This is a genomic window from Streptomyces sp. PR69, from assembly GCF_026420845.1.
GTDB lineage: Bacteria > Actinomycetota > Actinomycetes > Streptomycetales > Streptomycetaceae > Streptomyces.
Genome location: NZ_JAOWCB010000002.1, coordinates 170,923 through 227,786, shown reverse-complemented (window position 1 = coordinate 227,786; position 56,864 = coordinate 170,923). Strand labels below are relative to the sequence as shown.

At 72.8% G+C, this 56,864-nt stretch carries 49 protein-coding genes, 3 pseudogenes and 1 riboswitch (2 of these 53 only partly in view); of the genes and pseudogenes, 9 read left to right on the top strand and 43 right to left on the bottom strand.

Going from position 1 to position 56,864, the window contains the following annotated elements; translation table 11 throughout:
* From OF819_RS02815 to OF819_RS02755, 13 genes and pseudogenes are all read right to left on the bottom strand, one after another.
* Positions 1-422, bottom strand: partial view of a hypothetical protein gene (locus tag OF819_RS02815; protein ID WP_267241670.1) — the 5' portion only. The gene continues 136 nt to the left of window position 1, outside the view; the window shows 422 of its 558 coding nt (coding positions 1-422); the start codon lies at positions 420-422; the stop codon falls past the left edge of the window.
* 14 nt (positions 423-436) lie between these two features.
* Complete coding sequence (locus tag OF819_RS02810; protein WP_267241669.1) at positions 437-1,264, bottom strand: (2Fe-2S)-binding protein; 828 nt, start codon at positions 1,262-1,264, stop codon at positions 437-439.
* Entirely contained in the window at positions 1,258-2,316 is a 1,059-nt protein-coding gene (locus OF819_RS02805; RefSeq protein WP_267241668.1) for an ABC transporter ATP-binding protein, read from the bottom strand. The genes OF819_RS02810 and OF819_RS02805 overlap by 7 nt, the downstream gene beginning before the upstream one ends.
* Complete coding sequence (locus OF819_RS02800) at positions 2,313-3,419, bottom strand: FecCD family ABC transporter permease (protein ID WP_267241667.1); 1,107 nt, start codon at positions 3,417-3,419, stop codon at positions 2,313-2,315. The genes OF819_RS02805 and OF819_RS02800 overlap by 4 nt, the downstream gene beginning before the upstream one ends.
* On the bottom strand, positions 3,416-4,684 hold the full coding sequence (locus OF819_RS02795; RefSeq protein ID WP_267241666.1) for an ABC transporter substrate-binding protein: 1,269 nt from the start codon (positions 4,682-4,684) through the stop codon (positions 3,416-3,418). The genes OF819_RS02800 and OF819_RS02795 overlap by 4 nt, the downstream gene beginning before the upstream one ends.
* A gap of 203 nt (positions 4,685-4,887) precedes the next feature.
* Positions 4,888-5,011: riboswitch (cobalamin riboswitch) on the bottom strand.
* Positions 5,012-5,072: 61 nt separating this feature from the next.
* Positions 5,073-5,993, bottom strand: coding sequence for a cytochrome c biogenesis CcdA family protein (locus OF819_RS02790; protein ID WP_267241665.1), 921 nt, complete (start codon positions 5,991-5,993; stop codon positions 5,073-5,075).
* A gap of 54 nt (positions 5,994-6,047) precedes the next feature.
* A complete protein-coding gene (locus tag OF819_RS02785; RefSeq protein ID WP_267241664.1) occupies positions 6,048-6,638 on the bottom strand; it encodes a redoxin domain-containing protein in 591 nt (196 codons plus the stop codon).
* 86 nt (positions 6,639-6,724) lie between these two features.
* Positions 6,725-7,999, bottom strand: coding sequence for an MFS transporter (locus OF819_RS02780; protein WP_267241792.1), 1,275 nt, complete (start codon positions 7,997-7,999; stop codon positions 6,725-6,727).
* A gap of 233 nt (positions 8,000-8,232) precedes the next feature.
* Entirely contained in the window at positions 8,233-8,778 is a 546-nt protein-coding gene (locus OF819_RS02775; RefSeq protein WP_267241791.1) for a hypothetical protein, read from the bottom strand.
* 698 nt (positions 8,779-9,476) lie between these two features.
* Positions 9,477-10,745, bottom strand: a pseudogene (locus OF819_RS02770) (MAB_1171c family putative transporter); the annotation flags it as partial.
* Between the two features lie 101 nt (positions 10,746-10,846).
* Positions 10,847-11,392 (bottom strand): annotated as a pseudogene (locus OF819_RS02765) (toxin); the annotation flags it as partial.
* Positions 11,393-11,443: 51 nt separating this feature from the next.
* Positions 11,444-11,908, bottom strand: coding sequence for a hypothetical protein (locus tag OF819_RS02760; protein WP_267241662.1), 465 nt, complete (start codon positions 11,906-11,908; stop codon positions 11,444-11,446).
* A gap of 380 nt (positions 11,909-12,288) precedes the next feature.
* Positions 12,289-13,215 (bottom strand): glutaminase, encoded by a 927-nt coding sequence (locus tag OF819_RS02755; protein ID WP_267241661.1) that lies wholly within the window; start codon positions 13,213-13,215, stop codon positions 12,289-12,291.
* A gap of 252 nt (positions 13,216-13,467) precedes the next feature.
* Between OF819_RS02755 and OF819_RS02750 the strand changes: the two genes are divergently transcribed.
* The 3 genes from OF819_RS02750 (at position 13,468) to OF819_RS02740 (ending at position 15,262) form a co-directional block, all read left to right on the top strand.
* The gene (locus OF819_RS02750; protein WP_267241660.1) at positions 13,468-13,866 is read left to right on the top strand and encodes a hypothetical protein; all 399 of its coding nucleotides are present in this window, start codon (positions 13,468-13,470) and stop codon (positions 13,864-13,866) included.
* Between the two features lie 95 nt (positions 13,867-13,961).
* Complete coding sequence (locus OF819_RS02745) at positions 13,962-14,810, top strand: nitroreductase/quinone reductase family protein (RefSeq protein ID WP_267241659.1); 849 nt, start codon at positions 13,962-13,964, stop codon at positions 14,808-14,810.
* 59 nt (positions 14,811-14,869) lie between these two features.
* On the top strand, positions 14,870-15,262 hold the full coding sequence (locus OF819_RS02740; RefSeq protein ID WP_267241790.1) for a VOC family protein: 393 nt from the start codon (positions 14,870-14,872) through the stop codon (positions 15,260-15,262).
* Between the two features lie 81 nt (positions 15,263-15,343).
* Here OF819_RS02740 and OF819_RS02735 read toward each other — a convergent pair whose 3' ends face one another.
* Together OF819_RS02735 and OF819_RS02730 are read right to left on the bottom strand one after the other, a co-directional pair.
* Positions 15,344-15,709 carry a PH domain-containing protein gene (locus OF819_RS02735; protein ID WP_267241658.1) on the bottom strand — a complete coding sequence of 122 codons (366 nt, stop codon included), beginning with the start codon at positions 15,707-15,709 and terminating at the stop codon, positions 15,344-15,346.
* A 123-nt stretch (positions 15,710-15,832) separates the two neighbouring features.
* Positions 15,833-20,128, bottom strand: coding sequence for a CHAT domain-containing protein (locus tag OF819_RS02730; protein ID WP_267241657.1), 4,296 nt, complete (start codon positions 20,126-20,128; stop codon positions 15,833-15,835).
* 92 nt (positions 20,129-20,220) lie between these two features.
* Here OF819_RS02730 and OF819_RS02725 point away from each other — a divergent pair, with 92 nt between their 5' ends.
* The gene (locus OF819_RS02725) at positions 20,221-20,637 is read left to right on the top strand and encodes a hypothetical protein (protein ID WP_267241656.1); all 417 of its coding nucleotides are present in this window, start codon (positions 20,221-20,223) and stop codon (positions 20,635-20,637) included.
* On the top strand, positions 20,634-21,545 hold the full coding sequence (locus OF819_RS02720; protein ID WP_267241655.1) for a hypothetical protein: 912 nt from the start codon (positions 20,634-20,636) through the stop codon (positions 21,543-21,545). The genes OF819_RS02725 and OF819_RS02720 overlap by 4 nt, the downstream gene beginning before the upstream one ends.
* Positions 21,546-21,819: 274 nt before the next feature.
* Here the strand turns inward: OF819_RS02720 and OF819_RS02715 are convergent, their stop codons facing one another.
* The 6 genes from OF819_RS02715 to OF819_RS02690 form a co-directional block, all read right to left on the bottom strand.
* Positions 21,820-22,623 carry a class I SAM-dependent methyltransferase gene (locus OF819_RS02715; protein ID WP_267241654.1) on the bottom strand — a complete coding sequence of 268 codons (804 nt, stop codon included), beginning with the start codon at positions 22,621-22,623 and terminating at the stop codon, positions 21,820-21,822.
* The gene (locus OF819_RS02710) at positions 22,620-24,269 is read right to left on the bottom strand and encodes a radical SAM protein (protein WP_267241653.1); all 1,650 of its coding nucleotides are present in this window, start codon (positions 24,267-24,269) and stop codon (positions 22,620-22,622) included. The genes OF819_RS02715 and OF819_RS02710 overlap by 4 nt, the downstream gene beginning before the upstream one ends.
* Positions 24,266-24,751 (bottom strand): MauE/DoxX family redox-associated membrane protein, encoded by a 486-nt coding sequence (locus OF819_RS02705; RefSeq protein WP_267241652.1) that lies wholly within the window; start codon positions 24,749-24,751, stop codon positions 24,266-24,268. Before OF819_RS02705 ends, OF819_RS02710 begins: the two co-directional genes overlap by 4 nt.
* A gap of 45 nt (positions 24,752-24,796) precedes the next feature.
* A complete protein-coding gene (locus OF819_RS02700) occupies positions 24,797-25,387 on the bottom strand; it encodes an SRPBCC family protein (RefSeq protein WP_267241651.1) in 591 nt (196 codons plus the stop codon).
* 149 nt (positions 25,388-25,536) lie between these two features.
* Complete coding sequence (locus OF819_RS02695) at positions 25,537-26,238, bottom strand: Crp/Fnr family transcriptional regulator (protein ID WP_267241650.1); 702 nt, start codon at positions 26,236-26,238, stop codon at positions 25,537-25,539.
* 167 nt (positions 26,239-26,405) lie between these two features.
* Positions 26,406-26,909: a hypothetical protein gene (locus tag OF819_RS02690; RefSeq protein WP_267241649.1), complete on the bottom strand. Its 504-nt coding sequence runs from the start codon at positions 26,907-26,909 to the stop codon at positions 26,406-26,408.
* 259 nt (positions 26,910-27,168) lie between these two features.
* On the opposite strand from OF819_RS02690, the gene OF819_RS02685 reads away from it, so the two are divergent.
* On the top strand, positions 27,169-29,214 hold the full coding sequence (locus tag OF819_RS02685; protein ID WP_267241648.1) for a serine/threonine-protein kinase: 2,046 nt from the start codon (positions 27,169-27,171) through the stop codon (positions 29,212-29,214).
* Here the strand turns inward: OF819_RS02685 and OF819_RS02680 are convergent.
* The 14 genes from OF819_RS02680 to OF819_RS02615 form a co-directional block, all read right to left on the bottom strand.
* A complete protein-coding gene (locus tag OF819_RS02680; protein ID WP_267241647.1) occupies positions 29,199-30,443 on the bottom strand; it encodes a cytochrome P450 family protein in 1,245 nt (414 codons plus the stop codon). The genes OF819_RS02685 and OF819_RS02680 overlap by 16 nt on opposite strands.
* A gap of 148 nt (positions 30,444-30,591) precedes the next feature.
* Positions 30,592-31,251: a hypothetical protein gene (locus OF819_RS02675; protein ID WP_267241646.1), complete on the bottom strand. Its 660-nt coding sequence runs from the start codon at positions 31,249-31,251 to the stop codon at positions 30,592-30,594.
* Positions 31,252-31,289: 38 nt separating this feature from the next.
* Positions 31,290-31,895, bottom strand: coding sequence for a hypothetical protein (locus OF819_RS02670; RefSeq protein ID WP_323748888.1), 606 nt, complete (start codon positions 31,893-31,895; stop codon positions 31,290-31,292).
* Positions 31,868-33,112, bottom strand: coding sequence for an MCE family protein (locus OF819_RS02665; protein WP_267241645.1), 1,245 nt, complete (start codon positions 33,110-33,112; stop codon positions 31,868-31,870). The genes OF819_RS02670 and OF819_RS02665 overlap by 28 nt, the downstream gene beginning before the upstream one ends.
* A complete protein-coding gene (locus OF819_RS02660) occupies positions 33,109-34,503 on the bottom strand; it encodes an MCE family protein (protein WP_267241644.1) in 1,395 nt (464 codons plus the stop codon). Before OF819_RS02660 ends, OF819_RS02665 begins: the two co-directional genes overlap by 4 nt.
* Positions 34,500-35,654 carry an MCE family protein gene (locus OF819_RS02655; protein ID WP_267241643.1) on the bottom strand — a complete coding sequence of 385 codons (1,155 nt, stop codon included), beginning with the start codon at positions 35,652-35,654 and terminating at the stop codon, positions 34,500-34,502. The genes OF819_RS02660 and OF819_RS02655 overlap by 4 nt, the downstream gene beginning before the upstream one ends.
* Positions 35,651-36,637: an MCE family protein gene (locus tag OF819_RS02650; RefSeq protein ID WP_267241642.1), complete on the bottom strand. Its 987-nt coding sequence runs from the start codon at positions 36,635-36,637 to the stop codon at positions 35,651-35,653. The genes OF819_RS02655 and OF819_RS02650 overlap by 4 nt, the downstream gene beginning before the upstream one ends.
* Entirely contained in the window at positions 36,634-37,686 is a 1,053-nt protein-coding gene (locus tag OF819_RS02645) for an MCE family protein (RefSeq protein WP_267241641.1), read from the bottom strand. The genes OF819_RS02650 and OF819_RS02645 overlap by 4 nt, the downstream gene beginning before the upstream one ends.
* Positions 37,683-39,053, bottom strand: coding sequence for an MCE family protein (locus OF819_RS02640; protein ID WP_267241640.1), 1,371 nt, complete (start codon positions 39,051-39,053; stop codon positions 37,683-37,685). Before OF819_RS02640 ends, OF819_RS02645 begins: the two co-directional genes overlap by 4 nt.
* Positions 39,054-39,059: 6 nt before the next feature.
* On the bottom strand, positions 39,060-39,890 hold the full coding sequence (locus OF819_RS02635; RefSeq protein WP_267241788.1) for an MlaE family ABC transporter permease: 831 nt from the start codon (positions 39,888-39,890) through the stop codon (positions 39,060-39,062).
* A gap of 24 nt (positions 39,891-39,914) precedes the next feature.
* Complete coding sequence (locus OF819_RS02630; protein ID WP_267241639.1) at positions 39,915-40,685, bottom strand: MlaE family ABC transporter permease; 771 nt, start codon at positions 40,683-40,685, stop codon at positions 39,915-39,917.
* A complete protein-coding gene (locus tag OF819_RS02625) occupies positions 40,682-41,752 on the bottom strand; it encodes an ATP-binding cassette domain-containing protein (RefSeq protein ID WP_267241638.1) in 1,071 nt (356 codons plus the stop codon). Before OF819_RS02625 ends, OF819_RS02630 begins: the two co-directional genes overlap by 4 nt.
* Before the next feature lie 114 nt (positions 41,753-41,866).
* On the bottom strand, positions 41,867-42,859 hold the full coding sequence (locus tag OF819_RS02620; RefSeq protein WP_267241637.1) for a sigma-70 family RNA polymerase sigma factor: 993 nt from the start codon (positions 42,857-42,859) through the stop codon (positions 41,867-41,869).
* A gap of 490 nt (positions 42,860-43,349) precedes the next feature.
* On the bottom strand, positions 43,350-44,435 hold the full coding sequence (locus OF819_RS02615) for a lytic transglycosylase domain-containing protein (protein WP_267241636.1): 1,086 nt from the start codon (positions 44,433-44,435) through the stop codon (positions 43,350-43,352).
* Between the two features lie 132 nt (positions 44,436-44,567).
* Here OF819_RS02615 and OF819_RS02610 point away from each other — a divergent pair, with 132 nt between their 5' ends.
* Positions 44,568-45,509, top strand: coding sequence for an NAD-dependent epimerase/dehydratase family protein (locus OF819_RS02610; protein WP_267241635.1), 942 nt, complete (start codon positions 44,568-44,570; stop codon positions 45,507-45,509).
* Positions 45,506-48,075: pseudogene (locus OF819_RS29200) on the top strand (aminotransferase class I/II-fold pyridoxal phosphate-dependent enzyme). Before OF819_RS02610 ends, OF819_RS29200 begins: the two are co-directional and overlap by 4 nt.
* A gap of 43 nt (positions 48,076-48,118) precedes the next feature.
* Here OF819_RS29200 and OF819_RS02590 read toward each other — a convergent pair.
* From OF819_RS02590 to OF819_RS02555, 8 genes are all read right to left on the bottom strand, one after another.
* A complete protein-coding gene (locus tag OF819_RS02590) occupies positions 48,119-48,703 on the bottom strand; it encodes a toxin (RefSeq protein ID WP_267241631.1) in 585 nt (194 codons plus the stop codon).
* Between the two features lie 47 nt (positions 48,704-48,750).
* Entirely contained in the window at positions 48,751-49,191 is a 441-nt protein-coding gene (locus OF819_RS02585) for a helix-turn-helix domain-containing protein (protein ID WP_267241630.1), read from the bottom strand.
* A gap of 291 nt (positions 49,192-49,482) precedes the next feature.
* Positions 49,483-50,664: an MAB_1171c family putative transporter gene (locus tag OF819_RS02580; protein ID WP_267241629.1), complete on the bottom strand. Its 1,182-nt coding sequence runs from the start codon at positions 50,662-50,664 to the stop codon at positions 49,483-49,485.
* Positions 50,665-50,678: 14 nt separating this feature from the next.
* Positions 50,679-51,452: a TetR/AcrR family transcriptional regulator gene (locus OF819_RS02575; RefSeq protein WP_267241628.1), complete on the bottom strand. Its 774-nt coding sequence runs from the start codon at positions 51,450-51,452 to the stop codon at positions 50,679-50,681.
* Positions 51,453-51,583: 131 nt separating this feature from the next.
* Positions 51,584-52,888: an MFS transporter gene (locus OF819_RS02570; protein WP_267241627.1), complete on the bottom strand. Its 1,305-nt coding sequence runs from the start codon at positions 52,886-52,888 to the stop codon at positions 51,584-51,586.
* On the bottom strand, positions 52,885-54,045 hold the full coding sequence (locus OF819_RS02565) for a PLP-dependent cysteine synthase family protein (protein ID WP_267241626.1): 1,161 nt from the start codon (positions 54,043-54,045) through the stop codon (positions 52,885-52,887). Before OF819_RS02565 ends, OF819_RS02570 begins: the two co-directional genes overlap by 4 nt.
* Before the next feature lie 130 nt (positions 54,046-54,175).
* On the bottom strand, positions 54,176-54,646 hold the full coding sequence (locus tag OF819_RS02560) for a hypothetical protein (protein WP_267241625.1): 471 nt from the start codon (positions 54,644-54,646) through the stop codon (positions 54,176-54,178).
* Positions 54,647-54,817: 171 nt separating this feature from the next.
* Entirely contained in the window at positions 54,818-55,237 is a 420-nt protein-coding gene (locus tag OF819_RS02555) for a hypothetical protein (RefSeq protein ID WP_267241624.1), read from the bottom strand.
* A 333-nt stretch (positions 55,238-55,570) separates the two neighbouring features.
* Between OF819_RS02555 and OF819_RS02550 the strand changes: the two genes are divergently transcribed.
* A protein-coding gene (locus OF819_RS02550) for an FG-GAP repeat domain-containing protein (protein WP_267241623.1) crosses the window boundary here: on the top strand, positions 55,571-56,864 show its 5' portion. Its footprint extends 908 nt past the window's final position; 1,294 of the gene's 2,202 nt are visible here — the first part of the coding sequence; it begins with the start codon at positions 55,571-55,573; the stop codon falls past the right edge of the window.

Genomic DNA, 56,864 nt, shown 5'->3' with positions numbered 1-56,864 from the left:
AACGGATTGGGCAGCAGGACCGTCATCATCTGCTCATCCCGGCCGTTGAAGAGCCGCAGGCCCCAGCTGACCGGCGCGCCGTCCCGGCCGATGGTGCGGTACAGCTCGGCGCGCGAGCAGCGGCGGATACGGCCCAGCTCCGGCCCGGACGCGGTGTGCTCGCCGATGCACAGATGGAAGTGCCAGGGCCCGAAGTCGACGGTGGCATAGCCGTCGTTCACGGTGATGCGGGTCGGCGCGTTCGGCGCGCCGACCTCCCAGGCGGCGCCCTCGATGATGGGGCCGAAGTGGATGTGCTGCCAGTGGTCGGTGAAGACGGCGGTGATCAGGTCGAGGAGGGTGGACTCGTCGGCCGGCAGCGCCCAGACATGCTGGACGCCGCCGCCTGGGGTCTCGACGACGGCGTACTCCGAGGCGGTCATGACCGTTTCCTTTCTCAGCGGCTGGGGCGGGCGGCGCGGGTGGTCCGGCTGGTCCGGCTGGTTCGGCCGGTCCCGCTGGTTCGGCTGGTGAGGACGCAGTCGCCGCAGACGCCCGCGCCCGGCACGCGGTAGTACAGACAGCAGCTGCGGCGGCGGAAGGAGATGTTCCCGTCCGCGTCGGCGGCGAAGTCCCCGGCCCCGGCCAGCGGCTCCCGGTCGAGGAGATCGCGTACGAGCGCCAGGGCGGCCGCCCGGTCGGCCTCCGGGACGCGGGCGAGCAGCACGCGCAGGGAGCCGATGAGGGCGGAGGCGGCGTTGCCGCGCAGGATGTGCGGAGAGACGCCGAACGTGCGGTGCACGGCCTCGGCGAGAGGGCGGAGGTTGTCCTCGGCCACGGTGCGGTGCACGGCGTCAGCCGGGTCCTCCGGGGCGCCCGGATCGTACGCGGACGTGTACGGCAGCTCCCGCGGCACGGGCAGCCAGAGCTCGGCCGGCCCCGAAGCGCCCGGCCGCCACCACAGCGTCCGGGGATGCAGATCCGGCGTCCGCCCGCCGACGGCGGCGGCGAGGGCGATCGACCACAGCCGGGAGGCGGTGCCCAGCTGCACGGTGGAGGCGGCGACCCGCGGCTGGTCGACTCCCATGCGCCGGCGCACCGTCTCCGTGTACGAGGTGAGCGCGTCGCCGTCCTCGTACAGCTCGGTCAGCGGACGGAAGCCCGCGGCGTCCGCGTCCGGCAGATCGCCGCAGCGGACGGCGAAGTACGGTCCGACGGCGCTGATCCGCTCCAGCCGGCCGGCCAGTCCGGCGGCGGTGGTGGTGTGCACGGTCTCCCTCACCATGTCCGCACCTCCCGGGCCAGCTCCTGGAACGACTCCGTCCGCACGGTCCTGCCGCGCCCGCGCAGCGTCAGCGTCCCGTCGGAGTCCGCGGTCACGAGGGTGTCGCCGTCCCCTATGGCCAGATCCTCCCGCGCCAGCGCCCTCTCCAGCAGCGGGCGCAGCGCGGGCGGCGCGTCCACGGCCACCGTCGCCCGCGCCGGGCGGCGCAGCCCGAAGCTGCCCGAGGCGGCGTCAAAGGCCAGATGCTCGGCGTCGAACGCGGCGGCGACCGCCCCGCGGGCGATCAGGTCCTCCGGCGCGCCCGCATGCACCCGGGAGGAGCGGTCGACCAGCCAGACGGCGTCGGCGACGCGCAGCGCCAGCTCCAGATCATGGGTGCTGACCACGACCGTCAGGCCCCTGCTGCGGGCCAGATCGCGCAGCAGCACGGTCAGCGCCACCCGTGACGGCACATCGAGAAACGCGGTCGGCTCGTCCAGCAGCACGGCCGACGGCTCCTGGGCGAGCGCGCGTGCGGTGAGCACCCGCTGACGCTCGCCGTCGGAGAGTTCGGCGGCGGGCCGGTCGGCGAGATGCCCGGCGGCCACCGCGTTCAGCGCCCACTCCACGGCCGTGTGGTCGGCGGCGGAGAGGCGTCCGGTGAACCCGGTGTGGGGATGGCGGCCCAGGGCGACCAGTTCGCGTGCCGACAGCAGCCCCGCGTCCACCCGGTCGGTCAGCACGACCGCGAGACGGCGGGCGAGCGCCGCGGAGGACTGGCCTGCGATGTCGAGCCCGCCGATGCGCACGGACCCGGCAAGCGGCGGCAGCAGTCCGCACAGGGTGCGCAACAGGGTGGACTTGCCCGCGCCGTTGGGGCCGAGGAGCACGGTCAGCTCCCCGGCGCGCGCGGTCAGCTCAAGCCCGCCGAGCACGGCACGCTCGCGCCGTCGGCCGAACGCGCCGCGTGTGCGGTAGCCGACGGTGAGCCCGTGGGTGCTGATCCCCTCCCGCGGCGCGTCCGCCGGGGCGGAAACGGCCTCGGCCGGCGCGGTCTCCATGAGTTCCGTCATGGCGTCACCCCTTGCAGTCCGCGGCGGCTCCGCACCAGGAAGGCGATGACGACCGGCGCGCCGAACAGGGAGGTGATCGCGTTCAGCGGCAGCACCGCGTCCATGCCCGGCGGCTGGCTCAGCAGCGCACACGCCAGCGCCAGAAACGCGCCCGCGAGCATCGACGCCGGGATGAGCGCCCGGTGGTCGGAGGTGCCCAGGGCGACCCGCGTCAGATGCGGCACGGCGAGCCCGAGGAAGGCCACAGGACCGCAGAACGCGGTGGCCGCCCCCGCGAGCAGCGAGGTGCCGAGCAGCGCGAGGTCCCTGCTGCGGCGTACGTTGAGGCCCATCGTGCGGGCGTAGTCCTCGCCGAGCAGCAGCGCGTTGAGCCGCTTGGCCGTCAGCAGCGCGGCCAGCAGCCCCGCGCCGATCACGGGCAGCATCACCGCGAGGTCGGGCCAGGTGGTGGCGGAGAAGCTGCCCAGGCCCCAGATGACGAACTGCTGGGCGCGCTCCGGCCTGGCGTACACCAGCAGTACGCTCACCAGCGCGGTCGCGGCCGAGCCGATCATCACGCCGATGACCAGCAGGGTGACCGCCGACCGCACCCAGCGCGACAGGGTGAGCACCAGCGCCAGCACACAGGCCGCGCCGAGGGCGGCCGCGGCGATGACGCCGATGCGGCCGAGCCCGGCCAGATCGCCGGTGAAGCTTCCCGCGACGCCGCCGGTGGTGACGACGACCGCCGCCACGCCCATGCTGGCCCCGCTGCTCACACCGAGGGAGAACGGGTCGGCGAGGGCGTTGCGGAACAGCGTCTGCATCTGCACCCCGGCCACGGCCAGCGCCGCGCCCACGGCGACGGCCGTCAGCGCGCGCGGCAGCCGCACCTCGTGGACGATGACGGCCCACCGCGGATCGGCTCCGTCGTCCCCGAACAGCGCACGCACCACTTCCCCGACCGGGACCTGGTACGAGCCGACGGCGATCGTCAGCACGAACAGCGCGGCCGTGCCCGCCGCCAGTGCGCCGACGACGAGCAGCCGCCGCCGCGCGGGCCCGCGGGCCGGTTCGGGGACCGGCTCGCGGGCCGTGGGCGGTATGCCGGTGACCGTCGTCACGCCCTGGGAACCTTCTGGTGGAAGGTGAAGGTGTGACCGGCCGCCTCCTCGGGGTGCAGGATCGCGAAGAGGTCCGCGAGCACCAGATCGGGCCGCAGCACACCGCGCTCGAAGTAGTCGTTGCCGCCCTCGGGGCCGAGGGCCTTGGTGTTCGTCCAGATCTCGCCGTCCTTGACGGCCGCCAGCTCGCCGTACCGCCGGTCCGCCTTGACCGCGTCGGCGGAGGACTTCCACTGCTCGCCCATCAGCCAGATCTTCGCGTCGCCGCCCTTGGCGTACACGGCTTCAAAGCTGAGCTGGAGGTTGCCCGTGCCCTTGTCGTCCGCCCAGGGGTACGTCCCGCCGGCGTCCTTGATGAGCCGGCCGAGGTAGCTGCCGCCGGAGGCCATGCTCCACTGGCCCTGGTACATGGCGCCGGGCAGCACCTTCACCGGCTCGCTCTTCTCCGCGGCCTTGGCGGCCCTGGCGGCGACCTTGCCGTAGTCGGACTCGATGGTGTCGAACAGCTCGCCCGCCCGCTTCTCGGCGCCGGTCAGCGCGGCCATCGCCTTGACCCATTCGGCCCGGCCCAGCGGACTGGGCTCCAGCCACTCGGCGTTGGCGACGACCGCGATGCCCGCCTGGCGCAGCTTGGGGTACTGCGGGTCGTCGGTGCCGCCGGTCATCAGCACATCGGGCTTGGCCGCGATGACCTTTTCCGCGTCGATGCTGTTGTCGGCCGCGTACACCGCAACCTTGCCGGACTTCACCCGCTCACGCACCTCGGGCGAGCTGATGTAGCTGCTGTTGCCGACGCCGGTCAGCACATCGAGCGTGCCGGTTTCGGTCAGCAGCGGCAGATGCGTGGTGGACGCGGAGTACAGGCTCTTCACCGGGGTGGTGAGCTGCGGCGCGTCCGCCAGCTCACCGGTCAGCTCCGGCTTGGGCGCGCCGCATTTGACCAGGACGTAGGTCTCCGGCTTGCCCTGGGGGTACGGCTCCTTGACGGTGAGGACCTGATAGCTCTTCTCATAGCGGAGGGTGAAGTTCTCCGCGTGCTCCACCCGGGACTTGACGGGGAAGTAGTCCTTGGCGGGGTCGAAGTCCTCGATGCAGCCCTCGCCGCCGCTCCTGGCGGCCTTGGCGTCCGCGGCGGGGGGCGGGGAGTCGCCGCCGCAGGCGGTGAGCGCAAGGCTCAGCGCGAGCAGCGACGCGGTGGCTGCGGCGGCGGTGGCGGCGGTCGGGCGGCGCGCGGGCGTGCGTCTGCGCGGCAGGGATACGGGCACGGTGGCTCCTGGCGTGCGAAAAGGAAACGCCTGACGGCGTGGGGGAAGTGAGTGAAAGACGTCCGGTGCCGGGAACCGCTCAGCAGCGGTTCGGGGACGGCGCGGCGGTCAGCACGAAGGAGCTGTCACAGAAACGCGGGCACACAGGTGCCACCGTCCTCTCTCGGGGAAATCCGCCCCGGAACGTCGAGGTGCGACGGCGTGAGTCTCCTGACTCGGGATCGACGCTTCCCCTGCCTTCCCACCCTCAAGCGGGCGGTGGCCATGGCGGAGTCGCTCCCCCTTCACAGTGGCGGTACCGTGCCGGAATCTCACCGGCTTCCTCGTCCGCCGTCGCGTTGTCGCCAGGAAGCATCGCAGAGGGGGACCCGGTGCGCTAGGGCCTGGCTCACTCCGCGCTACCGTGCGCCCCCGTGCCCGCGCTCCCCGCGCGGCCCCCCGCGCGCCCCCCGTCGGGTCGCTTGCCGGGCCGCTTGCGCCGCCGTACGGCCATGGCCCCGGCGGCGGCCAGCAGCGCCGCGAAGACCACGGCGGCGGTGCCGGGGCCGGCCGCGTCCAGGGTGTCCGCGATGGCCCGCTGGACCGTGCCCGCCGCGTCGATGACCGGGTCCTCGGTGGCCGGGTCGTGCCGCACCCGGATCTCGTACCAGCCGTAGTACGCCACATACGCGCCGATGAGCAGCAGCAGTACGCCCCCGATGCGGGGCGCGAGCCGGCCGAGGCCGCGCAGCCGGGTGACGGCCGCGCTGCGGGTGAGGGCGACGGTCAGCGAGGCCGCTCCGACGACGATGCCCATTCCGGCGGCGTACGCGAGGAACAGCGCGATCCCCTCGCCGGTCGAGCCGCTGCGGAAGGCGGAGACGACGATGGCGAGAAACGGCGCGATGGTGCAGCCAAGCGAGGCGGCGGCGTACGCCATCCCGAACAGCGCCATCGACGGCGCCGAGCGGGTCACGGACGGTGCGCGCCGCACCTTCGGCGCGAGCGCGGGCAGTTGGCGGCCGGCGGCCAGCCAGGCCCCGGCGGCCGCCATCAGCGTGCCGAAGCCGATGGTGAACCACGGGAGCTGCTCCTGCACCCGGCCCGCGACGGGCAGGATCGCCAGCCCGAAGACGCCGAAGAGGGCGGCGAATCCGGCGGTGATCGCGGCGGTGGCGGTCAGCGCCCGGCCGACGGCCGCCGTACGGCCGGGGGAGCCGTCGCCGAGGACGAGGAGGGAGAGGTAGGCCGGAAGGAGGGCGAAGCCGCACGGGTTGACCGCGGCGAGCATTCCGGCGCTGAGCGCGAGGGCGAGAGGGAGGTCGGCCATGGCGGTGTGGGCTGTCCTGTGCGGGGTGTCGTGGGCTCGGTGTCCGGCCGCCGCTCAGCCGACGAGCTTCTCGATCTTCTCGGCCAGGCCCTTGCCGCCGGGCAGCACTCCGCTGTAGGTCTCCTTGCCGTCCTTGTCGAGGATGACGTACACGCTCTGCTGGGTCACCTTGAAGCGCTTCCACACCTCGCCGGACTCATCGGAGACATGCGGGAAGGTCCCGGCGCCGGTCTGTGAGACGAAGTCGCGCATGGCGTCGTTCTGGTCGAGTCCGGCGACGCCGACGACGTTCGCCCTGTCGGCGAAGCCGGCGGCCACTTTGGTGGTCTCCGTCGCCTGCGCACGGCACTTGGGGCACCAGGGGGCCCAGAACCACAGCACGGTCGGCTTTCCGGCGAGCGTCGCGCCGTCGAAGTCCTTGCCGTCGACGGTCTTTCCGGTGAAGCGCAGGATCTCGGGGGCCTCGGGTGTCGCGGACGCTCCGGCGGTTTCCTCCGGCGTCGGGGGCGCCTCGGAGGGCGGGGTGGCGCTGGAGGAGGCGTTCGCGCCGGAGCCGCCTGAGCCGTCGCCCGAGCCGCATCCGGTGAGCAGGGCGGCGGCCAGCAGAACGGGAACGGGAAGAAGGGTACGGGCACGGGCGCGCATATCGGCTCCTGTGGGTCGGGTGACGTCCTGAGGCTAGATCCGACGGGTGTCCCGTGGGCCTTCGCAACTCTTACGGTTCGATGACGTCACCTTGCGCCGGGGGCCGCGTCGAGATCCCGCTCGCTGGTCTCCGGCAGCAGCCATACGCACACCAGCGACAGCACACCCATGATGCTGACGTATCCGCCGACGGCGTGCGAGCCGTAGAGGTCCTGCAGCCGGGTGGCGACGAGCGGCGCGACGGCCCCGCCCAGCACCCCGCCCAGGTTGTACGCCAGCGAAGCGCCCGAGTAGCGCACCTTCGTGGAGAACAGCTCCGGCAGCCAGGAGCCCATGGGGCCGTAGATGACGCCGACGCAGGCGAGCGCGCCGCAGAGGCCGAGCAGCACCAGCACGGGCCGCGCCGTGTCCAGCAGCGCCAGCAGCAGCGGCCCCCACACGGTGCACAGCGCCGCGCCGAGGAGGCAGACGCGCCGCCGGCCGTGGACGTCCGAGCGGACGGCGCCCCACCAGGTGCCGGCGATCAGCAGCGCGACGGAGGTCATGGACAGCAGCAGCATCGTGGTGCGGTCCACGCCGACGGCGGCAGAGGTGGCGTAGGACAGGGCGTAGGTGGTCGCGGTGTAGAAGAGCCCGTACACGACGACCATCGCGCCGCCGCCGAGGAGCAGCTGCCGCCAGTGCAGCCGTACGACGTCGGCCAGCGGGGCGCGGCTGGTCTCGCGGGCGGCTGCCGCGCGGGCGAACACCGGCGTTTCGCTGATCTTCAGCCGGACCGCCAGGCCCACCCCGACCAGCGCGAAGGAGAGCAGGAACGGCAGCCTCCAGCCCCAGCTGCGGAACGCCTCGTCGTCGAGGACGCCCGACAGCAGCATAAAGACGCCGGTCGAGGCGAAGAAGCCGGCGGCCGGGCCGAACTGGGGGAACGCGCCGTACAGTCCGCGCTTTCCGGGCGGCGCGTGCTCGGCCGACAGCAGAACGGCGCCGCCCCACTCGCCGCCGATGCCGATGCCCTGGCACAGCCGCAGGAACACCAGCAGGGCGGGGGCCCATACACCCCACTCCCGGTATCCGGGCAGCAGCCCGACGGCGGCCGTGGACAGGCCCATGAGGAGGAGGGAGGCGACCAGGGTGGCCTTGCGGCCGACCCGGTCGCCGAAGTGGCCGAAGAGTACGGAGCCGAGGGGGCGGGCGAGGAAGGCGACGGCGAAGGTGGACATCGAGGCGAGGGTGCCGTTGACGGGGGAGAGGTTGGGGAAGAATGCTTCGTTGAGGACGAGGGCCGCGGCGGTGCCGTAGATGAAGAAGTCGTAGAACTCGATCGCCGTGCCGACGAAGCTGGCCGCCGCCACCCGCCGCATGCCGCGCGGATCGGTCCGCGTCGCCGCCGGGTCCCGCAGGGGCGTCGCCGCCGTGTCCTCGCCTGCCACCGTGCCGCCTCCCCTGCGTGCCGTGCTCTCCGCCGTCACCGCACCCCGTGGCGTCATTGCACCGCATCGGAAGGTCTGCCTCCGGCGGATGGCCGGTGATTGGCGCAAATACGCCCTGCCGCGGCCGTCCCGCAGCCGTTCCGAGGGCGGTCAGCGGCCAGTGGTCAGACGAAGAGCAGGGCCGTCGCCGCGGCCGCTCCGAGGGACGCTCCTGCGACCGTCTGCGCGACGGTGTGGTACGAGAGCGCGACGCGGGACCAGCAGACGGCGGCGGTGAGGGTGTAGGCGAGCAGCCACCAGGGGGAGTGCACGGCGGACAGCAGTGCGACGACGGCCGAGGCGACCGCCGAGTCCACCGAGATCTTCCACACGGTGTTGACGGCGAGGAGCCCGACGGTCATGGCCCAGAGCCCGAGCATCGAGGCGAGGATGCCGGCCGGGGCCTGGCCGGCGGCCATCACGGCGGAGCCCGTGCCGAGTGAGCCGAGGATCACGAAGAAGATCGGCGCGCGCTGGGTGCGGTCGACGACGTGCCGGTCGCCCCAGGTGCCGCGGCCGCGCTCCCACTCGATATAGCCCGCGGGGATGAGCCCCGCGCACAGCGCGCCCAGGAACCCCCAGGCCAGGCCGGTCCAGTCGCCGGCGGCGGCGAGGCCGATGCCGAGCATGCCGACGAGGAGGACGTTGCGGGGCTGCAGGACGTCGGTCACACGGCGGGCAGCCTTGGCGACGCCTGTCCCGGCCGCAGCCTCAGCGGCGCCTGTCCTGGTCGTGGCCTCGCCGCCGTCCGTCCCGATCGCGGCCTCGGCAGCCGGGGGCCCTGCCGTGGGCGCCCCAGCCGTCGGGGTCGCTGTCTGCGGGTTCCTTGCTGTCGGGGTTGCTTGCTGTGGGTGGCCTGCCTCGGCGGTCGCTGCCTCCGGGGCCGCCTTGTGCGGGTCGCGGGCCGCGGTGGCCGTTGCCTCGGCGGTCGCCCCGGGCTCGTCGGCTGCGGGCATGCCGGTAGCGGTCGCGCTCATACGGCGGCCCCGGCCGGGCCTGCGGCCGATTGCGCGGCCGAGCCTGCGACCGACTCACCGGCCGTCTGCGCGGTCGGGCCTGCGGCCAACTGTGTGGCCGTCTGTGCGGCGGGGCCTGCGGCCGATTGTGTGGCCGTCTGCGCGGTCGGGTCTGCGGCCGTCTGTGTGGCCGTCTGTGCGGCGGGGCCTGCGGTCGTCTGCGTGGCGGGGCTGGCGGCCGTCTGTGCGGCCGGGCCTATGGCCGACTGCGTGGCCGTCTGCGCGGCGGCACCCGCGGCCGATTGTGTGGCCGTCTGCGCGGTCGGGCCTGCGGCCGACTCCGCGGCGGGGCCCGCGGCCGATTGCGTGGCCGTCTGTGCGGCGGGGCCTGCGGCCGACTCCGCGGTCGGGCCCGTGGCCGGCTCACCGGCCGTCGCCCGGCGCGCTTCGGTCAGCGCCTCCCGCGCCTGGCGCTCGTCGATGCTGCGGAATGCCGCCGCCACCCGCATCAGCCAGGCGACCTCGCCGTCCTGGTCGGCGGCGTGGTTCGCCTCGACGCCCGCCGCGGCCCGGCCGGCCGGCGCGCCGTCGCTCCTGGCGGCGAGCGCGGCCCTGATCCAGTACGCGTCGGCGAGCGGGCCTGCCCTGTCGGGGTCGTCCGGGGCGCGACGGGCGGCCGCCGCCTTGGCGGCCGGGAGGAGGGCGTCGGGCACATAGTGCCGCAGCTTCTCCACCGCGTCGGCGATATCGGCGGACCAGCGGTCGACGCGCAGATCGGCGGGGGTGTCGAACCGGGTGAGTTCGCGGGCCAGCGGGGCGGGCGGCGCGAAGGGCTGGTCGGGGAAGGCGGTCATCAGCTCGCGCCACAGCGGGTGCAGCCGGGTCTGGGCCCGCCACAGCCGGGCGCGCCGCCAGCCCTTGCCGAAGGCGGGGAGGGACGCGCCGAGGGCGAAGAACGCGAACAGCACCACCTGGGCCAGTTCCGTGGCCTTGTCGAAGGTGCGGGCGAAGTCCCGTCCGGGCTCCGCGACGACGCTGATCCACAGGAACAGCGTCCGGCTGACGGTGTAGCCGACGCCGATGAACATGGCGAACGTCATCATGCCGAGGCCGATGCGCAGATGCCGTACGGAGGCGTTGGCGGTGGCCAGCGCCCACTGGTAGGCGCAGACGGCGGACGCCGCTCCCAGGTAGAGGTAGAAGACGGTCATATAGAGCGTCGCGCCCCACTGGCCGGCATGGTCGGAGACAAAGCGGTCGGAGGGGGTGGAGCGGTCCACCACGGTGAAGAACAGCACCGTGAGCAGGATCAGGGTGGCGATCGACGCCTTGGCCGCGACCTGCTGGATCACCCGGGCGAACCGCACATGGCGCGGCACGGTCCCGCCCTCCGGGTAGTGGCCGTAGATCGCGACGATATAGCTGAGGATGGCCAGGATCGCGATGGTCGCCGTGTAGTGCTTGATGAGGACGGCGAGGTCGACGACCGGGCTGTTGTTGAGTTCGGTGCGGACGATCTGGGTCTTCGTCCACAGGGCGGCGGCGAACCCGGCGTAACAGCCCCACAGGGCGCGGCGGCGCTTGTCCTCCTCGTCGCCCCAGAGGGCGGCGGGCATGCGCCACAGGGCGACGGCGGTCATCAGCCCGGCGATGAGATAGCCGGCGAGGTCGAGGGCGGTCACGGTTGGTCCTTGGGTTCGCTGGGGTCGCCGGGGGCGCCGGGAGCGTGGGGAGTGCCGGGGGTGCCGGGGGTGTTGGGATTGCCGGGGGCGCCGGGAGCGCCGCGGCGGAGGCCGAAGACGCCGCGCCGCCGGTGGGCGACGGGGCGGGAGAGGGAGTTGGCCAGCCGTCCGACCATGTCGTCGCTGGCCACGTCCCGGGCCATACGGGGGATGAGGGACGCGCCGAACTCGGCGACCCGCTCGTCATGGGTGTCGTACTGGGCCCGCGCCTGCACCGTGCCGCCGCCGGCGAGGACCCGGCCGATCAGCGAGGCGTCGAAGACCGGCAGCAGCGCCTGGAGCTGCTCGGCGTCCAGGGACGTGCCGTGGTCGAACCACTCGTGGCACAGCTCGTGCAGGATGACGTGCTGCGTCTGGTACGCGGTCGGGCGCTTGCGGTAGAGGACGAAGCTGGTGCCGCCGGCCTTCAAACGCAGCCCGCAGGCGGCGTTGACCCGGGCCAGGCTGTCGGGCAGCTCGCGCAGCACGATGGTGCGGCCGCGGGCCGCCTCCATATTGGCCACCAGCCCCTCGATGCTGAAGGGAGCCGGGATGGGCAGGTCGGCGAGTCCGGCTTCGCACTCTTTCCGCAGCTCGCGCATGGACATGGGGGCCTCTTGATCGTCGTCACTCGTACGGGTGACATGCGATCGGCGAGTTTACTGTCCCCCGAGTGCCGGCTCTTCGCCCTGCCTCTCTCCCGTCTGCTTCTCCTTGGCCTCCTCCAGGAGGGACAGGGCGAACTGCAGCAGCTCCGGCGGCAGCCCGTCCTCTCCGACGCCCCGCCCGGCCACACCGCTGATCTCTCCCGTGCGCCGCCTGGCCAGGAACTGCAGTCCGGCGACGACGTCGTCGACGACCTCGGACTCCTCCTTGAAGAACCGCCAGTCCACCCCGAAGCCCAGTCCCAGCGCCTTGAGGATGTCCTCCGAGGGGTGGGTGACCTTCCCGGCGAGGATATTGGAGAAATAACTGTGCGAGAGCGAACCGCCCCGCTGTCTGACCAGTTCGGCGAAGGCCCGCCCCGAGACCTTCTCGCCGGGGAAGGTCTTCTCCACCATGTACTCGACCTTCTGCTGCAGCGTCTTCAGCTCGGGTGTGCGCGACGCTCCGTTGCCAACCATCCGGATCCCCCACGTTCACATCGGCCCGCGGTCAACGGGCTTATACGTATCCAACCCTGTCACGGACGCCATGGCGTGCGCGAGGGAGCGGGGCGGCCCTTCGAAGGGGATCGGGCCGGGCTTGCGTAAACACTCTACGCCACTGTTAACTCGAAAAAACACGGACAGGGGGCCACGAGGGGAGTCCCTTGTCCGTGCCTGCCGCCCTGCCTGCCGCCCTGCCCGCTGCCCTGGCGCGGTGACCGGCCGAGACCGCCGGAAGCGATGCGCATGCAAACCGCGCACAAGGGTGTAGCCCTTCGCGACGGGGGATACGCGAAGGGCTACACCGTCATTATGACACCTTGTCAATGCCCCGAGTGCACCGGGGGGGTGCCGGATCAGAAGATCGACCAGCCCGTCATGGTCGTGAACGCGTCCAGGGCGTGGACGGCGGCGAGGGAGTTGCCCGCCGGGTCGAGCGCCGGGCTCCAGACGCACAGGGTGCCGCGGCCCGGGATGACCGCGAGGATGCCGCCGCCCACGCCGCTCTTGCCGGGCAGCCCGACGCGGTAGGCGAACTCCCCCGCCGCGTCGTACATGCCGCAGGTCAGCAGCACCGCGTTGATCCGCTTGGCGTCGCTGCGGGGCAGCAGCCGGGCGCCGTCGGCGCGCAAGCCGTGGCGGGCCAGAAAGCCTCCGGCCAGGGCGAGGTCGCGGCAGCTCGCGGCGATGGAGCAGTGCGCGTAGTAGTGGTCGAGGACGGTCTCGACCGGGCTCTCCAGATTGCCGTAGCTGGCCAGGAAGTGGGCGAGGGCGGCGTTGCGGTGACCGTGCAGGGCCTCGGAGGCGGCGACCCGGGCGTCTGTGTCCAGGTGCCGGTTGCCCGACTCGGCGCGCAGGAACTCCCGTACGGCCCCGGCGGCGTCCCCGGTCAGGGTGTGCAGCCGGTCGGTGACGACGACGGCGCCCGCGTTGATGAACGGATTGCGCGGGATGCCGTGCTCGGTCTCCAGCTGCACCAGAGAGTTGAACCGGTTGCCGGAGGGCTCGCGGCCCACGCGCTTCCACAGCTCGTCGCCGTGCGGGCCATGGCTGAGCGTGAGCGCGAGCGTGAAGAGCTTGGACACGCTCTGGATGGAGAACGGCTGCTCCCAGTCGCCGACCCCGTACACCTCGCCGTCCACGGTCGCCAGGGCCATGCCGAAGGCATGCGGATCGACTTCGGTCAGGGCCGGGATGTAGTCGGCGACATTGCCGCGGCCGATCACCGGACGGGCGGATTCCATGGCGTCGTGCAGGGTCTGGTGCAGGTTCACATCGGACATTGTGGCTCCTGGGGGGCGCGGCGGCACGCGCCGGGGGATCGTCCCGCGCGGCCGTCCGCAGCGTGCGCGCGCACCGGGGGACGGCGGCATGTGTGGGGCGCAGATCTGGGCGGCATGTGCCCCATGCGCTTCCAGGCCACCTGAAGGGTCGGTTTATCACAGTTTCTAGGGTCTTTGGCGGCTTCTCTGCGGCAGGCTCATCGCTGCGCGGGCCCGGTGGGGGTCCGCCGACGGCGACAAGGAGGCACAGTCATGAAGGCGATGAAGACCCGGCGTGCGAAGCGAATGATCGGCGCATCCGCCCTTGCCCTCGCCTTAGCGGCAGGCGGCAGCTGGGCCGCTCAGGCGGAGACGGGCACGGCCGGCGCACCCCAGGGACAACATGACACAGCCGCCCCGGCCGCCGCCTCGGTGGACGGCTACGAGGTGGTGCGGCTGCCCAATGCCAACGTCCCCAACTTCCAGCGGCGCACGGTCTACTGCCCCGGCGGCAAGGTGGTCATCGGCGGCGGCGCCGAGGCGCGGGGCAGTGACGCGATCCTGGTCGGCAGCTTCCCCACGGACGACAACCGGGGCTGGATCGGGCTCGGCCGGCAGAACGCCCACTCGTCGGTGGGCATCAGCGTGTTCGCCATCTGCGCCAACCCGTGATCGTCAGCTGACCTCAGTCACAGCTGACTGACAGGAGGGGCTGTCCGGCCGGTGGCCGGGCAGCCCCTTCGCCGTTTGACAGGCGCGGCATACCCATGCCCCGGCTTCAACTGACCACCACCGGCGCGCGATCCGGACAGCAGCACACCGTCACCCTCGGCTTCTTGCGCCGCCCCGACGACGGCGCGCCGCTGATCGCCGCCTCCGACGGCGGCGCGTCCCGGCGCCCCGACTGGTACGACGATGTTCTCGCCCACCCCATGGTGCGGGTGGAGCTCGACGGCGAGACGTTCGCCGCGATCGCGGTGCCCGCCGAACCCGCCGAACCCGCCGAACCCGTGGACTCCGCGGGCCTCGCGAGCCCCGCGGACCCCGCCGAAGGCGAGCGCCGCACCCCCGCCGCCGTCGTGTTGGAGCGCATCGAGCCGCAGGAAGCCGAAGGCGACGGCGCGCCCGCACAGCGGATCGACACGCTCGCCGCCAAACTCCTCGAAGTCCACTCCTGGCTCCGCGCCCAGCTGCGGCATCTGCGGGCGGAGGCGGACGCCCACCTCGCCGCGCTGGCCGCCCACCAGGGGCCGGGCGCACCGCCCGCGCCGGGCCTCGGCATGCAGATCAGGCAGCATTGTCTTGGCTTCTGCGACTCGCTGACGTTCCATCACACCAGCGAGGACGCCCATCTCTTCCCCTCCATGGCGGACCACCACCCCCATCTGCGTGAGGCGCTCGACCGCCTCCGCGAGGAGCATCTGACCGTCGCCCGCCTCAAGGACGGACTTCTCGCCCTGCTGGCCGACGCCGGCTCCGCGGAACCGCGGCGCTTCCGGGCCGAACTGGACCGGATGACGCAGGAGCTGCTCGCCCATCTCGACTACGAGGAGGAGTCCCTGCTGCCCGCCCTGGCGGAGATCCCCTGGCCGCCCGCCCCGCCCGCGGCCCCCTGACGGGCCGGGCCGCCGCGCCGGCGTGTTGAATGACGTACGACTGGAGGTTCTCTATGCGTATGAAGGTCAAGGACTTTGACCATCTGGTGCTCAATGTGCAGGACGTTGAGCGCTCCCTCGGCTTCTACTGCGGGCCGCTGGGACTGGAGCCGGTGCGGGTGGAGGAGTGGCGGGCCGGCAAGGTCCCGTTCCCCTCTGTGCGGGTCAGTCCGACCACGATCATCGATCTGCTCGACCGCTCCCGCGGAGAGTCCAACGTGGACCACATCTGCCTGGTCGTGGAGCCGCTGGACTGGCAGGAGGTCATCGACTCCGGGGAGTTCACGGTGCTGGAGGGTCCGGTTGGGCGCTTCGGCGCGCGCGGCGAGGCCCAGTCCATCTATGTGCGGGACCCGGACGGCAACACCGTGGAGCTGCGCTGGTACCCGCAGGACGCCGAAGCCGACTCCTGAGGCGCGATACGGGAACCCCGCCCGGCCTGCGCGCGTGCGAGGCGCCGGCCGGGCGCGGTCCCGCCGCCCCGGTCGCCGCGGCTACCTCGCCACGAACTGCGTGAGGATCGCCTGCACCTCATAGATGTCCACACCCTTGGTGAACGTTTTCTCGATCGGCGTCGCGCTGCCCGACAGCCAGATCTTCAGCTCCGCGTCGAGGTCGAAGGTGCCCGCCGTCTCCACCGCGAAGTGTGTGATGCTGCGGTACGGAACCGAGTGGTACTCCACCTTCTTGCCGGTGATCCCCTGCTTGTCGACCAGGATCAGCCGGCGGTCGGTGAACAGAATGGTGTCGCGTATCAGCAGGTAGGCGGCGTGAATCTGCTCCCCCTGCCCCAGCAGCCGGGCGTACTCCTGCTGCGCCGATGCCGGGTCGATCGCGTGCGCGTTGCCGAACAGCGCCATGTCAGCCCCCAATGTCGGGTGTCGTCGTGGATGCACGAGCCAGCGCACTGTATACGGACGCGATGTGTACGGCGCGATGTGTACGGAGCGGCGAATGCGGACGCGATGCGGGAGGTACGGAGCTCAGGGCCCGGCATGCACCAGGCAGGCCCACAGGCTGGGGGTCGCCGGATAGTCGGCCCGGACCTCGGCGACCGCCGTGTGCAGGGCCTCGGCCGTCCCGGCCGCGTCCAGTGAGCCGTCGGGGGCGCGCAGCGCCTCGTACACCCGGCGGGCGATGCGCGCGGCGACCGCGTCGTCCACCTGCCACAGCGCGCCGACGGCGTGCGGGAACCCGGCCATCTGGAACGCGCTGACGATGCTCACCGACTCGTCGGCGAGCTCCGGGCTCGTACGGAGCGTGTCGCACGCCGACAGATAGGCCAGCCGGGCGGCCGGCAGCCGCAGCCGGGCCAGTTCGCGCACGGTCAGCGGCCGCTCGGCGTGGTCGTGCAGCACGAGCCGCCCGGCCGAGGGCCGCACCGGGTCGCCGACGGCGTGGCAGGCGAAGTGGACGTACGGATGGTCGCGCAGCGCGGCCGCCACGGCCGCATGGGTGGCCTCGCGGCCGGCGAGGAGACGCGCCCCCGGGAACACCCCGGCCAGCTGCTCGGCTTCCCGCAGCGCCTCGCGCAGCGGCGGCAGCCCGTCCGGCTCCGGAACGGCGACGATGAGCGGCTGCCGCGGGCGCTCGCGGGCTGCGAGCGCCGCCTCGCGCTCACGGGCGTGCCGCAGCGCCCGCAGAGTGGGCGTATACGAGGACACCGCCAGGTCCGGCGCACCGGGCGCGCCGTCGTCCGGGGCGGCGGCGTGCAGCGGCAGCGCGCCAAGGGCGCTGCCGGGCGACCACCAGATGCGCGGCAGCCGACTGCCGGGCGGAGGCGGGGGACCGGCCAGGCCGAGGCGGTGCAGCACCGGTCCTGCGACCGCTGCCCAGAGCCAGGACAACACCCCCCGTACCGTGCGCTGTTCGCGGACGGACTGCTCATGCGTGCAGTCGGGCGCGGCCAGCCGGGCCAGCGCGTCCTGGAACAGCCGGGTCCGCTCCGCCGCGGCGGACGGAGTCACTCCGGGCAGCGGCACGGCCTCGATGGCACGGCTGGTGACCAGCAGCGCGCAGCTTCCGTACTCCGAGACGCTGACCAGGACCACCGGACCCGCGTCGGCCGAGGCGCGCAGCTCGGCCTCGTCCCACTCGCGCACCGGCCGGAAGAGCCGCAGCTCCGGGTACGCGGCGCGGATGCGGTCGGTCAGCTCCTGCCATGCGCCCGCGAGCTGCCGCCGCGCATCGGCACCGGGCACGCCGCCCGCGCCGCCCGTACCGCCCGTACCGCCCGCGCCGCCCGTACCGCCCGCGCCGCCCGCACCGGGCACGCCGGGCACGCCGGGCACGCCGCGCCCGGCGGCCCCGGTGAGCCGGGCTGTTCCAGCGGCTCCCGCGTTCCCGTCCGGGTCGGGGTGCCAGCCGGATGCGGCGGCAGCCGTCGGCCCGGTTGCTCCGGCGCGCCCTGCAGGTCCGTCTGCCGCAGCGTGTCCTTCTGGTCCGGAGGGCCGACTGGGTCCGGCCGGACCGGCAGTCTCGGCGGCCCCGCTGGGTTCGGCAGGTCCGGCGGTTCCGGAAGGTTCGGAAGCAGGGGTGTGCTCTGTGCGCCCGGTGCGCTCCACCGGCCCGGCGGCCCCCGTGGGCCCGGCCGGGGCGGCGCGCCCGGCGAGTACGGTGTCGGCAGCCGCCGCGGACCCCGTGAGGAACTCCGCCTCCGCCGCCGAGTCCAGTTGGTCCCGCAGCCGTACGAAGCGCTCGGCCAGTTCCGGCGCCTTCTCCCGCAGGCTGGTCAGGTCGCTGTCCGCGTCGAAGGCCTGGGACAGCAGGACTCCGCGTGCCTGTTCCAGCAGCCGTGCCGCCAGCCCCGCGTCGCCGCAGCGCACCGCGCAGGCCGCGGCGTCCGCGCCCAGGCCCACGACCTGGCTCAGCCAGAACTCCTGGTCGTCCGGCGTCAGATGGCGCGGGGCGAGTGACGGCAGCAGGTCCACGGCCGAGGTGAAACCTTCCAGCGCCTCCCGCCAGCGCCCTTGCGCCGCCCACAGCCGGCCATGCTCCCGTGCCGCCTCCAGGCGGGTCGAGGCGGGACACTGCACGGCTCGGGCGGCTTCCCGGAAGGCGTCGGCCGCCGCCGCGAGGTCGCCGGAAACGCCGCCCCTGTGCTCATGGCGGAGCTCATGGCGGAACTGGAGCAGCCAGCCCAGTTTGAGCAGCCGCAGCGACCGCAGGGCATGGCCGGGCGGGGTGGCGTCGACGGCCCCGCGCGCCAGCGCGATCACCTCGTCCACCTCTTCGCGCGTCGAGAACCGGTTCAGACGCATGGTTCGCAGCACCGCGAGCACCGCCGCGGCCGACGCCCGGTCCGGTGAGCCCTCGGGCAGTGCGGCATAGGCGGCCTCCGCCAGTTTCCCCGCCTCCCGGAGATCCCCGCGCCCCCGCCCACGGCGTGCGGCGCGCGTCATGAGGGCGATCGCCAGATTGTGGCGGCGCTGCGGCAGCAGGACGTTGCCCGGTTCGGTGAGCTTCAGGGCAGCCCGCAGATGGCTGATCCCCTCGTCGAGGGCGGCCAGGTCCGTCAGCTGCTCCGGCTGCTGGGTCAGCGCCATTCCGGCCGCGGCCAGCACCGTGGCCCGTGCGGAGGGGGCGAGGCCGGGCAGCTCGACGGCTCGGCGGCGGCACTCCAGCGCCTCCTGTATGTCGGAGCTGTCGCCGGAGAGGTGGTGGCGGGCCGTCAGCAGGCCGCCGAGGTTCAGCAGTCGCGTGCCCAGCATGTCGTGGCCCCCGGGGGTGCCGCGTACCGCCTCCCGCCCGGCCCGTACGGCCTCCTCCAGCGCCGCGTGGTCGCCGGAGTCCAGGTGGCGGCTGAGCAGCGTCACGGCGAGGCTGTCCAGGACGGAGCTGCGTTCGGGGTGCCCCTGCGGCAGGACGTCGACCGCACGGCGCAGCAGCGCCGCGGCCTCGTCCAGGTCCGCCGGGTCGCCGAGCCTGTCGTAGCGGGCCTGGAGCGCGATCGCGGGGTTGACGAGCCTGCTGACCGTGCGCGGGGTGATCTGCCCGGCGTCCGTCAGGACCGTGCGCAGCCAGTCCACCGCGGCGTGGAGGTCGGCGGCGTCGCCCGTCTGCCGCGACCGCTTGCGCAGCGCCGTGCCCAGCATGTTGTGCAGCCGGACCTTCTCCCGGGGGTCGGCCCACGGCAGTGCGCCGGCCTGCCGCAGCGTCGCGATGGCCGCCTCCAGGTCCCGCGGGTCGCCCGTGTGCTCATGGCGCATGACGAGAGCGGAGCCGAGGTTGGCGTGGCCCGCTCCGGGTCCCTGGGGGTCGCCGGGCGCCGCGCGCCGCAGCAGCTCGACGGTCTCGTCGTAGTCGTCGGCGCTGCCGCCCTCCCGGCGGAGCCGGAGCATCAGGGCGTACCCGAGGGTGCTGAGATAGCCCGCGTGCCGCGGATGCCGCTCTCCGGCCAGTTCCAGGACGTCGCGGGCGATGCCGATCGCCTCGTCCAGGTCCTCGGGGTCGCAGATCCCGCCGTACGCCTGCTCGTAGCGCTCGGTCAGCATCAGGCCCAGGTTGTTCAGCCCCGCCAGCCGGTCGGGGTCGTCCGCGGGCCTTCGCTTGAGCGCGTCGTGCTCCATGCGTATGGCGATGTCCAGAGCCGCACGGTCCTGGTGGCAGCGGGCCGCCACGGCGAAGGCATGGGCGAGGTCGGAGGTGCGGGTGGGGTGGGCGGGGTGGTCGCGCGGGGTGGCGAGGAGGGCCAGTGTGCCGGCCGCGATGCTTGTGCCCAGCAGTTCCTCCTGTTCCTGTCCGATGGCCGTCAGTTCCTCGGCCGCCCGCTGGACATCCCGCTCGAAGGCGGGGGCGTCCGCCGGAAGGATCTCCTTCCGCCCCTCGGCGGCGATGACAGCGGCGACGCAGAGCGCCGACCACTCGGCGGGCCCGTCCGCGGAGGGCGTGTCGTTCGCGCGGGGGATGCCGGGCGGGCGGGGCGAGCCGTCCGTGTTCTGGCCCGGACGCGGCGGGACGCCCTTCGCCGCAAAGCCCGCGGCCAGCTCCTCCGGAACGGCGGCGGGATCGGCCGCCCACACCGGCAGCAGCAGCATCCCGGCGCAGGAGCCCGCCGCACGGCCCCACCCCTGGGGCAGGGCCGTGGCCCGCCCCCAGTACAGCCACCCCGCCGCGTGCCGGGCCTCAAGGTCCGTCGTCACCTCCGCGGAGGACAGCAGTCCGGCCAGTTCGGCGTCTGCCTCCTCCGCGAACAGCGGCTGCGGATCGCGCTGTTCGGCTGCCCGCGCCACACGTTCCCGTACGGCCCGCAGCCACCGGTCCCGTTCCGCGCTCGCCATCCCGGCCCCCGTCCCCCGTCACCCGACCCCCGCCATATCCCCTTCCTTCACTCTTACCCCACGGAGCGTGCGCCTGCGACACACTTACGGTCATGGACGCACCGGAACTGGACCGTGAACTGGCCGAGTGGGCAGGAGCGTTGTGCGCGCTGCTCGGTGAGCGCGGCGCGGGGACCGCGGACCAGGCGTCGCGTGAAGCCGCCGCCCGCGCCCGTACGCTGCTGCTCGCCGGCCATGCCGACCGGGCCGAACTCCGCGCGGCATTCGAGGAGCTGGACGAGGCGCTGCGCCGCGCGGGCGACGCACGCGGCCTGCGCGGCCGCTCGCGCAGCCATGCCGCCTCGCCTTCCCCGGCCCCGCCCGGGCTCCGCCGTGTGATCAAGGTGGCGCGCTGCCCAGGCGCGTTGCCGTGCGCGCGCCGCGAGCCCGCGCCCGATCTGCGGCTGCCTCCCAAGTGCGCGGTCCACGGGGTGCGCATGCACCGGGAATCACTCCGCGGCACGCCGTGAACCCGCTGCTGACGACGCTCGGCGGCAGGCTGGCCGAGCGCTGGCTCAATCAACTCCTGCTGCCCGGCGCGCTGTTCCTCGGGGCCTGTGCGGTCGGCGGCACGCTCGGGCATGCGCACTGGCACGACGTGGACCGACTGGCCGACAGCCTGGACGCGCTGGCCCGGCGGCCCGCGGCCGACCGGCCCGGCACGGCGGCGGTGCTGGCGGCCGCGGGGCTGCTGCTCGCCTCGGCGGCCACGCTGGCCGCGCAGTTCCTGGGCGCGGCGCTCGAACGGCTGTGGCTGCGGGACGCCGCGGACCCGCTGTCCCGCGCCCTGGTCCGCCGGCGCGGGGAGCGCTGGCGCCGGGCGGACGCCGCGCGGATCGCGGCGATCAGGGACGCCCGGACGCCCCCGGAGGAGATCGAGCGCCGCTACCGCGCCAGGGACCGCATCGCCCCGGCCGAACCGTCCCGGCCCACCTGGTGCGGCGACCGGATGCAGGCCGCCGCACAGCGCGTGGCGGAGGTGTACGGGATCGATCTGGTGGCGCTGTGGCCACGGCTGTGGCTGGTGCTCGCCGAGCCCGCCCAGCGGCAGATCGGCGTGGCCCGCGACTCCTTCGCCGCCGCCTGCCGGCTCGCCGCCTGGGCGGCCGGCTATGCGGTCCTCGCCGCGTGGTGGTGGCCCGCCGCGGCGATCGCGCTGACGGCCGCGGCGGTCGCCCGCGCCCGTGCCCGTGAGGCGGTCGACGCCCTGGCCGTCCTCGCCGAAGCCGCGGTCGACGTGCACGGCAGGGAGCTGGCCGCGCTCACCGGCCTGATCGACACGACGGGCGCGGGCGGCGCGGCCGGCGCGGAGCCCGCGGGACCGCTGCCGCACCAGACCGGCGAACGGCTCTCGGAGCTGTTCCGCAAGGGCGACTGACGGGACGCCGGGGCGGTGCGGTGTGCGGCGCGGTGTACGGCGCGACGGGAGCGCCCCGGCCGCTGCCCCGCGGCTCGGTCCCCGTACGCGTCTTCCCGGAGCTCCCGGCACTCCCGGCGGACCTGTTGCTCCCTGCGGGCTGGCGGCCCGGCCCGCACGACGCCCCGGCCACCGGGCGGACCCGCTGCTTCCGCCCCCTCCCCGAGTGGCCGGAGCCTCGGCCGACGGCGCCCGCCTGGGCCCCCGGACATGGGCCGTGTCCGCCGCACACCGCCTACACCCTCACCGCCACGAGCAGCGCATAGCCCAGCACCCCCGCCCCGACCGCGGCCCGTGCCGCGGCGAGGACGGCCGGGGCGGCGTCGAGGTCGACGCCCGCGTCGTGGAGCCGGGCCGGGGCGGTCATCCGCAGCAGCGTCAGCCGTGCCTCGATCTGGTCGACCATGCGTAGCAGCGCGTCGTCGTGGCGTTCCACGGCGGTCGTGCGGAGCCCCGCGTCCGCGAGGAGGCGCTCGTATCCGGTGGGCCCGGCCAGCGGCAGGGCGTCGGCGACACAGGCGATCCGGGCGGTCAGGCCGGTGAGTTCCGGCGGGAGCCGGGTGGTGTCGGCGGTGACGTCGGTCAGGCCCAGCCGCCCGCCGGGCCGCAGGATCCGCGCGAACTCCGCGGCGGCCCGCGCCTTGTCGGGGAAGGTGCACAGCGCGCACTCGCACACCGCCGCGTCGAACGCTCCGTCCGGGTACGGCAGCCGTTCGGCGTCCCCGGTCGTGAAGCGGACGCCGTCGGCCAGCCCCGCCGCGCGGGCGGCGCCCTGGGCCAGGGCGGTGGCGGCGGGTGAGTAGTCGACGCCGTCCACCTCGGCCCCGTACTCGTCGGCGAGCAGCAGGGCCGTGGCGCCGCGCCCCGACGCCACGTCCAGCACGCGCTCGCCCGGCGCGATGGCCAGGGCGTCGGCGAGGCGGCGGGTCAGGGCGGCGCCGCCGGGGTGGTACGCGTCGCCGAGCAGCAGCGCGACGACGTCGGAGGAGTGGTAGGCGGCGGCGCAGCACGCCTTGAGGGCGTCGTGTTCGTCGTTCACGGGGAGTCGTCCCCCTTCGGCGGCGACGGCGGTGTCGGCGGTGTCGGCGGCTTCAATGTCCTGGAGCCGTACGGGGTGGGCGTCAGGCGGTCCGCGAGGGGCAGGGCGTTGGGCGCGACGGGGGCCACGGGCACGCCGGACAGCTGGGCGCGGACCTGCTCCCGGTAGCCGACGGAGTTGTACGCGCAGAACGGGATCAGCCTGCCGTCGGGGGTGATCTCCTCGACGCAGCACTTCATGAGCTGTTTGACGTTGAGGGTGTAGGGGTCCTGGAAGTCCTGCACCACAATCATGAACGCCTTGTCATCCAGCTCCCTGACGGCCTGGGGCAGATCGATGCCGCAGGTGTCCGGCCCGCAGCCGAGGGCCTCGGCGGCAGTCGCGGCGGCAGCTTCGGCCGCGGCCCCGGCGGCGGTCCGCAGCTTCTCCCCGGTGGTCTGCGTGCCCATGAAGGCCGAGGCCGACCACAGCTTCTCCAGGGCCTCGCGGACGGCGGGGTCGGGCAGGACGCGGTTGGTGACGTAGTCGAGGTGGTCCTCGACGTTCAGCAGCCGGGGCACCGGCAGCACGGTCCGGTTGCCCGGTTCCCCGTCGACGAGCAGATAGGTGATGGACCGGCAGGTCGGGAAGCAGCACGGCACGGGGAAGAAGTCGTCCCTGCGGAACCACTGCGGGCGCTGTTCGGCGATGAGCCGGATGACGTCGGGGTTGGTGAGCCGGTTCAGCGGGTCGAAGGGGACGTGCCGGCCGGAGTGGGTGACCGGTTGGAAGGCGACCGAGCGGACAGCGGGGTGGTCGATGCCGTACTCGACGATCGCGCCCAGTTCATGCTCGTTGAGGCCGCGCTCGACGGCGGCGACGAGCGTGACGGTCAGCCCGGCCTCGGCGCAGTTGTCGAGCGCCCGCTGCTTGAGCGTACGCAGATCACGGCCCCGGATCTCCAGATGTGTGCGTCGCTCGAACCCGTCGAACTGGAGGTAGACGTTCACCGACCGGCCGGGGGCGCGGTTGCGCTCGCCCAGTTCGGCGGTGAACCTCCGGTCGGTCGCCAGCCGGATGCCGTTGGTGTTGAGGGTGACGCTGCGGATGGGGCGCTTCTGGGCGAGGTCGATGAAGTCGAGGATGTGCCGGTGGATCGTGGGCTCTCCGCCGGAGAACATCACGACCTCCGCCTCCCCCTCGGACTCCACGAAGGCGTCCAGCATCCGTTCGCACTGTTCGTGGGTGATCGTGTAACCGTCCTGCTGATGCCCCGAGTCGGCGAAGCAGATCGGGCAGTCGAGGTTGCAGCCGGTGTTGACCTCGATGATGCCGAGGCAGGCGTGCTGCTTGTGCTCAGGACACAGCCCGCAGTCGCTGGGGCAGCCGTCCTTCACCTCGGTCTGGAAGGCCAGCGGGATCGTGCCGGGCTTGTTATACCGGGCGGAGTGCAGGTACTCCTCGGCGTCCCCGTACACCAGCGCCTCGAACTCCCCGTGCTCGCGGCAGCGTTTCCGCAGATAGACCTTGTTGTCGCGGAGGTTGACCTGGGCGTCGACGGGGGTCTTGCAGACCGGGCAGATCGACCGGGTGAACTCCGCGAACACCTCGTCCCGGTCCCTCTTGCGCGCGGCCGGCGCGTCGCTCGTCGTGTGTGGCTCGGTCATCCGGAAGGCCTCCGATCGGGGGGAGCTGGGGGAGTTGGGGGAGCGTGGTGGCCGGGTGCCCCGGCGGCGGCCCGGGGGGCCGGACGGCGGCGGGTCCCGTACAGCAGAAGCCCCGCGTAGCAGAGCAGCAGCGCGTCCTGGACGAGGACGAACCAGGAGAGCCGCTGCGTCAGATAGACGCCGAAGCAGCCGCAGTTGGCGACGGTCAGCCCGCGTGCGAACGCCTGTGCGGCCAGCAGCGCCCAGACGAGGGCGACGCCCGTGAACACCCACACCGGCGCGCTCGCCCGTGACCGAGGACGGCCCAGGAACCACGCGGCGCACACCAGCTCACCGGCGATCAGCCCCGCGGCCAGCGCCGTCGCCGCCGCGCCGTGGACCAGCCCGTACGCGGCGAGGATGCCGGGCATCTCCCGTACGGAGGCAAGCTGCCCGGCGGCCATCGCGGCGTACAGCGCGCCCAGCACGATCCGCAGCACCATGAGTGCACGCTATTCCCGGCGGGCGGTCCGGAACGGTAACCGCGCTCACCGACGGGCGCGGCGCTCGGCCTCTTCCCTGACCGCCGTCAGCGAGGCGGCGACGGTCGCCTCCCAGCGCGGGGCGACCAGCCCGCCCCACCACTGGCCGAGGCCCCACAGGTCCGTGCCCAGCTCCCCCGTGTAGAGCAGCCGGGTCCGTCCCTCCTCGCCGAGCGGGCTGAGCTCGAAGGACTCCACGACGTACGGCACCGGCCCGCGCACCAGCCGGAACCCGACCCGCTCGGGGCGGGTGAAGTGCACGGTCTCCACGGTCCGCGCCGTCAGCCGTCCGCCGGCGACAGGCGTGAAGTGCGCGGCGAGCACCAGGTCGACGCCCCGCTCAAGCACCTCGACCTTCTTGCGCATCGCCCGGGTGGCCCGCCCCAGATACGGCTGCGCGATCACATCGAAGACCACCTCGCGCGGTGCGCGGATGTCCACGCTCTGGGGTCCCAGCGGCCGCAGCCGCCGCCCGGCTCCCACGTCGAGGGGCGCCGCCCCGGTCACCAGCCCCGCGTACGCGGCAGCCGCCACCCCGCCGACCGCCGCCCCGGCCACTGCCGCCACCCGCCCCGTCCGCCCCAGCCGCCACGCCATGGTCCGCGCCTCTCTGCTGTGCCCGTGTGCCTGTGTGCCCTCTGTCCGCGTGTGTCCGCGTGCCTGTGCGTCCGGTACGTCCCGTGTCGCCCGGTACGACGCTAGGGCCCGACGGCCGGCGCGGCGAGCCGCCGCTCCCAGGGGGGTGCTCAGCCTGCGCGGTCCTTGAGGCGTTCGGGTGCCAGGACGGTGATACGGCCGCGGGCGAGGCGGATCAGGTCCTGGGCGGCGAAGTCGCGCAGGACCTTGGTGGTGGTCTCGCGGGAGGTGCCCGCGAGGGCCGCGATCTGCTGGTGGGTCAGGGCGATCTGCGGGCCGCGGGCGCCCAGGACACGCGGCCGGCGCTCGGCCGCGAGCGTGAGCAGCGTGGTGGCGATGCGCTGCGGCACGGACTTGAACACGCTGTCGGACAGCCGCTGCTCAAGGTCCGTGAGACGGCGGCCGAGGATCTCGGCGATGCGTGCGGAGATCCGCGCGTCGGAGAGCAGAAAACGGTGGACGTCGGCACGGCTCATCACACATACGGTGACATCGTCGAGCGCCTCGGCGAAGTTGTCGTGCATCCGCTGCCCGAGGAGCACCATCTCGCCGAAGATCGTGCCCGGGGTGATGATCGCCGTGGTGAGGGCACGGCCGTCGGCGGAGACCCGGAAGATCCGCACGCGGCCCTTCTTGAGGATGAACAGCACCTCGGACGGCTGCGCCGGGGAGTAGAGCAACTCGCCCGTGCTGTACGCCTTCATCGGAGCGGCGGCCGCGATGGCGTCCATCTCCCGCTCGCTGAGATCGCGGAAGATGTCGACCTCCGCGATGCACCAGGTCTTGTCGGCGTCCTCGCCGGCGTCAGTCATACGGTGCGGCTCCTCGCGTCGTCCCGGCGCCCACGGCGGCGGCGCCGCGCCCCACGCCGGTGCGGCCAGCGCCCCGGCGCTGTCGGTGAGACAGTAGCGGTCCGCGCGGGATGCCCCGGCGCGGCCGGGCCGGGGCGTTGACGCGGCAGGCGCTCTTCGGGTCATCCTCAGGACCGGCCGATCGCCTCGCCCGCCGCGCCCCCTGCCGCGCCGCCCGCCGCCCGGGCGACCGCGGCGAAGACCGCTCCGGCGATCAGGCCGAACACCAGATGGGCCCCGAGGCTGGAAGCGGTCACATCGTTCCAGTCGAAGACGGGCATGCCCATATTGGCCGGCATGATCCACAGAGCGCCGAGGGCCCACCACAGCGCTCCGTAGACGAGCCCGAGGACGGCGGCCGGCGCAAGGCGCTGAGCGAACTGCCCCAGCGCGACGCCGAACCCGACGCCCGCGAACACGGCGATGGACAGATGGATCAGCCACCCGGCGAAGGCGTTGGCCGAGCCGAGGAGACCGGCGACCATGGTGATCATGGCGGTGTCCATCACCGGCCGGGACACCGACATCCAGACGCCCATGCCGACGCCCCCTGCCAGCCCTGCGGCCGCCCCCCACATCGCGTGGACGGGGATGACGGCTGTTCTGGGCGACACCTGCATGGCAGTGGTCATGATGCGGTTCCTTTCGCTGCGCGTCACATCGTGCTGTCGGGCTGTGTGCCTCGTACGCCGCCGACGCTAGGAGCGCCGGGCGGCGGAGGTATGTGAGGGCGCTTACGTACCCGGAGGTAGCCCCGCTGGATGCAGCCGTACCGCCCGATGCGGGCGTACCGGCGGTAGCCGTAGCGGAAGGCGCGCTACCGGAAGCAGCGTGGCCGTCCGCGTGCCACTATCGGGCGGGGCGGGCATCGGGGCGGGTGGGGGGCGAGGGATGGCCGGCATAGGAATCGGGCGGCTCGGGGACGACGATCCGCAAGCGCTGGGCGACTACCGTCTGTTGTGGCGGCTCACCTCCGGGGGCATGGGGCGGATCTATCTGGCGAGGTCCGCCGCGGGCGGGCCGCTCGTCGCGGTCAAGACGCTGCTCGCCGAGGGGGTCGTGGGCGCGACCGACCGGCAGCGGTTCGCGCGGGAGGTCAGGCTGGCGCAGCGGATCGACAGCGCCTACACGGCGCGGGTGCTGGCCGCCGACCCGGACGCCCCGCGGCCCTGGATGGCCATCGAGTACATACCGGCCCCCGCGCTGTCCGACCTGGTCCGCGACGCCGGGCCGCTGCCGGCGTGGGCCGCGCCGTCGATCGCGGCGGGGGCCGTGCAGGCGCTGCTCGCCCTGCACGCCAAGGGCGTCATCCACCGGGACGTCAAGCCCCAGAACATCCTGCTGCCCCTGACCGGCCCCCTGCTCATCGACTTCGGCATCTCGCACGCCGTCGACCTCACCCGTACCTCGCTGACGCTGGGCACCATCCCCTTCACCTCGCCGGAACAGGCGCGCGGTGAGCCGAGCAGCGAGGCATCCGATGTGTACGCGCTGGGCGCGACGCTCTTCCACCTCGCCGTCGGCCACCCGCCCTACCCGGAGGGGCTCGGAGCGATGGCCCTGCTGGCCCTCGTCCAGGCGGGCAGGACGGATCTGACGGGGCTGCCCCGGGAACTGGACCCGCTGGTCCGGCCCTGTCTGGCCGTCGCCCCGGAGCACCGGCCCCGGCCCGCCCAGCTCGTGGGCCGCGCCCTGGAGACGCTCGACCGGACGGCCGCGCTGCGGAGCGGACGGCGCTGGCTGCCGGTGGAGTGGACGGCGATGATCGAGGCGTACGAGGCGCATGGGCGGGCGCTCGGCGCGGCGGCCCCGCCCCCGGCATCCGAAGGGCCCACCCGGCCGCTGCCTCCCCCCGCGCCGACGCTCCTCGCCCCAGGGGAGCGGGCGGCGCGCCGCGAGCGGGAGAGGAAGGCGCGCGAGGCCCGCCGCCGCCGGGAGGCGGAGCTGCGCAGGGCGGCCGCACCGCGGCCGCCGGGTCCGCAGGGGTCTGCGTCGCGGCAGCCGGGTCCGCAGCAGCGCACACCGCAGCCGTCTGCGCCGCAGCGCCCCGGCCCGCCGCAGGGGCCTGCGCCGCGGTCGCGTGCGTCGCAGCAGCCCGGCCCCCAGCGGCCTGTGCCGCAACGCCCCGGCCCGCAGGGGCCCGTACCGGGGTGGCCGTCGGCGCGGCCTTCGGCGCCGCCCTCCCGGCCCCGTTCATCCGGCCGCGGCGGCGGCTGGGTCGCCGCCGTGCTGCTGGTGGTCGCCCTGCTGGTCTGGCAGCCCTGGGAGAGCGACCACTCCTCCGGCTCGACGAGCGGCAGTTCGCTCGGTTCGTCGGGCGGGTCGTCCAGTGGATCGCCGCGTGGGGCGTCCGACGGCTCGTACACCCGTGGTGACAAGAGCCCCAGCGCACGGGACACCCCGCAGACCGACCCCGCCCCGGACCCCACCCAGGCCGCGTTCAAGGCCGTGTCGCCCGGCGACTGCCTCCCGGTCTACGACACCGGATACGGCGGCGACTCCATCCGGTGGAACACCGACGTGCCGCCCGCCGCGGTGTCCTGTTTCAGCGGCAACGCCAACGTCCGCGTCACCCGTGTCACCAGTGGCTCCTGCCCCACCGGCACGGGAGAGGCCTACTGGGGCTACCGCTCCCCGAGCAGCGGTGAGACCACCCGGCTCTGCCTCACCCGCATCTACCGCCCTTTCTACTGCATGCTCGGCCGGCAGACGGGCGACCGGATCTCCCTGGCCCCGATGTCGCTGGTCGACTGCCGCAGCACGAGCCTCCCCGCCCGGTACAACCGCATCCTGCACATCACCGGCGTCTATCAGGCCCCGCCCGGCGCCGGCAGCCACAACTGCCTGCGCACGCCGGGCGACAGCACGCCGTACTGGGCCTGGCTGGTGCACAACGGCGCGACGCTGGTGTGCACAACGCCCTACCAGGGCGGCTGACCGCCGAGCCGTGCGGGCAGGGCCTGATGTCCGTTGGAGATGAACGAGTCCACCGGACGCAGCTCTTCGGACGGGACGGCCAGGGCGAGTCCGGGGAATCGCTCGAAGAGCGCGGGGAGCGCGATCCGGGCCTCCAGCCTGCCCAGCGACGCGCCCAGGCAGAAGTGGACGCCATGGCCGAAGGCCAGATGCTCTTTGTCAGGGCGGGTGACGTCGAAGCGGCCGGCGTCCTTGCCGTGGCGCTCGGGGCAGCGGCCGGCGGCGGCGTACGCGGCGAGGATCGCCTCCCCCTTGCGGATCACCGGTGCGCCGGGCACCTCGATGTCCTCCACCGCGTACCGCAGCGGCAGACTGGCCACCGGCGCGTCATGGCGCAGGCTCTCCTCGATGACGTCGTCCCAGGAGGCGCGGCCCTCCCGCACCAGGGCGAGCTGTTCGGGGTGGGTGAGCAGGGCGTGGATGGCGTTGTCGATGAGATTGACCGTCGTCTCATGGCCCGCGCCGATCATCAGGAGCAGGGTGCCGAGCAGCTCCTGTTCGCTGAGCCGGGCGCCGCCCTGGTCGTCTCGTGCGGCGATCAGTGCGCTGGTCATGTCGTCGGCGGGCGACTCCCGCTTGGCGGCGACGAGTTCGCCCAGGACGGCGTAGAGCCGGGCGTAGGTGGCGGTGACCTCCTCGGGGTCGGCGGAGGTGTGGAAGATGCTGTCCACGATGGCGCGCAGCGCCTCCCGCTTGTCCTCGGGCAGCCCGAACAGCTCGCTGATCACCTGGATCGGCAGCGGATAGGCGTACATCTCCCGCAGATCCACCACGCCGCCGTCCCGCCCCGCCTCGGCGACGCGGTCCAGCAGGCCGGCGGTGATCTCCTCGACGCGCGGCCGCAGCGCGGCGGTTCGGCGTGCGGTGAACGCCTTGGCGACCAGTGTGCGCAGCCTTTTGTGCTCGTCGCCGTAGGCGGTGAACATGTTTTCCACCGCGACCCAGGTGAACAGCGGCCACTCGGGGGAGATCTCGCCGTCGATCCAGGCGGGCCAGTGGCGGCGCGGGTCCTTGGAGACGCGTGGATCGGTGAGCAGCTCCTTGAGCACCTCAGGCGCGCTGACCGCCCACGCCTCGACTCCGCCGGGGAGTTCGACGCGGGTGAGCGGCCCGTGCGCGCGTATGCGGGCGGCTTCCTCGTGGATGTCGCGTCCGGTCGGGTCTATCACCACACGGGACGGGTCTGCCATGGCGGCCTCCCTGGCCTTCGCTCCGACGCACTCCTTCAGCGGCTCGAACGCTACTTCGAGGCAGCGGGCCGCATCGAGACCGCCTTTCGGGCGGTGTGCGCGGTGGCGCAGCGTCCGTACGCGTACGGGGAGGTGGGCTCCGCCCGCGTCACAGCGCGTCCACGGCGCTGACCTTCCAGCCGTCCGGGGTGCTGACCAGCGTCATCCGGACGCGGTTGAGGTCGAGACGGGGCGTGGAGAGCCGGGTGCTGGTGGTGACCTGGTTGACGAAGAGCAGCACCACCGCCTTGTCCGGTGTGGCCGACACCACCGAGGCCGCGGGGGCGTCGTCGCCGTTGGGGGGCGTGGCGACGGTGGCCTTGACGGTGCCGCGGTACTTCGTGGCGGTGGGGGTGACGACGGTCTTCGTGGTCTTGCCGTACTGGTCGAGGAAGTCGCCGGTGAGATGGCGGCGGGCCGCGGCGAAGTCGCGGTCCAGGTGGCGGTGGTCGTACGACAGGATCACCGGTGCCGCCTCGCGGGCGGCGGCCAGCGCGGAGGCACGGGCCTGGGCGGTGCGTTCGGCCTGGCGGTACTGCCAGGCGAGTACGGCGCCGGCGGCCAGGGCCAGTACGACCAGCAGCGCCAGCGCGCCGCTGAGCACCGCGCTCCGCCGGCCGCGGGGGCGGGCGGCCGGAGACCGGGGCTCGGTCCCGGTGCTGACGGCCGGTTTTGCCCCGGACCCCGGCTCGTCGGCGCGCTGGGCGCGTTCGGACCGCTTGGCCGCGGCGCGCGCGGCCGCCGCCACGCGGACGGATCGGTTCGCCATGGTGTTTCTCCTCAAGGGCGGGCTCAGGGTGGGGCGGGTCAGCCGGCGAAGGCGACGTCGGACGTCAGCCACCGTCCGTCCTCAAGGACGAGGTCGAGCTGAAGGCGGTAGTTGCGGGCGGCGCCCTCGGGGGTGGCGACATTGGTGACCTTGCTGTCCGCCGCCACCAGGACGCGGGCGGACCGTTCGTCCGCCCGGACGATGCCCGCGTCGAGGATCCGGCCCTCGGAGACCGACTGGTTCTCGGCGACGAGCTTCGTCAGCTGCTCCGTCTGCGCCGAGAACTGCTCCTTGAAGTCTCCGGTCGCGCCGCTCAGGACGTTCTTGCTGTCCCGGTCGTAGTGCCGGTAGTCGAGCGACGTGAAGTTGAGCGCCGACTGCCGGGCCGCGGCCAGGATGTCCTGGTGCCGCTGGTCCGCCGTCCGGCGCTCGTACACCTGGACGCCGAGCCATCCGGACGCGGCCGTCAGCGCGACGGCCAGGACGGCCAGCGCCGCGGTGACCGCCGGGCGCAGCAGGACGCGGCGGGCGCTGCGGGCGCTGCGGGCGCTGCGGACGCGGGGGACACGGCGGACGCGGGGGAGGCGGATGACCCGTGTGACGCGGCGGATGCGGGTTATGCCATGGGACCGACGAGCAGCCATTGCCAGGAGTCCTTTCCGAATGTGCTCTGTGCACCGCCTGTGGAACCGATCTGGACGGGCTGACGGCCGGCCCCGCCCAGCTGGCCCGCGCCCGCCGAGCCGCCTGGTGCGGCCCCCGCGCGGGGGGCGTTCTGGGCGCCGCGCACGGAGGTGTCGCTGCCGCGCGGCTCGGTGCAGCGGGCGTCCGTGTTGGCCGGGCGGTCGGAGGTGTCGGCGGGGTCGCGGCGCTGGGTTCCGTACCCCTGACGGCACGGCGGCGGATCGTCGGCGTTCACGACCATGCCGAAGTGGGTGGTGCCGTCGCCCGGCAGCACCGTGTAGCTGCCCGCGACTGCCACCGGGAAGGTGACCAGCATCTGTTCGACGCCGGGCAGCCGGGCGAGGGTGATCTGACCGCCGCTGATCAGATTGCCCAGCAGCACGGGGAGGTGCGGACGGTTGGCCGTCAGCAGCTCGTTCACCTCGTGTGCGGCCGACGCGCCGTTGCCCATCAGCGCCCGGATGTCTCCGTCGCTCGCTTTGAGCTGTGCCGTGAGGGCCGCCAGATCGCGTGAAAAGCCCTTGATGGCCGACTCCTGGTCCGTCTGGGTCTTCAGCACCTTCCGTGAGTCCTCGATGAGCGCGATGGTCTCCGGGAGGGCGTCGGACGCCGACTCCACGAGCGCATTGCCCGAGTCGACCAGCCGGGTCAGATGGGGTCCGGTGCCGGAGAAGGCCCTGCCCAGCTCGTCGACCGTGATCCGCAGATCCTGCTTGTCCACCGACCGCACCAGCCGGTCCAGACTGAGGATCAGCTCTGTGGCGGGCGTGGGCACCCGTGTGTTGCGGCGCGGCACCGTGCTGCCGTCCCGCAGACGCGGGCCGTCGTCGGAGCGCGGCTGGAGGTCCACATACTGCTCGCCGACCGCCGAACGGTTCGCGACCACCGCGAGGCTGTCGGCCGGGATCTCGGGGGAGTCTTTCAGCCGAAGCTCCACCGAGACGCCCCCGGAGCCGCTCAGCCGCAGTTCGCCCACCCGGCCCACGGGCACCCCGCGGTAGGTGACCTCCGCGCCGGTGTAGATGCCGCCGGAGTCGGCGAACTCGGCCCGTACGGTGTAGCCGCGGCCCAGCAGCCGGTCGGCGAGTCCGGTGTACTCGGCGGCCACATGGGACACGCCGAGGGCGGTGACGAGGGCGAAGGCGAGCAGCTGCGCTCTGACCGTACGGGTGATCACGGCAGCAGTCCCTTCAGCAGCAGCCCGGCGAGGGCGGCGTCGACGCCCGGCGGATAGCCGCCGTCGGCGGCGTATGTGCTCTGGTACGAGGCGCGGTGGGCCGAGGGGCAGAGCGGCAGACAGGTCAGGCCGGCGTCTCCGTCGCCCTCTCCGCCACCGGCTCCGTCTCCCTCGCCGCCGGGCAGGTCCGGGGCGGTCGGCCCGTCCGGCGTGCCCGGCGGCTGCGGGGCCTGCGGCAGCTCGGGGGACTCGGGCAGGCCGGGCACGGTGGGCAGACCGGGCAGCTCAGGCAGCTCAGGGCCCCCAGGGACCTCGGGCAGTTCGGGGGCGGGCGCGGCCGGGTCGCCGGGCTGCGGCGGCGCCCCGCCGTCCCCGGCCAGATTGCCGTAGAGGCTGCGCAGGTCCAGATCGGCGGTGACCTTGAGATTGACGTAGTCGCCCTTGATCGCGTCCACCACGTTCCGCGGGAACGGATAGGTCGTCAGCAGCTCCAGGGCGTTGGGGAGATCCGCGCCCGCCTTGTTGAGCTGCTTCAGGATCGGCTGGAGCGCCCGCAGATTGGCGATCACATCGTCCCGGGACGCGTTGACCACCCTGGTGCCCGTGACGCCCAGCTCCGACAGGGACCGGAGCATGGCGGTGAGCTTGGGGCGCTGGTCGGCGAGCACCTTGAGCGCGGGCGGCATGGCCGTGACAGCCTGCCCGATCGTCTTCTTCTCCTTGGCGAGCGTGGCGGACAGCTTGTCGATGCCCTCCAGCGCGCGGACGATCTCCTTCTTCTGGGCGTCCAGGCCGCCGAGGAAGGTCTTCAGCTCAAAGAGCAGGGACTTGACCCGGTCCTCGCGGCCGTCGAGCGCCTTGTTCAGCTCCGTCGTTATCGTCTTGAGCTGGGCCACTCCGCCGCCGTTGAGCAGCGCCGACAGCGCGGAGAGGACCTCCTCGATCTCGGGGTCGCGCCCGCTGCGGGCGAGCGGAATCCGGTCGCCGTCGGACAGCCGGCCGACCGGCTCCGCCCCGCCGCCCTCAGGCGGCGGCGACAGCGCCACATACTTCTCACCGAGCATGCTGGTCTGCCGGATCTCGGCGAGCGCATTGGCCGGCAGCCGGACCGAATCGGAGATCCGCAGCCGTACGCGTGCGTGCCAGCCGTCCAGCTCCACCTTCTCGACGGCCCCGACGGTGACGTTGTTGACCTTCACCGTGGACTGCGGGACGAGATCGAGGACATCGCGGAACTCGACCGTGACCCGGTGGCTGCGGCCGTCCGCCGCCGCGCCGCCGGGCAGCGGCACATCGTGCAGGCCGTGGAACTCGCAGCCGGTCAGCAGCAGTGAACTGGCGGCGGCCCACAGGACCGTCGTGCGCCGTGTTTTCGTACGCCGTGCCTTCATGCGCCGTGGCCCTCCAGGATCCCGCCGAGCGTCTTGTCGGTCGCGCCCTGTCCCGCCGATGACGCGGGCAGCGCCGGCAGCGAGTCGAACAGCTCCCTCAGGTCCGCGCAGTCGCCGCCGCCGTCCCCGCCCGTCTCACCGGCCGTCTTGAGCAGGGAGCACAGCAGCGACGCCGGGTCCTGCGGCTCGTCCGGGTTGCTCCGGGTGTCCAGCGTCCCGGCGGAAGGGTTGTAGGCGTTCTGCAGATTGGACAGCCCGGCGGGTGCGACATCGAGGAACTCCTCAAGTGCGGCCCGCTGGCTGACCAGGACGCGGGTCACCTTGCTCAGACCCTTCACATCGGCGGTCAGGTCCTTCTTGTTCTGTTTCACGAACTCCGACACATCGGCGAGCGCGGCCGCCAGATGGGAGATGGCGGCGGCGAGGTCCTTGCGCTCCCCGGCCAGCTGCTCTGCCACCTTGGCCAGGTTGTCGTTGAACGACCGGACATGAGTGTCATCGGCCGCCAGCGTGGCGGTGAACAGCTGGAGGTTGCGCACAGTCCCGAACAGGTCCTGCCGTCCGTCGGCGAGCGTGGTGACGGCCTGGGAGAGGTCCTTGACCGTCTGGTGCAGCTGATCCCCCTGGCCCTGGAGGTTGTCCGCGCTGACGGCCAGCAGCCGGGACAGCGCGCCGTCCTCGTTGGCGCCCCGCGGCCCCAGCGCGTCCGCCGTGGTGCGGAGTCCGTCGAAGACCCGGTCCAGCTCGACCGGCACGGCCGTGCGGTCCAGCGGGATGACGTCGCCGCTGCGCATCGCAGGACCGCCGCGGTGGACGGGCAGCAGCTGCACATAGCGGTCGCTGACGACGGAGGAGTTGACGATGGCCGCGCGCGCGTCCGGCGGCACCTTGTGTTCGGCCGCGTACTCCAGCTCGACCCGCACCCGGTCGCCCTCCGGCGTGATCTCCTTGACCTCGCCGATCCGCACGCCGAGCACCCGCACATCGGAGCCCGGATAGATGCCGACCGTACGGGGGAAGTACGCGGTCACCGTGACCGCCTGCGACTGCGGCAGCAGCCATACGACGCCGAGGGCCGCGACGCAGACCGCGAGGGCGACGGCGAGCCCGATGCGCAGGCGTCGCGTGAACGTGAGCTGTGGAAGCTTCATCGGGAGTCTCCCGTTCGCGGGACCACCGGCGTGGGGGCGACCATGTTCTGGATATAGCTGTCGAACCAGCGTCCGTTGCCCAGGGTGTTGGTGAAGACCCGGGCGTACGGCGCGAGCAGCCTGACGCTGCGGTCGAGACTGGCCTGGTTGCGCTCCAGCATCCGCACCACGGTGTTCAGCCGTTTCAGCGCGGGCCCGATCGCCTGGCGGTTGTCCTTGACGAGCCCGGAGAGCTGAACGCTGAGCGCGACCGAGCTCTTGAGCAGCGCGTGAATGGCCTCGCGCCTGGCGTGGATCTCCGCCAGCAGCTTGTCGCCGTCCCTGACCAGCCTGCTGAACTCCTTGCGCCGCTCGGCGAGCACGCCGGTGACGCCGTCGGCGTGGTCGAGGAGCGTCCGCAGGGCTTCGTCGCGGGAGGCCACGGTGCGGGAGAGCTTCGACAGGCCCTGGATGGAGGCCTTCACCTCGTCGGGCGCGTCCTCGAAGGTCGTGGAGAGCGTGTCCAGCGCGGCGGCCAGCCGCTCCTTGTCGATCTGCTCGGTCGTCACAGTGAGGTCGCTGAACGCCTCCACCACGTCATACGCCGGCACGGTGCGCTTCAGCGGTATCTCGCCGCCCGGCTTCAGCCGCCCCTCGCCCTTGGGCTGAAGCGCCAGATACTTCGCGCCCAGGATCGTCTTGACGCGGATCGACGCCCCGGTGCGGGACCCCAGCTTCCGGTCCTCGTCGTCGATCCGGAAGGTCACCTTGACATGGCCGCCGTCCAGGCCGACTCCGTCGACCTTGCCGACCTTGACGCCGGCGATCCGCACCTCGTCGCCGGGCTTGAGCCCGCCGGCCTCGGAGAAGGCGGCGCTGTAGGTCTGCCCGCCGCCGATCAGCGGCAGGCTCTCGACATGGAACGCGGCCGTGATCAGCAGCGTGACGGCGGTGAGCCCGGCGGCGCCGATCACGACGGGGTTGCGGTCTCGGAAGGGGATCAACCGGCACACCTCGCCCGGTCCACATGGAGTTCAGGAGTGATGACCTCGTCCGTTCCCGGCAGCACGATCCGGCCGTCGAAGTCGCAGAGATAGAAGTTGAACCAGGAGCCGTACGACGCCGTGCCGGTCAGCTTGTTCAGCTTGCCGGGCAGTCGTTTCAGCACGCCCTCCACGGTCTTCTCGTGGTCGTTCAGGGTCCCGGTGAGCCGGGACAGCTCGGCGATGTCGTTCTTCAGCGGCGGCCGGGCGTCCTTGAGGAGCCCGGAGGCGGCCTCCGCGAGCCCGTTGATGTCGCCGAGGGACTCCCCGATGGGCTTGCGGTCGGCCGCGAGCCCCGAGATCAGCCGCTGCAGCTGGGCGATCAGCTGCGAGAAGCGGGCGCTTCGCTTGTCCACCGTGCTGAGCACCGCGTTGAGATTGTCGATCACCGAGCCGATCAGCTGGTCGCGTTCGGCGAGTGTGGCGGTGAGCGACGCGGTGTGCGCGAGCAGACTGCGCACCGTGCCGCCCTCGCCCTGGAGGGTTTTGACGATCTCGGTGGCGAGCTGGTTCATGTCCTGGGGGCTGAGCGCGGCGAACAGCGGCTTGAAGCCGTTCAGCAGGGCGTTGAGGTCGAGCGCCGGCTCGGTGCGGGAGAGCGGGATACGGCCGCCGGGGCGCAGCCGTTCGTCGCCCCCGGGGCCTTCCGTCAGCGCGATATAGCGCTGGCCGATCAGGCTGCGGTAGCGGATGACGGCACGGGTGCCGGCGTGCAGCGGCCGGTCGCGCCGGACGGTGAAGGTGACCTCGGCCAGTTCCCGGTCCTCGGCCTTGTCCTCAACCGTCCTGATGTCCTCCACCTCGCCGACCCTGACCCCGGCGATTCTGATGTCGTCCCCCTCCTCCAGGCTGGTGACGTCGCTGAAGACGGCGGTGTACGAATCCTTGGCCGCAAGGGAGAAGTTGACGATGGTCGCGGCGAGCACGGCGGTCGCGGCCACGGTCACCACGGCGAAGACGCTCAGCTTGACCAGCTGGGGCGCGGCGGTTCTGGTGCTCGTACGGCTCATGCGACGCTCACCGCCGTCCCGCGCGCCATCGGGCCGAACAGCAGCGTGGTGACCGCGGGCACCTCGTCGGCGGGCACGCCCATGACCGGGGCCACGAGCGAGGCGACGGCGTGCTGCTCGGCCGGGGTGCCGGACACCGCGAGGCCGGGGCCGTGAGGGCCGCCGCCGCCCGAACCCGTCCGCCGGGTGCCGTCGTCGAGCTTGGCAGGCGGCGCGGGCACGTGCGGATGGGGCAGTCCTCTGCAATTCGGTCCTGAACGCTCGGCATAGCGCGGTTCCTCGCCGGGTCGGTAGGGGGCTCGCGGATGGACGACTTCCAGGGTGATCCGCATCTTTCCGCCCCTGAAAGCCTGTTCGGACGCTGCTTCCTGCCGTACGAGACCCGCCAGCAGACATGGGTACTGGGGCGAGTAGCGGGCGAACAGCGCCAGCGTGGGACGGGAGACCCGGCCCAGGGTGATCAGCCGTTCCGCGTTCTCGTCGAGCAGGGTTTCCGCGGTTCCGGCCGCGGTCGCGGTCGAGGTGAGCAGCGCGGCGAGCCGGTCCTCCTGCTCGACCAGCGTCGCGCTGGTGGTGAGGGTGTTGCGCAGGATGCGCAGCAGGTCGGGTGCGGCGTCGCGGTACACCTCGGCGACATCGGCGAAGCGCGAGATGTCCTCCTGGAGGGAGGGCATATGCGGGTTGAGCCGGTGCAGATAGTCCTCAAGGCGGACGAGGTTGCCGCCGATCGCGTCGCCCCGCCCCTCCAGGGCGGTGGCGAACGCGGACAGGGTGGCGTTCAGCTTGCCCGGCTGGACCGTGCGCAGCAGCGGCAGCAGATCGTTCATCAGCTGCTGGATCTCCATGCCGACCGTCGTGCGGTCCTGGGTGATGACGTCCCCGGCCCGGATGTGCCGGACCGCGGATCTCCCCGGCGATGTGCCCGGCGCGGATTGTGCTGACGCGGACTTCCCCTGCGACCCCTGCGACCCTTGCGACCCCTGCGACGCCTTCGACCCCGGCCTCTCCGGGATGACCAGGTCGACGTACTTCTCGCCGAACAGCGTCTTGGGCAGCAGCCGGGCGTGCACATCGGCCGGGATGAGCGGCACGTGCTCCGGCTTCAGCGCGATGCCGAGCGTGGCCTTCTCCCCGTCGGCGCGCACCTCGCGCACCTCGCCGACGAGCAGCCCGCGCAGCTTGACGTCCGCGCGCGGCTCCAGCTGGTTGCCGAGCGTGCCGGCCTCCAGGGTGATCCGTACGACGGGGGTGAACACCTGCTGGTAGACCGCGACCGTCAGCGACAGCAGCAGGGCGATGACGGCGAGGAAGACGACCCCGTACAGCCGCAGCCGCACGGTCCGCCCCGGCCTGGGAAGTCTGGTCATAGGTGCCTACCCCGCAATCCGGACAGTGGTGTTGGCGCCCCAGATCGCCAGGCTGAGAAAGAAGTCGAGGATGTTGATCGCGACGATGGACGTCCGCACGGCACGGCCGACCGCGACGCCCACGCCGGCCGGTCCGCCGCTCGCGTAGTAGCCGTAGTAGCAGTGCACCAGGATGATCACGATGGCGAAGACGACCACCTTGCCGAAGGACCACAGCACGTCGACCGGCGGCAGATACTGCTGGAAGTAGTGGTCGTAGGTGCCGGTGGACTGGCCGTAATAGCCGGTCGTGATGGTCCGCGCGGCGAAGTACGAGGACAGCAGCCCGATCACATACAGCGGGATCACCGCCACAAAGCCCGCGATCATCCGGGTGGTGACCAGGAACGGCAGTGAGGGGACGCCCATCACCTCCAGCGCGTCGGTCTCCTCGCTGATCCGCATCGCGCCGAGCTGGGCGGTGAAGCCCGCGCCGACCGTCGCGGACAGCGCGAGCCCGGCCACCAGCGGGGCGATCTCCCGGGTGTTGAAGTACGCGGACAGGAAGGCCACGAAGTTGGAGGTGCCGAGCTGGTTGAGCGCCGCGTATCCCTGGAGCCCCACCTCGGTGCCGGTGAAGAAGGACAGAAACGCGATGACGCCGACCGTGCCGCCGACCACCGCGAGCGCGCCCCGGCCAAAGCTCACCTCGGCGAGCAGCCGCAGCACCTCCTTCTTGTAGCGGCGCAGGGTGCGGCCGGTCCAGGCGATCGAGCGCCCGTAGAAGGCAAGCTGGACGCCGAGTTCCTCAAGCGCGCGCAGCGGCCGGCCGAGCAGCCGGTGCGTCACCCCCGTCATACGTCCCGTCAGAGCCATCCCCTGCTATCCCCTCTGCGGAACGACTTGGAAGTAGACGGCGGTCATCACGAAGTTCGTCACGAACAGCAACATGAAGGTGATGACCACCGACTGGTTCACGGCGTCGCCGACGCCCTTCGGGCCGCCCTTGGCGGTCAGCCCCTTGTACGAGGCGACGATCGCGGCGATCGCCCCGAACACCAGCGCCTTCAGCTCGGCCGCCCAGAGATCGGACAGCTGGGCGAGCGTGGTGAAGGAAGCGAGATACGCGCCGGGCGTGCCGTCCTGCATGATCACGTTGAAGAAATAGCCGCCGGCCACCCCGACGACGGAGACCAGGCCGTTGAGCAGCACCGCCACCAGCATGGTGGCCAGCACCCGGGGCACCACCAGCCGGTGGATCGGATCGATGCCGAGCACCTGCATGGCGTCGATCTCCTCCCGGATCTTCCGTGCGCCCAGATCGGCGCAGATCGCCGTGCCTCCCGCGCCCGCGATCAGCAGGGCGGTGACGATCGGCGACGCCTCGCGCAGCACGGCGAGCACCGATGCCGCCCCGGCGAACGACTGGGCGCCGAGCTGCCGCGTCAGACTGCCGATCTGCAGGGCGATGACGGCGCCGAAGGGGATGGAGACCAGAGCCGTGGGCAGGATGGTCACACTGGCGATGAACCACGCCTGCTGGATGAACTCCCGGATCTGGAAGGGGCGGCGCGGCAGCGTCCGCAGGACGTCCAGGGCCATGGCGAAGAGGCTGCCGGAGTGGCGGAGCGCGCCGAGGGGGGACAGGCTCATAGGTCTGTCACCGCCTCGCGCGGTTCAGCCTCGCGCTGGTCCGCCTTACGCGCCGGTTCCGCTTCGTCCTTCGGCTTCGCTTCGGCCTCCGGTTTCGCCTTGTCCCCTGGTTCCGCCTTGTCCTCCGGTTTCGCTTCGCGTTTGGCGATCGCCTCCCAGCGGGGCGGGCGGGCGATGCCGGGACTGGGCAGCAGGCGGGGCGTCATGCCCGTGGCCGTGGCCGCCTTCGGACCGGACTCCCCCTTCGCGTTCCGCCCCTCCCGCTCCCCGAGCTGCGCCAGCTCCTGCTCGACCTGGGCGGCGTCCTTCTCCTCCGCCATGCCGATCGGCCCCTGCATCCTGCCGTTGAGGAACTGCCGTACGACAGGCTCGTCGCTGGTCAGCAGCTGCTCCCGCGGCCCGAACATCACCAGCTCCCGCCGGAACAGCAGCCCGATGTTGTCCGGGACCTGCCGGGCTGATGCGATGTCGTGCGTGACGATCAGAAACGTCGCGTCGATCTGCGCGTTCAGATCCACGATCAGCTGGTTGAGATAGGCCACGCGTACGGGATCGAGCCCCGAGTCGGGCTCGTCGAAGAGGATGATCTCCGGGTCGAGCACCAGCGCCCGGGCCAGTCCGGCCCGTTTGCGCATACCGCCGGAGATCTCGCCGGGGAGCTTCTCCTCGGCGCCGATCAGACCGACCATGTCCATTTTCTCCAGGACGATCCGTCGGATCTCGCTCTCCGGCTTGCGGGTGTGCTCGCGCAGCGGAAAGGCGATGTTGTCGTACAGATGCATCGACCCGAACAGCGCGCCGTCCTGGAACAGCACGCCGAACAGCTTGCGCACCTCGTACAGCTCGTGCTCGCGGAGCTTGGTGACGTCCTGGCCGGCGATGGTGACGCTGCCGCGGTCCGGTCGCAGCAGACCGACGAGCGTCTTGAGGAACACCGACTTGCCCGTGCCGGAGGGGCCGAGCATGACGGACACCTCCCCGGCGGGCAGCGTCAGCGACACGTCCTGCCAGATGACCTGGTGGCCGAAGGATTTCGTCAACCCTTCCACACAGATCTCGACACCCATCCGGTTCACCCTCCACGCCCGGGGAGCAGCTCTGACAACCGCTCTACGGGGAGGGGTGGGGCGTCCGTCGCGAGAAGGCGAAGATTTTTTACGTGGAGGACATCGCGCAGGACATCAGGGATGCGGTACGGAGGGCGACGGCGTCATATCCGGGATGTCCGCGACATCGTTGACGGTCGCCGCTTCCGGCACATCCGGCGCATCCGGCACATCAGGCGCTTCGGGGATCTGCGGGATCTCCAGGACCTTGGGCACGGCTGGTGCTCCGGGCACGGCAGGCAGCGCGGGCGACACCTCCGGCAGGGCGACCTCCGGCACGGACGCCTCCGGCAGCACCTCCGGGAGGGAGACGGCCGCCAGGCCGGGGGAAGCGCCGTGACCGCCTTCCGCAGGAGCCGCCGCAGGCCGCGGAGCGGTCGGCGGGGGCGCTGGGGCCGCCGCGGCTTCGGGCGTGGCTTCGGGCGCGGCCGAGCGGACCGCAGCGGAGCCCGGAGGGCGCGTCTCGGGCGTGTCCTGGACGAAGGGGACGACCAGGCCCGCCGCCACGGCCAGCGTCGCCGCGGCGGACGCCGCGACCACGGCGTGGGCGGGCCCGCCCGCCTGGCCCGCCTGTTCCCGGCCGCGTCCGATCAGCCACAGGCCGAGCGCCAGCGTGCCGGCCAGCGACTTGCGCAGCGTACGGCGGGCCCTGGCCAGCAACGACTCGACGGCCTCGTAGCTCAGATCCATCTCCCGCGCGATCTGCCCCACGTCCCGGTCCTCCGACTTGAGCCGGAGGGCCTCCGCCTGGCGCGCGGGCAGCTCCCTGCTGCGGAACGCCACCCAGGTGGCCTCGGCGCGGTCGCACACCGCCTCCTCGACCGGCGTCGGCCCGGACGGGCTGAGCGTGGGCGCGCCGCTCACCTGGGCCTCACGGCGGACCTGCCGGTGGCGGTCCACGCACAGCCGCATGGTCACGGTGGTCAGCCAGGCGCCCAGCCGGGCGTCGTCGAGATGGGTGCTCTCCGCGGCGCGCAGCATCGCCTCCTGGACGGCGTCCTCCGCGTCCTCGGCACTCATCGACCTGCGGCGCGCCACCTTGAGCAGGTGCTCGCGGTGACTCCACATACGCTGCCACCGCTGATGGGCCGCGTCATCGCCCGGTCCCGCCGGGTGAGCGGGACGTATCTCCGCCGACATGAGGCTCCCTTGCGCTCAGGTCCTGATCGCGGGGAGGTTACCGCCGGGTATCCGCCCTTGGATACCCCTCTCCTCATATCAGGGGCTCCGCCCCGAACCCCCGCGCCTCAATCGCCGGCGGGGCTGGATTTCCGGCCGCTGCGCTTCCGGCCCCCGGCAGGGCTGGGTTTCTGGCTCCTGGGCCTCAAGCACCCAGCGGGCTGGAGTTTCCAGCCCGCTTGGTGCCACGGGACGGATCCGGGGGAGTTTGAGGGAACGGCCGAAGGCCGTGCGGCGGGGGCGCGGCGGCGCGGGGCTGCCGCCCTCCTGGGGCGCGGGGCGGCAGCCCCGCAGACCCTCCCCAGGAGGGGGGCTGGGGGCGGAGCCCCCAGTTTCGGGAGGGGGAGGGGCAGGGGAAACCGCCCTCGGCCCCACGCCCCTAGCCCACGGGGTCGAGCCCCACGGCGGAGGGGAGAAGTCCGTCGTCCGGCACCTCGGGGACGGGCACAGCGGTGGGGCCGGGCAGCGGGCCCGTCTCCCCGGCGTCCGCGGGGCGGCTCGCCGCGGGGGAGGGCGACGCCGTGGCCGTGGCCGCCGGCGAAGGGCTCCGCGACGGCCGAGGCGCCGGAGCGGCACGCGTCGGCTCAGGCTCGACCCGCGGCTCCGGCCGGCGCTCCGCCGGCCGGCGCTCCGCTTCCGCCCCCGAGGACCCCGCACCGCCCCGGTCCCGCACCACCCGATGCCCGTCCGCGAAGTACGCGTACCACGCCAGCACGACCCGCAGATACTCCCGCGACCGGTTGTACGCGAGAACCGCCCGCTCCAGATCCCCCGGCAGCGCCAGCCTCCGTCCGCCCGCGCACAGATAGCGCCCCGCCGCCAGTGCCGCGTCATAGACGTTGTGGGGGTCGGCCTTGCCGTCCCCGTTGCCGTCGGCGCCCCATCTCGCCCAGGTGGAGGGGATGAACTGCATCGGCCCGACGGCCCGGTCATATGTGACGTCGCCGTCGTACGCGCCTTTGTCGGTGTCCCGGATCAGCGCGAAGTGCCGGCCGTTCAGCTGCGGGCCGACGATCGGCGTGGTCGTCGTGCCGTCCGCGCGGGTCCGGCCGCCCCGCGCCTGGCCGGACTCGACCTGTCCGATCGCGGCGAGCAGCTGCCAGCGCAGACCGCACCCGGGGGCGCTTCGTGCCAGCGCCGCCTCCGCCTTCCCATAGGCGTCGAAGACCGTCGCCGGGACGGCGGCCCCGCGCCCGGCCCCGAACGCGGCCGCGCGCCCGGCCTCCGCGTCGTCGCCGGACGCGGGCAGACCGCGCACCCGCAGCGGGGGCAGCTCATGCCGGTAGTAGGCGTCCCCGGGCATCTCCTGCTCCTGCTCCGCCGCCGTGACCGCGGCCCGCCCCGGAGCGGCGGTGCGTACGGGCGTCAGGCCCGGCCCCTGCGATCCGGTGAGCGCCGCCATCGCCGCCGCCGCGGCCGCCGTCCTCGTCAGCCCCCTGCGCATACGCCGCATACGCCCCGTCATGGATCAGGCCCTCCCCTGTCGCCGCCGCGCCGAGCCCGGCGCGGCGCCTCGTCCCGTGCTCTATGTGCTTTACGGGGCGGGGAGTCGGGTCCGTCGCGGAAAGATTTCAGGTCCTCGCGCTAGTGTGCGGCCGTGAGTCTTTACGTCGTCGTAGGATTCGGGCCCGCTGGGGCCGCAACCGCTCGGCTGCTGGCCGAAGAAGGCCATTCGGTACGGGTCGTCACCCTGTCGGGCCGCAGTCCGGAGCCCGGCATCGAGCATGTCGCGCTGGACGCGACGGACAGCGGGAGACTGAGCGAGGCCGCGCAGGGCGCGGCGGCGATCTACAGCTGTGCCGCACCGCCGTACCACCGCTGGGTGAGCGACTGGCCGCCGCTGGCGTCGTCGCTCTGCGCGGCGGCCGAGGCGACCGGGGCCGTCCTGGTCATGCTGGGCAATCTGTACGGCTACGGCCCGGTGGAGGGGCCGCTGACGGAGGAGCTGCCGCTCGCGGCGACCGGCCCCAAGGGGCGGGTGCGCGCCGCCGTTTGGGAGCAGGCACGGGGCCTGCATGAGCAGGGCCGCATCAAGGCGGTCGAGGTGCGGGCCTCGGACTTCTTCGGGCCCGGTGTGACCGACGGCGGTCATCTGGCCGGGCGGGTCATGCCACGGCTCCTGCGGGGCAAGCCCGTCTCCACGCTCGGGGACCCGGACGCCCCGCACAGCTGGGCCTATCTCCCCGACGTGGCCAGGGCCCTGGTCGAGGTCGCGAGCGAGGAACGGGCCTGGGGGCGGGCCTGGCACGTCCCGATGGAGCCTGAGCTGTCCACCCGGGAGATGGTCGACCGCCTGGCCGCTCAGGCGGACTCGGGGCCGGTCGCGGTGCGCAGGCTGCCGCCGGCCGTTCTGGGCGTCGCGTCGCTGTTCTCGCCGCTGATCCGCGAACTGAAGGAGATCCGGTATCAGTTCGACCGTCCGTTCACGGCGGATTCCAGCACCTACGAAGCCGCGTTCGCGGTCCGCGCCACCCCCCTCGACCAGCAGATCAAGGCGACGGTGGACTGGTGGCGTGAGCGACTGGCCGCCACCGGGTGACGCCCGTGGCAGCGAGGGGTCCCAACGTGAGCTCAGCCGTGGGTTCGGCGGGACCGCGCCGTGACGACGTGGCGATCGTGGGAATGGCCTGCCGCTATCCGGGGGCGCGGAATGTGAACCAGTACTGGCGGCTGCTGACCGCACCGCGGGCGCAGTTCTCCGCCGTTCCGGACTCGCGGTGGCGCGCCGCCGCCTTCCTGAGCGACGACTTCCGCGACGCGGCCGCGGCCTATACGGACACCATGGCGCTGCTGCCGGACGTGGGCTGCTTTGACGCCGCGCACTACGGCATTCCGCCGCGGCGGGCCAGATCGATGGACCCGCAGGGACGGCTGCTGATCGACCTCGCCCGTGAGGCCATCCAGGACGCGGGATGGGAGGCCGAGGGCTTCGACCGCGAGGAGACCTCGGTGATCACATCGCTCACCGAGAGCGGCTACCGCGAGCTGAGCACCCTCCGGGTCCGGATGCGGCAGCTGGCCGGCGGCGAGTTCGGGGCCCGGGCGGCCGATCCCCGGCTGCCCGAAACGGTCCGCGCGGTCGACCGGCTGCACGGCACGTCCGTGGCCGGGCTCCTGCTCAACATGGGCCCGAACACGATCAGTTCGGTCTTCGATCTGCACGGCGAGAGCTATGCGCTGGACTCGGCGTGCTCCGGCGGACTCATGGCCGTGGCCAACGCCGTCTTCGCACTGCGCGCGGGCCGGTGCCGTATCGCACTCGCCGGCGGCGCGCAGCTGATCCTCACCCCCGATCTGTTGGTGGGGCTGTGCCGGGTCGGCGCGATCTCCCGCAGCGGCCGGTGTCTGCCGTTCGGCGCGGAGGCCGACGGCTTCGTCCTGGGAGAGGGCGCCGGGGTCCTCGTGCACGGCCCAGGCCCGTACGGCACCGGCCCGTACAGGGGCGGAGGAGGGGCCGCACCTGCTGGTCCTCAGCGCCCGCGACCGGGCCGGACTGGCCCGTTACGCACGGGAACTGGCGCACATCCTCACCGGCGACCGGCCGCCGCTGGCCGAGGTGGCGGACACCCTGGCCCGTCGCGCGCCTCTCGCTGAACGCCTCGCCGTCGTGGCGGAGGACGCCGCCGACGCCGCCGCCAAGCTGACCGAGGCGGCCGAGGCCGTCGCCGCGGGCCGTACGGGAGTCCTCGGGCAGGGACAGCTGACCGGCACGGCGTCCGCGACGCTTCCCGACGAGCTGCCCGCGGTGCCGGAGGAACCCGTTTTGCCGCCGGGCGCGCTGTCCGCGGAGGCACGTACGGAGGTGCTGACGCGGCTCGCGGAGCGTGTGGTGACCGGCTCGGTGCTTCGTCCGGCGAAGGAGCGAATACCCCCGTGCACCCTGCCGCCGAGTCCGCTCGCCCCGCGCCGCCACTGGGCGGTGGACGAGTCGGCTCGCGAGGCCGGGGACCCGCCAGGACCGGTGGACTCGCATGAGGCCGCGCCGACCTCCTCGGCGCGGACCGCAGAGGAATCCGCCGGGGCTGCCGTCTCCGCCGTCGTCGCCCCCTCTGCCCCGTCCGCCGCGTCCATCGTGCTGGAAGAGGTGTCGCGGACCGGCGTCTTCCCCCTCTCAGACCTGAGCGAGCGGATGACGCTGGTGGCCGACCTCGGCTTTGACTCCCTGAAGCTCCAGGAGCTGGAGGTCGCCATCGGCAAGCGGGCGCCGGGCTTCCGCACCGATGAGATGTTCTCGCCCGGCCTGACCATCGACCGGCTGATCGCACTGGTCGCGCTGACTGGTTCGCACCCGGCGGAGCCGTCGGCCCCCAGCGAGCCCGTGCCGCAGGAAACGCATACGCCGCAGGAAACGCGTACGCCCCACGGCACCCCGGCTGCCCGGGAGACCGCGTCCATCGACGATTTCCCGGAAGTACGGCAGTTCGAGGAGGGCTTGAGCGCGATCACCGCCACTGGTGCGGACTTCCCGTACTTCCGGATCCACCAGGGCAACATCCGCGACACGACCGTGATCGGCGGCCGGCCGTATCTGTCCTTCGGCAGCTACAACTACCTGGGGCTCTCCGGCCATCCGGCGGTCAACGAAGCCGTGCGCCAGGCGGTGGACCGGTACGGCACCTCGGTCTCCGCCAGCCGGGCGCTCTCCGGGGAACGGGATCTGACCGTACGGCTGGAGCGGACGCTCGCCGACGGTGCGGTGGCTGCGGCATACGCTGCCGGGCTTTGTCTACAGCGTCGGCCTGACCCCGGCCAACGCGGCCGCGGCGCTGGCCGCCGCCGAGCTGATCGCAGCGGAGCAGCACCGGGTGCGTACGCTGCGGCGGAACGCGGAGCTCTTCCTCGGCCTGGCCGCCTCGGCCGGTCTGGCGACGGGCGCCAGCGCCGGCACTCCGATCGTGCCGTGCGTCCTCGGCGACTCGGCGCGGACGCTGCGTGTCGCGGACCGGCTGTACGACAGAGGCGTCATCGCCGACCCGATCTTCCATCCGGCCGTGGAGGAGGGGCTGTCGAGGCTGCGGTTCTTCGTCACCAGCGAACACGGCGAGGACGACATCCGGCGGGCCGTGTCGATCCTGGCCGAGGAGGTGGCGGCCGCCGGGGGATGAGCGGCTCACCGCGACGGCCGGGGCGTCGGACTCGGCGGCGGCATCAGATCAGGGTGCGTTCGATCCGGCTCAGCATGGCGCTCTTTGCTGATTCCCCGCTCTGCGGGGCCTCGCCCTCCGGGGCCGGGGGCGCGCCGTGCCGTTCGCCGGCGCTGCCCGCTCGCTGGGAGAGCAGATAGGCGATGACCTCGGCTTCCTGCTCCTGGACGTCGTCGTACGTCGCGCGCAGGAGCATGTCGCGCACCAGGTCGGGGTCGAGGTTGGGGAAGAGGAGACGGGCGCTCGCCTCGTCCAGCCAGCCCGCCCCGCGGTGGCAGCAGATGATGTGGCCCAGCTCATGCAAGATGATGTGCTCCTGATGCGCGCTGGTGGTGTTGGCGTCGTAGAAGATGAGGTCCTCGTCGCGTGCGGCGACCCACATGCCGCACGGCTGCGACGCGGGCATCTGCATCGGGACCAGCGTGATAGGACGGTCGCGGATCTCGCTCAGGTGACGGCAGAGTTCGGCTACATCGGCTGTCTGCGGCAGATCGAGTTCGGCGATCCGCCGTGCGCCGGCCTTCCGGAGCTTCTTGAGCTGGGTGCGGCGGTCCTGGTCGGCCGACCGCCCCTTCCAGAGGCCCCTCACTCCGCCATGCCCCTCACGCCCCGATGCCCCTTACTCCGCCGCGCCCTTCACTCCGCCTCCGAGGTGTCGTCGACGGGCGGCAGGCCCTGCATCTGCCGGTACTGGTCCATGATGGCCGTGATGGCCTGGAGGTTCTCCTTCTTCATCCCGGCCGCCCGCATCGCCACGGAGCGGACCCCCGCCTGACGGAGCGCCTCGATGGCGGCGACTTCGCTCAGCACCGACTCGGCGACCTCGTCGTCGAAGAAGTAGGCGACCGACACTCCGAAGAAGCGCGCCAGCGCGGCGAGGAGGTCCGGTGAGGGATTGGAGCGTTTGCCCGTCCGCAGCTGCGACAGATACACACCCCCGACCCTGAGGTCGGGATTGGCCCGCTTCAGCTCCTCCGCCACCTCGGCATTGGTCCAGTGCTTGCCCTTGGGGCGAACCGTCTTGAAGAGGCTGTCCAGGCGCACTGCCAGCTTGGGCCGGTCCTCGGTCTCGGACATGGCGAATCTCCCTCCCATCACCTCCTTGGCGATTGCCCTCAGCTATCCGCCAGTTTCGCAGATTAGCTGTCAGTTGACAATTGAGCCGGAGTCCGCCAACGTGGACCCCGCCGATAGCTGACAGCTAACTTTGCTTACGGGGGTAGCCGAGTTGACCGCCGGCTATCGGCCTGGCCCGGCCTCGGGGGACGGGCCAGACCGGACGGGGCGCACCCGCCGGCTTGAAGGAAAACGGGGGAATACGGGGGATTCCCGCCTGGTCTGATCGGGGGACGGGCCGGGCGGGAGCTCTCACTCCGCCGTGGCGTCCACTTTGGCGTCCACCTTGGCCAGTCTGCGGTAGGCGGTTGCGACCTGGGTGAGCCAGGCGACCTCCGCGGTGAAGTTGTCCGTGTCGCGGTCGTCGAAGTCGCCGGTGTCCTTGTTGCGATCGGGGACGGTGCCCGCCCGCTTGGCGTGCAGGGCCTGTCTGATCTGCGCCGCTTCGGCGAACGCCTGTCGGGACTCCTCGCTCGCCCCCGCGGCGCGCACGCCCGAGCCGCCCGCGGAGCGGTCGATATAGGGGCGCAGATCCCGCCAGCCGTCCCGTATCTCGACGACCCGCCGGTGCAGGCGGTAGTCGAGGTCGGAGACCGTGGCGCCGGGCGGCTCCAGGACGATGTCCGGGGAGGACTCGTACAGATCCCGCCAGAGCGGGTAGAGCGCCCGGTACGAGCGGTAACTGCGCGCCCACTCCAGCGGCTTGGCGGCCGACGCGGCCCAGGAGGGGACGGTCAGACTGAGCGAGAGGGTGACGATGCCCACCGCGCTGAAGACGTTGGAGGCGAGCTGCCAGACGCCGATGTCGATCCCGGCCGCGGCGGTGAGGATGTTGACTGTCCTGGCCGTGCAGTACAGGAACAGAATCACCGCGGCGGCGGAGAGCATCCGCAGGGCCTGGCGCAGCGAGGCCGTGCCCGCCATACGGGCGTAGGGCCCGCACTGGCGGTAGATGGTGACGCACGGAATCGCCTGCGAGACGATGAAGAACAGAAGATACGTGAGGACCAGGGGCTGCCCGCTGCCGGTGCTGAAGTCCGCGGACGGGCGGGCGGGACCGTCGGCGATGAAGAAGAGCGCCGCCAGCAGCGTGTTGAGCGCGACGCCGGCGATCAGCCAGTAACGCGTCTTCCGCACGGCCTCCTCGGCGGCGGCCGCCCAGCGCAGCAGGATGATCTGCGCGCTGACGCAGAAGGCGACCGCCGCCATATGCATCACCAGGATGGCGAGATTGCCGACGCCCAGGAAGGCCCCGCCGCCGCCCAGCGCCACGGCGCCCATCGTGAAGGTGAGGCACTGGAGCAGCAGAGTGATCACCAGTGTGCGGTAGGCGCTCTCCCGCCAGCTGCGCCGTACTTGGCACAGCCGGTAGACGAGCGCGGCATACGACGAGAGCGCCGCGATGACGAAGCAGAGGGTTCGTATGGTGTTCACAGGCGGTGGAGGGTCTAGTCGTCGCCGTTGCTGCCGTCGCCGTCGCCGTCGCCGTCGCTGTCGCTGTCGCCGTCTCCCAGGGGAACCGTGAGGCCGATGCTCTCGGCCGCCACGGCGACGGCGAAGTCGAAGAACGCGGACTCGTCCCGGACGCTGTCATGGGTACGGCTGAAGACCTGGAACACCAGGAGTCCGATCAGATTGCTCCACAGCACGATGCCGCGCTCGATGACATCCGAGAACGGGGCCTCCGGCAGGCCGCCGAAGAGCTCCACCGCCTCCGGCAGAAGCAGCGGCGGCCCGGGCACCGCCCGCCGGGGCGGGGTCAGTTCGCCGGCCTGAAGCGCCGAACGCACAATGCCCGCAAGCACCGCGGGGGTACGGGAGGCGGGCGGGACCGTGTCCTGCGGGGCGTGGTAGCCCGGGACGGGCGAGCCGTAGATCAGCGTGAATTCCGCGGGGTTGTCGAAGGACCACTGCCGCAGCGCGCGCGTGACCGCGAGGAGCCTCGCGCCCGCCGACGCACCGGCGTCTGCCGCGGCCTGATCGGCCTGCTCCATCGCGGCGCCGGAGGTGTTGTAGGCGTCGATGACCAGCGCGGTCAGCAGGTCGTCCCGATGTGGGAAGACGGCTTCCACATCGCTGACGGCAAGACCGCCGCCCTCGGCGACGGCGTCCGGGGACAGCCCTCCGGCACCCAGTTTCTCCAGCAGTTGGCGTGCGGCGGCCTTGATGGCCTCCCGCATCCTGGCGTTCTCGTCGGCGGCGCTTGCTCCGGAAGCATCCATGGCCAAACCGTACCGGTCAGCTACAGCGGCCGTCAGCGCGGTACTTGGGCCCTTCGGACGCGGGCGGTGATCCCCGTCCTGCGCCCCTGGTTCGGCGGCTCCGCCGAACCGGGGGCGCAGGAGGCGAGCGGTCAGGCGGTGATGGGTTCCGCCCTGCCGGCCGGTGCGGGGGAGGCGAGGCGGCCCGTGCGGTGCAGACCGTACACAGCGGCCGCGCACCCCAGGCCGAGGGTGAGCAGGGCGATCCACGGCAGTGCGGACAGCCCTGCGGCGCGGGAGGCGTCCAGCGCGGCCCCGGTGGCGAGGTTGCCCACGGTGATGCCGATGCCGCAAATGGTGTTGTACAGGCCGTAGTGAGTGGCGACGAGCCGTTTCCCGGAGAGTCGCACGACGGTGTCCATCTCGAACGGATATGCGATCATCGTGCCCAGGGCGAGCAGCAGTGCGCACAGCGCCGGCGGCGCCGCTATGAGCAGCCACCGTACGATCCCGCTCTCCGGGAGGGGCGCCGCCGTCATGGGGAGCAGGGGCGCGAAGGCGACGCCCATGGTCAGCAGGCCCCAGGTGAGGGCACGCCCGGGTGACAGGCGTCCCTTGCACCAGGCGGTGACCCTGGTCTGGCCCAGCACGGTCGCCAGTCCCGACACGGCGAACAGCACCGCCACCGCCGCGGTTCCGCCGTCGCCGTCACCGCCGAGGCGTCGTACCTCCAGCGGCAGGGCGAGATAGACCTGGAACGACAGGACGTACGAGCCGGTCATCGCCAGGGAGAACAGCACGAAGGGCCGGTTGGCCAGGATGCCGCGCCACTGCGCCGCCACACTCTGAGGCCGGCCGTCCTTCCGGGCCGTGGAGTCATCGGGCGCGCGGGCGGGCAGCGCGCGGATCTGCACCGCGCCCAGGACGGCGAAGACACCGGCCGCGGTGAGGCAGGTGATCCGGAAGTCGATGCCGGTCAGCACCATGCCGACAAGGGGCCCGAGCAGGATTCCGGCCTGGTAGAAGACGTTGAACAGGGCGAACGCCTCCACACGCCGCTCTCCCGCGTCAGCGGCGAGATAGGCCCGGGTGGCCGGGTTGAACAGGGCTCCGGCCAGTCCCGTCGCGGCGGACGCGGCGATCAGCGCGGGTACGGACTGCGCCAGTCCGAGCATCGCGAACCCGGCGGTGCGCAGCGCCAGTCCGGCGATGATCAGCGGTTTGCAGCCGAGCCGGTCGGCCAGGGTGCCGCCGACCAGGAACATGCCCTGCTGGGTGAAGTTGCGGACACCGAGGATCAGCCCGACGAGCCATCCGGCCAGACCGAGGGGTCCGGCGAGATGCGCGGCCAGGTACGGCATCAGCATGTAGAACCCGAGATTGATGGTGAACTGGTTCACCATCAGCAGCCGGGTGCTCCGCTCATAGCCGCGGAACTGTGCGAGCGTCCCCCTCACCGGCCGTCCCCCTCCTCCGCGCCGGTCCCGGCGGGAGACTCGTCGCCGGCGAGGCCGAGCGGATCGACGACCTGTGTGCACCTGGTCCAGCGCATGACCTCCTTCTCGTCCAGGCTGCCGATCAGTTCCGGTTCGGCTGCCGGAGGGGAGCCGAGCAGGCCATGGGCGGCGCAGTAGTCGTCGTCGTACACGGTGCCGAGATAGCGCTGCGGGCCGTCGGGGAAGACGGCCGCGATCCGGGTGGGCTCCGGCAGGGTGCGGGCCAGCCAGCCGGCGACCAGCGCCACCGCGCCGACGCTCCACCCGCCGGAGGCGTAGTGCGAGGCGGCGAGCCGCCGGCAGGCCCAGACCGCTTCTGCCGGGGCGATCCAGTGCACTTCGGAGAAGGAGCCGTACGCGACGTTGCGCGGGTAGATGCTCGAACCGAGGCCGCGCATCAGGCGCGGCCGGGCGGGCTGGCCGAAGATCGTGGATCCGACGGTGTCGACGCCCACCAGCCGCAGGCCGGGATAGAGCTGCCGCAGCACCCGCGAGACGCCGGCCGAGTGGCCTCCCGTGCCGACGCTGCACACCAGGACGTCGATATGCCCCAGATCGGCCGCGAGTTCCAGTGCCAGCGAGGTGTACGCCGTGGTGTTGTCCGGGTTGTTGTACTGGTCCGGGCACCATGAGCCCGGATGCCTGCGCATCAGCCGGGCGACCCGGTCGCGGCGCGCCTGCTGCCAGCCGCCGGTGGGGTGCGGTTCGGAGACGACGTCGACCCGGGCGCCGTAGGCGGACAGCAGCCGGGTCATGGACGGCTCCAGGCCCGGGTCGGTGACCAGGGTGACAGGGTGCCCGTAGACCATGCCAGCCAGCGCGAGCCCAAGACCGAGCGTGCCGCTGGTCGACTCGATGATGCGTGCCCCCGGCCGCAGTTCGCCCCGGGCGCGGGCGCGCTCTGCCATGTAGAGGCCGGGACGGTCCTTGATGCCGCCGGGGTTGAAGCCTTCGAGCTTGGCCCAGAAGCCCCGCCCGGACGGCGCGAACGGCTCGCTGACGTGCAGTACGGGTGTGTTGCCGACCAACCCGCCGAGTGCGGCCGCCTGGTGAGACCGGGCGGGGCGCGCTTGGCAGGGGAGGGGCGGGGTGGGCTGGGTGGTGTGCGAAGAGTCCATTGCTCCGCTCTCGTCGTGAATGCCGGTGTGTCGGGTCCTCGTCTCTCGCGCGCCGCCCGTCCCGGGCCGTGGCTCGGCCTCGGGGCCCCGGCGGGCGGCTGCCGCGGCATGCGCGGCTCTGAGGTGCGGCCTAGGTCCGCCAGCGGCACAGGGAGCAGAGGATGCGGCGGCCGGAAGCGGCTCCGGGAACCGGCGACGGCGTCCCCCGGGCGTGCCCGGCGGACACGGCGGGCCCCGCCGCCTTCTTGTGCGCCGCCAGGACGGTCGGCGAAGAGCGGGGCTGGGGCTGTCCGGCCAGGTCGGAGCCCGGCGGGGACGGGGAGCAGGAGTCGGCGGGCGCACCGGCATGCGGCGTCTGCCCGGCGGCGGGCCGGGTGGCCGACTGGTCGCCGGAGGCGGTCAGGGCGGCGCGGTGAGCCTGGCCGGGTTCGTGCGGCAGGCGCGCGCAGCCGGATGCGACCAGCAGCAGCGCGCCGAGGAGCAGGGCGAGCAGCCGATGGGGGAGGGCCGATGGCGGATGCGGTCGAAGGGCGACAGGGCGTGCAGGAGGGATGGTTGGGACAGCGCGGACAGCGGGGGTACAGCGGGCAGAGACGGGCACGGATCCTCCGCGAGCGGCCGCCGCGGCGCGCCTCGACGGCGTGCGGGCGGTTTCGGACGGACGGCATGGCGGCCCCAGCGACGGCGTCGCCCGACCGCCCCCGGCGGGGGCGCGCCCGCGCGACGGCAGCGCGGGGCGAGGAGGCGACGGCCGGCGAAGCGGCTGCGGATCCTAGATCTGGAGGACGGTGGCCTTGAGCGACATGCGGGGCGGCGACTGACCGGCGGCCGACGCCACGTCGCCGGAGCAGGCCACAGCGGGCCGTGCGGCGGCCGCGCTCTGCCCGCACGGGAGGGCGCAGGCGCTCGGCGCGTCCAGCGCCGGGCCCTGCTGGGGCTGGCCGGGCACGCACTCCTCGGCCGCGTGCGAGTGCCCGTGGCCCTCGTCGTGCCGGTCCGCGGGACCGCGTCGGTCCGGGGGCGTGCTCTGCGACGTATGGCCGTGCGCAGAGGCGGCCGCGACGGCCGGTCCTGCCGCGAGATGGTCCACCGCGGCGTCTGCGCTCACACCGTGCGCGTACAGGAAGGCGAACAGTGCGATCGCCGTCCACAGCAGCCGCGGAGCACCCGCCGACGGGCGGGTCTGCGGCATGCGAGAACGCGACCGGGCCGTGACCATGCTGTGATCCTAGCGGTTCATCTGCCGGGCCCCGCGGGCAGTTTGAGACAACTCTCCTGCCTCCTGACGGGGAGCCGCCGGCCGCGACCGCGCCACGGACGGGCGGCGCGGCCGCCCGCCTCGGCCTGGGCGGCCTCGGCCGTACCCGTCCCGGGCGAGCCGGACTCCGTGATGCCCGCGGCGTTCGCACCGGCGCCCTCACCGCACCCCGGCGCCGCACCCCGGTCGTACAACTTCTCTGTTCGATCGCGTGTCTGACCGGGCACCGCGTCTCGCGCGCGCCTGTACCTCTCGGAAGGAACCCACTTGCCTTACGCACGACCGGTTCAGCGAAGACTCGTCGCGGCCGTCGCGACCGTCCTTGCCGTCACCTTCGGCGCGACCGCCCTGACCGCTCCGGCGATCGCGGCCGATGACACGGCAACGGCCGCGACAACCGCAGCCGCACAGGACGTCATCCCGTACCCCCGCAACGCCCAGATCTTCGGGGCCACCGCGACCGGCTATCTGACCTGGAACCCGGATACCTCCGAGCGGACCTGGATACGGGCGTCGGACGGGACCTCGGAAGGCGGCTGGATCTGGCATGTCGGGGTCCGGAGCACCGGTTCCGGAGACATCGTGGCCACCAGCAGCAGCTCGGAAGCCGCGCTCACGGACATGGCGACCGGGCGGCGGCTGCTCAGGGTCTATCTCGGCCACACCGGCGAGGAGTACGCGGGGGCCGCCGGCGAGGCCCTGTTCACCACCCGGTCCGACGGGGCCCAGGGTGGGCAGCTCACGATGCACACCAAGGCTGCCGGGGCCACGGCCGCGACCGGCCTTCCGGCAGAGGCCGCGGGCATCGCCGTCGGGCCCGGCACATCCGACCACGGCCTGGTGCTCTACTCCACCGGCACGGGCGACGCGGTCAGGCAGCACATGGGCCTGATCGATCTCGCCACGGGCGCTGTGACCGAGACGTACACGCGTGCCGGGAAGGGCGATGTCGCCGTCTCCCCGACCCATGTCGCCTGGATCGAGTACGACGCCGACGCCCGGGTCACGGTCGTGGCCGTCGACCGCTCCACCGGCACGCCCCAGCGCATGGCGGTCGGCAGGGCCTGGCGGCGCGATGTCGAGGTCGGGCTGGTCGGCGACTGGGTGACGTACGGGACGCGCAAGGGCCTCACCGAGATCGACGCGAACCCCCTGCACGCCCTGACCGCGCGCAGCCTGACGGACGGGACCGCCCGCAAGGTCCTCGACCACGCCATCTCGGCCGCCGCCGCGCCCGACGGCGCTCAGATCGTCCGCGGCGGCACGGTCGCACAGGGCGAGGGCCTCTACCGGATCGCACCCGCCGCCGACGGGACCCCGACCGCCGCGATCGTCGCGAGCACCGGCGAGCCCACCAAGGTCGCCCTGCTGAGCCATGACGTCCCGGCGGTCATCGACCTCGACCAGAACGGCGGCCGGGCGCCGCTCGAATGGCAGCTGTCCCGGTACAACGTCCGGGCCCGCGTCGTCCTGCGCCATGTCGCGACCGGGAAGACCATCACCCCGGGCTTCACCCAGCCGGAGAACGGGGTCGCGCGCTTCGACTGGCGGGGCGAGCTCT

Bases quoted from the DNA above. Each gene is read 5' to 3' on its own strand.
- OF819_RS02575 (WP_267241628.1), bottom strand. From the start codon at position 51,452: ATGGATGCTTCCGGAGCAAGCGCCGCCGACGAGAACGCCAGGATGCGG.
- OF819_RS02705 (WP_267241652.1), bottom strand. From the start codon at position 24,751: ATGGTGCTGCGGATCGTGCTGGGCGCGCTGTACGCCGCGATGGCCGCC.
- OF819_RS02640 (WP_267241640.1), bottom strand. From the start codon at position 39,053: ATGACCAGACTTCCCAGGCCGGGGCGGACCGTGCGGCTGCGGCTGTAC.
- OF819_RS02735 (WP_267241658.1), bottom strand. From the start codon at position 15,709: ATGGCGCTGTTCGGCAACGCGCACGCGATCGACCCGGCATCGGCGCAG.
- OF819_RS02625 (WP_267241638.1), bottom strand. From the start codon at position 41,752: ATGGGTGTCGAGATCTGTGTGGAAGGGTTGACGAAATCCTTCGGCCAC.
- OF819_RS02630 (WP_267241639.1), bottom strand. From the start codon at position 40,685: ATGAGCCTGTCCCCCCTCGGCGCGCTCCGCCACTCCGGCAGCCTCTTC.
- OF819_RS02660 (WP_267241644.1), bottom strand. From the start codon at position 34,503: ATGAAGGCACGGCGTACGAAAACACGGCGCACGACGGTCCTGTGGGCC.
- OF819_RS02685 (WP_267241648.1), top strand. From the start codon at position 27,169: ATGGCCGGCATAGGAATCGGGCGGCTCGGGGACGACGATCCGCAAGCG.
- OF819_RS02645 (WP_267241641.1), bottom strand. From the start codon at position 37,686: ATGAGCCGTACGAGCACCAGAACCGCCGCGCCCCAGCTGGTCAAGCTG.
- OF819_RS02655 (WP_267241643.1), bottom strand. From the start codon at position 35,654: ATGAAGCTTCCACAGCTCACGTTCACGCGACGCCTGCGCATCGGGCTC.
- OF819_RS02565 (WP_267241626.1), bottom strand. From the start codon at position 54,045: ATGGACTCTTCGCACACCACCCAGCCCACCCCGCCCCTCCCCTGCCAA.
- OF819_RS02700 (WP_267241651.1), bottom strand. From the start codon at position 25,387: ATGGCGTGGCGGCTGGGGCGGACGGGGCGGGTGGCGGCAGTGGCCGGG.
- OF819_RS02725 (WP_267241656.1), top strand. From the start codon at position 20,221: ATGGACGCACCGGAACTGGACCGTGAACTGGCCGAGTGGGCAGGAGCG.
- OF819_RS02710 (WP_267241653.1), bottom strand. From the start codon at position 24,269: ATGACCGAGCCACACACGACGAGCGACGCGCCGGCCGCGCGCAAGAGG.
- OF819_RS02745 (WP_267241659.1), top strand. From the start codon at position 13,962: ATGCCCCGGCTTCAACTGACCACCACCGGCGCGCGATCCGGACAGCAG.
- OF819_RS02730 (WP_267241657.1), bottom strand. From the start codon at position 20,128: ATGGCGAGCGCGGAACGGGACCGGTGGCTGCGGGCCGTACGGGAACGT.
- OF819_RS02790 (WP_267241665.1), bottom strand. From the start codon at position 5,993: ATGGCCGACCTCCCTCTCGCCCTCGCGCTCAGCGCCGGAATGCTCGCC.
- OF819_RS02805 (WP_267241668.1), bottom strand. From the start codon at position 2,316: ATGACGGAACTCATGGAGACCGCGCCGGCCGAGGCCGTTTCCGCCCCG.
- OF819_RS02760 (WP_267241662.1), bottom strand. From the start codon at position 11,908: ATGGTTGGCAACGGAGCGTCGCGCACACCCGAGCTGAAGACGCTGCAG.
- OF819_RS02695 (WP_267241650.1), bottom strand. From the start codon at position 26,238: ATGACTGACGCCGGCGAGGACGCCGACAAGACCTGGTGCATCGCGGAG.
- OF819_RS02750 (WP_267241660.1), top strand. From the start codon at position 13,468: ATGAAGGCGATGAAGACCCGGCGTGCGAAGCGAATGATCGGCGCATCC.
- OF819_RS02680 (WP_267241647.1), bottom strand. From the start codon at position 30,443: ATGGCAGACCCGTCCCGTGTGGTGATAGACCCGACCGGACGCGACATC.
- OF819_RS02810 (WP_267241669.1), bottom strand. From the start codon at position 1,264: ATGGTGAGGGAGACCGTGCACACCACCACCGCCGCCGGACTGGCCGGC.
- OF819_RS02620 (WP_267241637.1), bottom strand. From the start codon at position 42,859: ATGTGGAGTCACCGCGAGCACCTGCTCAAGGTGGCGCGCCGCAGGTCG.
- OF819_RS02675 (WP_267241646.1), bottom strand. From the start codon at position 31,251: ATGGCGAACCGATCCGTCCGCGTGGCGGCGGCCGCGCGCGCCGCGGCC.
- OF819_RS02785 (WP_267241664.1), bottom strand. From the start codon at position 6,638: ATGCGCGCCCGTGCCCGTACCCTTCTTCCCGTTCCCGTTCTGCTGGCC.
- OF819_RS02635 (WP_267241788.1), bottom strand. From the start codon at position 39,890: ATGACGGGGGTGACGCACCGGCTGCTCGGCCGGCCGCTGCGCGCGCTT.
- OF819_RS02670 (WP_323748888.1), bottom strand. From the start codon at position 31,895: ATGGCTGCTCGTCGGTCCCATGGCATAACCCGCATCCGCCGCGTCACA.
- OF819_RS02555 (WP_267241624.1), bottom strand. From the start codon at position 55,237: ATGCCGCAGACCCGCCCGTCGGCGGGTGCTCCGCGGCTGCTGTGGACG.
- OF819_RS02740 (WP_267241790.1), top strand. From the start codon at position 14,870: ATGAAGGTCAAGGACTTTGACCATCTGGTGCTCAATGTGCAGGACGTT.
- OF819_RS02615 (WP_267241636.1), bottom strand. From the start codon at position 44,435: ATGACGGGGCGTATGCGGCGTATGCGCAGGGGGCTGACGAGGACGGCG.
- OF819_RS02585 (WP_267241630.1), bottom strand. From the start codon at position 49,191: ATGTCCGAGACCGAGGACCGGCCCAAGCTGGCAGTGCGCCTGGACAGC.
- OF819_RS02780 (WP_267241792.1), bottom strand. From the start codon at position 7,999: ATGCGGCGGGTGGCGGCGGCCAGCTTCGTCGGCACGGCGATCGAGTTC.
- OF819_RS02755 (WP_267241661.1), bottom strand. From the start codon at position 13,215: ATGTCCGATGTGAACCTGCACCAGACCCTGCACGACGCCATGGAATCC.
- OF819_RS02690 (WP_267241649.1), bottom strand. From the start codon at position 26,909: ATGACCACTGCCATGCAGGTGTCGCCCAGAACAGCCGTCATCCCCGTC.